Raw genomic sequence first — 56,061 nt, 5'->3', positions numbered from 1 at the left:
TCGATCCACATGCGGTGATAAAGCAGCCACAGGGCTGGCACGATCAGCGCGAGCCAGGAGAAGCCGTCCTTGACGAAGGCGACCCTGTCGGCGCGCGCGGCGATATCGTCATCGTCGCTCACAGGCTCATAGACGGAATAGACGGTCACTTCATGCCTCAAACGCGTCATGCCCGGACTTTGATCCGGGCATCCACGCCGTTTCCCCTCAGCCTGTGAGAGTCCAGTGGAATGGATTGCCGGGTCAAGCCCGGCAATGGCCGGAATCGTTAGAGCTGGCCCTTGGTGGAGGGCACCCGTCCACTCTGCCGCGGATCGATGGCGATCGCCTGGCGAAGCGCCCGGGCGAGCGCCTTATAGCAGGTCTCGGCGATGTGGTGACTATTCTCGCCATAGAGGTTCTCGACATGCAGGGTGATCCCGGCATTCTGGGCGAAGGCCTGGAACCATTCGCGGAACAGCTCGGTGTCCATCTCGCCGATCTTGGTGCGGGTGAACTCCACGTCCCACACGAGATAGGGCCGTCCCGACACGTCGAGCGCCACCCTTGTCAGGGTCTCGTCCATCGGCAGGTAGCAGGCGCCATAGCGCGTGATGCCGGCCTTGTCGCCCAGGGCTTCGGCAAAAGCCTGGCCGAGCACGATGCCGGAATCCTCCGTCGTGTGGTGCTGGTCGATATGGAGATCGCCGTCGGCCTTGAGCGAGATATCGATCAGGGAGTGCCGCGCCAGCTGCTCGATCATGTGGTCGAGGAAGCCCACGCCCGTGGAGACGTCATAAGCGCCGGTCCCGTCGAGACCGACGGTGGCGCTGATTTTCGTCTCCTTGGTGCGGCGATTGACCGTCGCGCTTCGGGACCCCGTTGATTTGCTTCGCTTCTGCATGTCTGCCAGCCTAATCCTAGGGCCTTAGCAATTCGCTTACCGGCCCTTGAGCGCCTTATACGCCGCGTCACCGGGCGGTGGCTATGCCGGAACGGCTTCATGACGAGGAGAAAGCATGCGGACTCTCTTTGTACTCGCGGTCGTCGCGGTCGCCGCCTATGTCGGCTACCCCTATCTGACCATGTATTGGCTCGACCGGGCGCTCCTGACCGACGACCAGAAATCCCTGGAGCAGCTGGTCGACTTTCCCCGGGTCCGGGCGGATCTCAAGGCCGATGTGAACGCCCAAGTCCTGGGCAAGGCCCAGGAAATCAAGGAAAAACGCCCGATTCTAGGGACTTTTGGTCAGGCTTTGACCGAGCTGTTTGCCCCCGACATGGTGGATAGCGCCGTGGACGGCATGGTCACGCCGGAGGCCATTCTCAACAATCCGACGGTGGTCGAGCATCGCAAGGAAGATGAATCCTTCGCCGATTTCGTGACCTACGCCTTCTTCGCCGCGCCTACCCGGTTCACATTCGACCTGAAAGACCCGGAAAAGCTCGATTCGCCGACGGTCACGGCCGTCATGGCGCTGGACGGCTTCCGCTGGCGCGTGGTGGGGGTCGACCTCCCGCCTTTGGGGGCTCTGCTCTCCAAGGTGCCCTAGCGCCAGCGTTAGGCGCGTTGCCGCAGATAGCTTGACGAACGGCCCCGCCACGCCGATATCGCCTTGCACATGAACCCTTCCCCCACCTCCCCAGCCACCTGGCACGGCACCACGATTCTGACCGTCCGCAAGGGCGGCAAGGTCGTCGTCGCTGGCGACGGCCAGGTCTCCCTCGGCCAGACCATCATCAAGGGCACCGCGCGGAAAGTCCGCCGCGTCGGCTCAGGCAACGTGATCGCCGGCTTCGCCGGCTCGACCGCGGACGCCTTCACCCTGTTCGAGCGGCTCGAGACCAAGCTCGAGCGCTTCCCGGACCAGCTCAAGCGCGCCTGCGTCGAGCTCGCCAAGGACTGGCGCACCGACCGCTATTTGCGCCGGCTCGAAGCCATGATGATCGTCGCCGACCCGGACGAGAGCCTGGTGCTGACCGGCACCGGCGACGTGCTCGAGCCCGACGATGCGGTGATGGGCATCGGCTCCGGCGGCTCCTACGCTCTGGCCGCCGCCCGCGCCCTGCTCGACACCGATCTCGATGCCGAGGCGATTGCGCGGAAAGCCATGAACATTGCCGCCAAGATCTGCGTTTACACCAATGACGAGGTGACCGTCGAAAGCCTCGACGCGACCAAGTAGCGAGTTGATGCGTCCATGACCTCATTTTCCCCCCGCGAGATCGTTTCCGAGCTCGACCGCCACATCATCGGCCAGCGCGACGCCAAGCGCGCCGTGGCCATCGCGCTCCGCAACCGCTGGCGCCGGCAGCAGCTCGAAGGCGATATGCGCGAGGAGGTGCTGCCCAAGAACATCCTGATGATCGGCCCGACCGGCGTCGGCAAGACGGAGATCTCGCGCCGCCTCGCCAAGCTCGCCGGAGCGCCCTTTATCAAGGTCGAGGCCACCAAGTTCACCGAGGTCGGCTATGTCGGCCGCGACGTCGACCAGATCATCCGCGACCTCGTGGAAGCGGGCATCGGACTGGTGCGCGACACCAAGCGCAAGGAGGTCGAGGCCAAGGCCCAGCTCAACGCCGAGGAGCGTGTCATCGACGCGCTGGTCGGCTCAGGCGCGGCGCTGTCGACGCGCGAAGCCTTCCGCAAGCGCTTGCGCGAGAACGAGCTGAACGACAAGGAGATCGAGATCCAGGTCGCCGATACGCCGAGCATGCCGTCCTTCGAGATTCCCGGCATGCCCGGCAGCCAGGTCGGCATGGTCAATCTCTCCGACATGCTGGGCAAGGCTTTCGGCGGCCAGCGCACCAAGCCGCGCACCGTCACCGTGGCCGAGAGCTTCGACATTCTCGTGGCCGAGGAGTCGGACAAGCTCATCGACGACGACATGATCGTGCAAGAGGCGATCAAGAACGTTGAGAATAACGGCATCGTGTTTCTCGACGAGGTCGACAAGATTTGCGCGCGCTCCGAGCGCGTCGGTGCCGATGTCTCACGCGAAGGCGTGCAGCGCGATCTGCTACCGCTGATCGAGGGCACTACGGTCGGCACCAAGCACGGCCCGGTGAAGACCGACCACATTCTGTTCATCGCGTCGGGCGCGTTTCACATCGCCAAGCCGTCGGACCTGCTGCCCGAGCTGCAAGGCCGCTTGCCGATCCGCGTGGAGCTGCGCGCGCTGACCCGCGAGGACTTCCGCCGCATCCTCACCGAGCCCAAGGCCTGCCTCATCAATCAATATGTGGCGCTGATGAAGACCGAGGGCGTCGACCTGCAATTCACCGAAGATTCCATCGCGGCCATCGCCGATGTCGCGGTCGAGGTGAACACGAGCGTCGAGAATATCGGCGCGCGCCGCCTCATGACGGTGATGGAGCGCATCCTCGACGACATCTCCTTCAACGCCGGCGACAAGCACGGCGAGACGGTGGTGATCGACGCCGCGTATGTGCAGGAGCATATCGGCGACCTCGCCAAGAACGCCGATCTCTCGAAGTTCATTCTGTAGAGTTGTTGATATCTATCAACGCAATCCTTCGCCTTTCAGCCCTAGCTTATCGAGCTGTTGCTAAGAAGCAGGTTGGCTCCAACCCGCACCAGTGATGGACGCGTTGAATAGCAGCGCATTCGCCGCCTTGTTGCTGGCCGGGCCGTAGTGTCTGGCTGTGCTTCGGACGAACAGCGAGTTTGCTGAATGATGATTCCGAGGAAGCTCAGAGTCGTTTCGAGCGAAGGAAGAGAACAATGACAACACGCGCGAGTCGGCGCAGAGCGTGCGTCTGGGCGATCTCGATATCCCTTTTTGGGGTATCGGCTATGGTCGGATCACCCGTCGCCCATGCGGTAACGCCCTGCTGCGAAGAGTGGGGCTACAAGACGGTGCGGCAATGCAGGACGTGGAGCAATCCCAAGAACCAGCCTCAAGTCTGTGTTGAGTGGGAGGAGGTTGAGCAGAAGATTTGCGTTAAGCGCAATCCGCCGCCGTGCGCCACCGAATGAACTAGGCGCGGGGCGCCGCCAGACTAGCCTGCTGTTTTTGAACGCCGCAGCCGCACATAGAGCGCGCCGCCGCCACCGAGCCGGCGTGGGGCCTCCGAGAAGCTGACGATCAGCGGCGCGAGATCGCCGTGGGCGAGCCAGTGCGGCACCGCCTGGCGCAGCACCCCGCGGGCATCTTCCTCATAGAAACTTCCGCCCTCGTCGCGAAGCGACCCCTTGCCGGTGATCACCAGCACGTGGCGGTAGTCTTGGCTCTGCGCCCATTTGAGGAATTTGCGCAACGCGGCGTGGGCGTCGCGCTGGCGCATGCCATGGAGGTCGAGCCGCGCCTCGACCATGAGATGCCCCTTGTCGAGCTTGCGCGCCGTCTGCCGGTCGAGGCTGCTGGCGGTGGGCGTCGGGCCGGGCCGCACGGGCGGCTTTGGCGCGGGCTTCGGCGCCGGCTTGGCTTCGGCGGCGAGCGCCGCGGCGATCTGCTTCGGTCTCGGCGGCTTGGGCGGCGTCGCCACATGGGTGACGCGGTTCTTCTTCTTGAGCGGCGCCGCCGTCCGGGCGATGCGGGCCCACAGCTCCGCGTCGTCCTCGAGGCCGCTTTCGCCCTTATCCGCGTCGCGTTTTCCCATGTCTCTTTTACCCATGGGGCGAGACCATAGCGCGAAAGGGTTACGGCTTCGGCAGAAGGACGTAGAACCGCGCTTGCGTTTTGGTGACGCCGGCAATCGCGCCGGCTTCCGTCCCGGAGCCCCAGAAGATGTCGCCGCGCTCCTGCCCTCTGATGGCAGAGCCCACGTCCTGGGCGATCATCAACCGCCGAAACGGCTTGCCGTCCGGCGTCGGCGCTTGCGGTGCTGAGACGAATACCGGCGTGCCGAGCTTGTGATAGATGGCATCGACGGCGAGGCTGCGGCCGGGCGTGAGCGCCACGCCTTGCGCGCCGACCGGGCCGTCACCCTGTTCCGTGTCCGGCAATTCATGGAAGAAAATATAGGACTTGTTCGCGTGCATGAGCGCCTTGCCCCGGGCGGGATCGGCGCGCAGCCACCCTTTGAGCCCTTCCATCGTCAGTCCGCCCGGAGGTTTCTCCCCGCGCTCGGCGAGCAGCTTGCCGATCGACGTATAAGAGTGGCCGTTCTTGCCCGCGTAGCCGATCCGCGTCCATGAGCCGTCCGGGAACCGCACGCGCCCCGACCCTTGGATCTGCATGAAGAAAAGCTCGACCGGATCGTCGAGGTAGAGCAGCTCGAGGCCCTTGCCCGACAGGGCCCCGTTGTCGATCTCCGCGCGCGTGTAGTAAGGCACGAGCTCATCGCCCTTCCGCCGCCCCACGCTGAAGCTCGCATTGTAGAACGCGCGCAATTCATCGGGCGTCACCTGGACGAGGTCGTCCGGGCGCTTATAGACGGGAACCTGGAACGCGTCGTCGCGCGCGCGCGAGCGCATCACCTCGGGCTCGTAATAGCCGGTGACGAGGCCGGGCTCCTCCGCCTCGACGCGATGCGGAACGTAGTGGGTTTCGAAAAATCGCCGCGCGGTCTCGCGATCGACCGTCTCCCCGAGCTCCAGGACGTCTTGGCAAGCCTGATTGCTGGTGGGCCGCTTGCGGCACGATCGGCGCAAGGCGCCGAAGGCCGCCGCGTGATCGTCTTGAGCCCAGCCCTGGATCTCCGTGAAGCTGACGGGGATCAGCTTGATGGCCGCGTGATCGTCCACCTCGTATCTCCACAGGAGGAGTGCAATCGCGGCAACAGCTATGCCGAGTATCCACAATGCATGCCAGCGCATTGTTTGGCCTTCCCCGAGGCGCGCCGTCAGTGCCCGTCAGGGCCTTGTGCCCGCCCGCATCCCGAACCGGCGATCATCCTAGCACAGGCGTTTCCGATCGCCGGCCTTGACGGGCGACAATCGGTCGTCGGGGGAAAACGACGTCTGGGAAAAGGCTAGTTGGCCGCTTCCGTGGCGACGAGCTTCCAGTTGGGATTTCTGGAGGCCGTCTCGCGGGCGAAGGTCCAGATGTCGGTGACCTCGCGGACCTTCTTGGGATCGCCCTCGACCACTTCGCCGTCGGCGTCATGGGTCACCGAGATCAGCTCGCTCACGAACTTGACCGTCACCAGCGCCTGCTTGCCCTTGACCTCGGCCTCGATGATGTCGGCCTTGTCGATGCCGACCAGGGTCGACTGCAGGGTCTCGCCGCGCTGCTCGCGCTCGGCGATGGCGCGCTCGAAGCCCTCGAGCACGTCCTGCCCGAGCAGCTGCTTCAGCGTCGCCTCGTCGCCCTCGGCGAAGGCGGCGACGACCATGTCGTAGGCGCCCTTGGCGCCGTCGAGGAACTGAGCGGGATCGAAGCTAGGATCGGCGCGCATGACTTCGGTCAGAGATTCGCGCAACGGCGTATCCTTGGCGGCATAGCGCTCCAGCCGCTCCTCGATGTCCTCGGGCGACGGGCCCGAAGCCTCGGCCACCGGCGCCCGGCCGGTGCGGCCACGCGGCAGCGCCACCACGGAGCCCTCGGGCGTCCCGGCCTTTGTGTCGGCGCGCGTATAGGGATCGTAAGGCGGCCGCTCGTTGCCCGTGCGGCGGCCGAGCACGCTCCGCAGTCGGATAAAGATCACGACCGCGAGGACCAAAAACAGCAGAGTATAAATGTCGAAAGCTTCGCTCATGCCTTGCCGCCACCCGCGTCTGGATTCACCCCACAATCATTGTGGAACGCTCTAGGAGGAATATTGTTGCTCGCCCAGAGATTTGCCAGCGGGAGCCTTACGCTGCAGCTACAAATTTCGCATTTGCACCGCAGCATTTCATCCCCAACTTAGGGCATTCCCACGGGTGAAGCCAACCCTAAACGGCTTTGCACTTAATTTAGGCTCAAAGCAGATCGACGCAGGCGAATTGCAGCCTCCATCGTCCCATGCTAGCCAGCGCAACAGCCGCTGAGGGGGGCTTTCCATGGCCAAGAAGTCAAAGGACGATCAGGCAAAGAAGACGAATGGCGACCGGCCCAACGCGGCGCCGGCCGGCACACCGCCGCCGCAATCCGCCGCCGCGGCCGCCCGCACCGCCGCGGGCGCCGAGCTCGCCGTCCTCGCCCAATACATCAAGGATCTCTCCTTCGAGAGCCCCGGCGCGCCGCAGACCTTGCAAGGACCCGGCGAGAACCCGCAGCTCAAAGTCGGCGTCAATGTCAGCACCGCGCCGCGTGGCGACGACATCTACGAGGTCGCGCTCCATATCGAGGCGCATGCCAAATCCGATGCCGGCGTGATCTACAACGTGGAGCTGATGTACGGCTCGTTGTTCCGTCTACGGAACATTCCCCAGCATCTGATGCAGCCGGTGCTGTTCGTCGACTGCCCGACGATCCTCTTCCCCTTCGTCCGACGCGTGCTGGCCGACGTTGTCCGCGACGGCGGCTTCCCGCCGCTCATGCTCGACCCCATTGATTTCGCCAGGCTCTACACCCAGAACATGGCGCGCAGCGAAGCGGGCGATCAAGCTCAACCCAATTAGGCTTGGAAGTAGCGCCGCCAGGCCGCGCCTTCGCCCAGCGTCGCCACGAAGGCGCGATGGGCCTCGGTCTCGGCCGCGCTGAGCCGTGAGGCAAGCGGTACCGGCCGCGGGCGGATCAATTCGGCATTGGCCTGCAGCAGGGCGGCTTGAGCCCCATTGGCAGCGAATTCGAGCCGCGCCTGGTTGCCGCCGATCAGCTCCACATAAACCGAGGCCAGCAGCCGGCAGTCGAGCAGCGCGCCATGACCTGACGTCTCGCGCTCGGTGAGGTCGACGCCGTAGCGCCGGCAGAGCGCGTCGAGGCTCGCCGCGCGCCCGGATGCCGCCGCCGCGCGGGCCAGCGTGTCGACGACGTGCTCCCAGCGCAGCAGCGCGCGCGGCAACCGCTCCAGCTCCGCGTTCAGGAAGCCGAAATCGAAACTGGCATTGTGCATGACGAGCATCGCGCCTTCGACGAAGGTCAGCAACTCGTCGGCGAGCTCGGCGAAGCGGGGCTTGTCGCGCAGGAAATCGGTGGACAGGCCGTGCACCTCGTAGGCCTTTTGCGGCACCTCGCGTTCGGGATTGAGATGGCAATGCCAGGTGCGGCCCGTGGGGATGCGGTTGACCAGCTCGACGCAGCCGATCTCGACGATACGATGACCCTCAAACGGGTCGAGCCCGGTCGTTTCCGTATCGAGAATGATTTCGCGCATGCGCCGTTGCGCTCCCCGCTTCGCTCGACTGTCAGTGACGCAATCGCTCCATGACCTGACCGTCACGATCTTGCAGCGATTCGATCAGTGTATCGAGCTGCGCGTGCATGTTTTCCATGGTCGTGCCGCTGTCCACAACGTAGTCGGCCCGCGCGCGCCGTTCCGCGTCGCTGAGCTGCGCGCCCGCAGCGCCTCGTATTTCTCTTTCGTCATGCCGGGGCGCGCCAGCACGCGCTCCCGCTGCACCGCGTCGGGCGCGCTCAGCGCGACGGTCACGTCCGTGCGGGACTCGGCGCCCGTCTCGAACAGGAGCGGGATCTCCAGCACCGCGAGCGCGGCCCCTGCTCTCTCCTGGTCGCGGAGAAAATCGATTTCGGCCGCAACCACCATCGGATGAACGATAGCCTCCACGCCCGCAACCGGTCGGGGTGCCTCGATACCTCTTTGGCGAGCAGCGCCCGGTCCACCCGACCGTCGTGCGTGGTGCCGGGAAAAGCCGCCTCGATGACCTCGACCGCCTCGCCCTCGTAGAGATGATGCACGTAGCGTCGGCATCGAACACGTCGACACCTCGGGCCTTGAAATGGGCCGCAGCCGACGTCTTGCCCATGCCCATGCCGCCGGTGAGCCCGATCACGAGCATCACGAGGCCTCCAGCGTGGCCGCCACACGCGCCCTCAAATCCGGCGACACCTCGGGCCGCAGGCCGAACCAGCGCTCGAACCCAGGCACCGCCTGGTGCAGCAGCATGCCGAGCCCGTCCACGGCCGTGAGGCCCCGGGCCCGCGCGGCCGCCAGGAGGTCCGTCTCCAGCGGATTGTAGACGAGGTCCGAGACCACAGCGTCCGGAGGCAATGCCGATAGGTCGATGACGAGTGGCCCCTGGCCGGTCATGCCGAGGCTCGTGGTGTTGACGAGGAGCGAGCAGCCAGCGAGCGCCGGCTCCCGCTCCTCCCAATCGATCGCCTCAACCTTCGGCCCGAACAGCTTGGCCAGGCTGTCGGCCCGGGCGCGGGTGCGGTTGGCCAGCAGGATCTTGGGCACACCAGCGGCAAGGAGGCCGTAAAGGATCGCCCGTGCCGCGCCGCCGGCACCGAGCACAAGGGACCGCGCCCATCCCCTCGTTCCATTGCGGCGCTTGGGCGTCGAGATTGGAGAAGCCGTAGCGTCGGTATTGGCCGCATGAAGGACGCCCTCGGCGTCGAGCCACAGCGTGTTGGCCGCGCCCATGGCGATCGCCGCCGCGTCCGTCGAGCGCGCCGCACGCAAGGCGGCTTCCTTGTGGGGCAGGGTCACATTGGCCCCCACATAGCCGCGCTCACCCAGGGTCTGGACAAACGCCGCGAAATCTTCGGGGCGCACCGCCTCTTTTTCGTAGGCGCCGTCGATGCCGTACGCGGCCAGCCAATAGCCATGGATGATGGGTGAGCGCGAATGCTCGACCGGCCAACCGATGACGCAGGCGCGCAGCATGGCTCAGTCCTCGATCACGCCCTCGCGCCGAAGCGTATCGAGGAGCGGCAAGAGGGGCAGTCCCAAGATGGAGAAGAAGTCGCCCTCGATTTTCTCGAAGAGCTGAATGCCGAGGGATTCGATCTGATAGGCGCCCACGGCGCTCAGCACCGCCTCACCGGCGGCGGCCAGGTAATGACCGATGAAAGCCGGCGTCATCTTGCGCATGGTGAGGGTGGCGACCTCCGTCTGCGCCCACACGGTCTCGCCGCCGGTGGCGACTGCCACGCAGGTATGCAGCGTATGGGTCTTGCCGTTGAGGTCGAGCAATTGCGACCGCGCCGCCGCCATGCTCTCCGGCTTGGTGACGATCTCGCCCTCGAAGGCGAGCACCTGATCGCCGCCGATGACGTAAGCGCCTTTGGCCAGATCGCTCACCGCCTCGGCCTTGGCCCGGGCCAGCACCTCGGCAACGTCATGGGGTTCGAGCGCCTGCTCGCCGCTGACCGCTTGGCGCATGGCGCTTTCCTCCAGGCCCGGCGCCTCGACGATGAAGGCGAGCCCAGCCGATTCCAGAAGCCGCGCGCGGGTTTGGCTGGTCGAGGCGAGAATGAGCGGCGGCCGCCCCTGCTGCAGGAATCCGGTCATGCCAACCCCTTATGCTTCTAGCGCCGGCGCTTCGCGGTCGTGATAGAGCCGGATGATGCCAGCGGCCGTCTCCTCGATGGAGCGCCGCGTCACGTCGATGATCGGCCAGCCATGCCGCGCGCAGAGCTGCCGCGTCTGGGCGATCTCCGCGGCGATGGCGTCCCGGTCCACATATTCCTCGAGATGACCGTGCGCCTGTTCGATGACGCGGTTTTGGCGCACTTGCGCGATGCGTTCCGGGCTCGCCACCAGCGCCACCACGAAAGCCTTGGTCGGCTGCTCAAGTTGCGCCGGCAGGGCCATGCCGGGCACGAGCGGCACGTTGGCGGTCTTGAAGCCGCGATTGGCGAGATAGATGCTGGTCGGGGTCTTCGAGGTGCGGCTGATACCGAGCAGGATGATGTCGGCGTCGTTGAGATTCTCCGGCAGATGCCCGTCATCATGCACCATGGAGAAATTCAGCGCCTCGATGCGGCGGAAATAGTCGGCGTCGAGCACATGCTGTCCGCCCACCATGGGCGTAGCCGCCATGTCGAGATAGGATTCGAACACTTGCAGCACATGCTTCAGCGGCGCCACGCACGGAACATTGAGCTCCTTGCAGGACTGCTCGAGCGCTTCGGCAAGCTCGCGGTTGAACAGCGTGTAGAGCACGATGCCCGGCGTCGCCTGCACGTCCTTAAGCACGCGGTCGAGCTCGCGCCGGCTGCGAACCAAGGGATGCAGATGCTCGATGGCGCGGACCTGCGCGTATTGCACGCGGACCGCCTTGGCGATCGTGTTCAGCGTCTCGCCCGTCGCATCGGAGATCATGTGCAGGTGAAACGTGCGCTGCTGGATATTCATGTATGGCCTCTGGATAACTCCCCGGGGTTAACGGCGCTCTAGCGCGCGCGGCGATCTTGTCCCCGCTGACCCCGAAAAGTGAGTCCTACTTCTTCACAGATTCGCCTATGTCGAAAAAATGACGCAAGACGAACACCCCTCGACAATACCCTTTTTGATCCCCAGCTCCGAGAGGCAGATGCCCACAAGCCATCCAGACTTCATCCAGAGCGGCTGCCTCCCCGCAACACCAGGCGCAGCAAGGCGTGATGGGGCTTTCTCCGGCAAACCAATCACAAGCCCGCCCATTCATCATCAAACCGTCAAAGATGGGGCAGGTCTCCCTGTCGACAGACTGGTGATGACGGTGAATGTCCGCTATTCACGCCCCAACTAAAGTAACAACAGAACTATTAGAGATTCTCTCTATTAGTATTTTAGAGAGGCATCGGTTTGCGGATAACCTCCCCAACGAGCCCACTGCTGACCGTCTTGAGCGGCGAAGTGAGCACCCCGCCACCCGTCTGGCTGATGCGCCAGGCGGGACGCTATCTGCCGGAATACCGTGAGGTGCGTGCCGGGGTTCCGTCCTTCCTCGATCTTTGCCTCAGCCCTAAGCTGGCGGCGGAAGTGACCTTGCAACCCTTGCGGCGCTTTCCCCTCGATGCGGCGATCGTGTTCTCCGACATCCTCGTGGTGCCGTTTGCGCTCGGTCAGAAAGTCGAGTTCGTGGAAGGGGAAGGCCCGAAGCTTGAGCCTGTCCGGGATGCGGCCGCCATCGGCAAGCTCGATGTTGGCGCGGCCGCCGACAAGCTGACGCCCGTCTACGAGACGGTGGAGCGGGTCGTGGCCGAGCTGCCCGAGATGGTGCCGTTGATCGGCTTTTGCGGAGCGCCGTGGACCGTGGCGACCTATATGGTCGAAGGCGCCGGCAGCAAGGACCAGGCTTCGGCCCGCGCCCTTGCCTATGGCGAGCCGGAGACATTCCGGGCCTTGATCGACACCCTGGTGGAGGCCTCGGCGAACTATCTGCTGGGGCAAGTCAAAGCCGGCTGCCGGGTGTTGCAGATCTTCGACAGTTGGGCCGGCAGTCTGCCAGAGGATGAATTTGAGCGCTGGTGCATCGCACCGACTCGGGCCATCGTGGATCGGGTGAAGGCACTCGCTCCAGACATTCCGATCATCGGTTTCCCGCGGGGGTCGGGGCCGCTCGCCGAGCGCTACGCCACCAAGACGGGCATCGACGCGGTCGGTTGCGACACGAGCTTGCCGGTCGGCTGGATTCGCGCGGCGCTGCAAACTCGGCTTCCCGTGCAGGGCAATCTCGATCCGATCCTCTTGGCCACGGGAGGACCGGCCCTCGATGAGCGCGTCAAGTGGATCGTGGAAACTCTGGGCCAAGGCCCCTTCATCTTCAATCTGGGTCATGGCATCCTGCCTCAGACCCCCATCGAAAATGTCGAGCGGCTGGTGGCGCTGGTGAAGGGCGACGTCGGCTAATCGTCGCACCCTGTCTTCAAGGCACCCCTGGGAATTCCATGTTTCTTGCCTATATCAAGGCCTTCCACATCATCGCCGTGATCGCCTGGATGGCGGGGCTGCTCTATCTGCCGCGCCTGTTCGTCTATCACGCCATGAGCAAAGTGGGCTCCGAGCAGTCGGAGACCTTCAAGATCATGGAGCGGCGCCTGCTTCGCTTCATCACCACGCCGGCCATGGTGGCGTCGTGGATTTTTGGCCTCATTCTGGCGTTTTCGCCCCTGATCGACTGGAGGACGGATGGCTGGTTTCACGCCAAGCTGTTCCTCGTGGTGGTGCTTTCGGCCTATTCGGGGGCGCTCGCCAGCTGGACGCGCGATTTCGCCATGGATCGGAATACCCGGAGCCCGCGTTTCTACCGAATCGCCAACGAGATCCCCACGCTGCTGATGATCGGCATCGTCATCCTGGTGGTCGTCCGGCCGTTCTAGCCCGAGGTAAATCTGTTCCGCCCACCCCAAGGGTCTGCTATAAGATGAGTCGCATCCAATCCGGGACGCTGTCGCGGCCCGGCCTTCCTACAAAAGATCGGGTCACCGGACTGGAGCAGGCGCCCGTCGCCATCCCACCGAGGCCTATCCTTCCCCTTTCGACGACACCGCGCCTCCAAGCGCGAGATTCAAACATCGCCATTTCCACTCACCCCTTTCTGTTCTCTTTGGAGTAGCAGCGCATGCAAGAAATGAAGCTGCAGGATTTGAAGACCAAATCGCCGACGGAGCTGTTGAGCTTCGCCGAGGAGGTCGAAGTCGAGAACGCGAGCGCCATGCGCAAGCAGGAGCTCATGTTCGCGATCCTGAAACAATTGGCCGCCCGCGACGTGGACATCACCGGCACGGGCGTGGTTGAGGTGCTGCAAGACGGCTTCGGCTTCTTGCGCTCTCCCGATTCGAACTATCTGGCCGGCCCCGACGACATCTACGTCTCGCCGTCCCAGATCCGCCGCTTCGGTCTGCGCACCGGCGACACCGTCGAAGGCGAGATCAGAAGCCCGAAAGAGGGCGAGCGCTATTTCGCGCTCCTCAAGGTCAACACGATCAATTTCGAGGAGCCGGAGAAGCAGCGCCATAAGATCCATTTCGACAATCTGACGCCGCTCTATCCCGACGAGTGGCTCGAGATGGAGACCGAGGACCCGACCCGCAAGGACAATACCGGCCGCGTCATCGACATCGTGTCGCCCATCGGCAAGGGCCAGCGCGGTCTCATCGTGGCGCAGCCGCGCACCGGCAAGACGGTGATCCTCCAGAACATCGCCCACGCCATCACCGCCAATCATCCGGAGTGCTACATGATCGTGCTCCTGATCGACGAGCGGCCCGAGGAGGTGACCGACATGCAGCGCTCGGTGAACGGCGAGGTCGTGTCGTCGACCTTCGACGAGCCCGCCGCGCGCCACGTGCAAGTCGCCGAGATGGTCATCGAGAAAGCCAAGCGCCTGGTCGAGCATGGCCGCGACGTGGTCATCCTGCTCGATTCGATCACGCGTCTCGGGCGCGCCTACAACACTGTGGTGCCGTCCTCCGGCAAGGTGCTGACCGGCGGCGTGGACGCCAACGCCCTGCAACGGCCCAAGCGCTTCTTCGGCGCCGCCCGCAATATCGAGGAAGGGGGCAGCCTCACGATCATTGCCACGGCGCTCATCGACACCGGCAGCCGCATGGACGAGGTGATCTTCGAGGAGTTCAAGGGCACCGGCAACTCGGAGATCGTGCTCGACCGCAAAGTGGCCGACAAGCGCGTGTTCCCGGCCATCGACATCGCCCGCTCCGGCACCCGGAAAGAGGAACTTCTCGTTCCCGCCGATCAGCTCAAGAAGATGTATGTGCTGCGCCGCATCCTGAATCCCATGGGTACCATGGACGCGATCGAGTTCCTCATCGACAAGCTGAAGCAGACCAAGAACAACGCCGAGTTCTTCGACTCGATGAACACCTAGAGTTGCGGCAATACTGATCAAGAGGTGTAACGCCCAATAAATGGGCGCGGCTGCACTCGGTTTGTGCAGAAAACACAATAGAATCAGAAAGATAATCGCAACGTTTGCGCCATAGGTTTCGTGCGACGGGGGACGTCGCATGAGTCGCTACGACAAGAACAAGAATCTGCCGAGCCGCTTCGTGGCCGTGCCCGTGCTGGCCGCCTGTGCGGTGACGGCCGCCGCGACCGCCTTGGCCGGGCCGCTCGTCGGCTTGGTCGCCGGTGGCCTGTCCGGTCTCCTCGCCACTGGTCACATCGAGCATCGCTTGCGCCGCCTCGGCGCCGTGGTCGCCAAGATCGCCGGCGGCGACCGCTACGCCATCGTTCCCAAGCAACCCAAGGGCCCACTCTCGGAGCTTGCCGGCGCCGCCGAGACCCTGCGCGCCGCGGTGATCGAGGCGGACGCGGCGATCGTCGATCAGCGCCGCCACGAGGCCGAGGCCCGGCTGCATCTCGCCAGCCGGAAGTTCATCACCCGCCGCTTCCGCGGTGCCGTCGATGAGGTCACCAAGGCCTTCACCGACGGCAGCGCCTGGATCGGCCAGACCGCCGCCGATTTGGAGGAGCGCAACCAGGCCATGCATGGCACGGTGGGGAACGCGTCCGACGCGGCCCATACGGCGTCCGAGGACGTGGCCGCCATTGCGCGCTCGGCGCGCGGCATCCTGCGGTCCATCGATCAGTCGGCCGGCGACATTGGCGCCTCGCGCGACGCGAGCAGCCGCGCGATGACCGATCTCGCTTCTGCCGACGAGACCATGCGCGGCCTGTCCATGGCTGCCGCACGCATCGGCGAGGTTGTGGGCCTGATCCAGAACGTGGCGCGGCAAACATCGCTGCTTGCGCTCAACGCCGCCATCGAGGCCGCGCGTGCCGGCGCCGCAGGCCAGGGCTTCGCGGTCGTCGCCGGCGAGGTCAAGGCGCTTGCAGCTCAGACCGCCACGGCCACCGACGACATCACCAGCCAGGTCGATGACATTCAGCAGGCGGTGGAGCGCACCGCCGGCGCGCTCAAGCATGTGCATGCAAGTGTCGGCGAGATTAACGAGGCGGACGCCAGATTGCGCGGCGTGTTCGAGCAGCAGACTCAAGAGCTCGACGCCATCGCCTGCCGCGCCTCGCAGGTCGCCGAGCAAGTCGCCGGCACGCTGCCGGATCTGCGCACCGCCGTTGGCCATGTGGATCGCGCGGGCGCCTCCATGCTCGGCACGGCGGAGGCATTGGTCAGCAAGGCGGGCGGTCTCGTCACTCGCGTCGATACCTATTTCGGCGAGCTCGATCACGGCGCCATCAAGCTCGGCATCCTGCATTCGCTGTCCGGCACCATGACCGCGAGCGAACGGCCGTTGCAGGATCTACTGGTCATGCTCATCGAGAAAGCCAACGAGGACGGCGGACTGCTGGGCCGTCCGCTCGAGGCGGCGATCATGGACCCGCGCTCCGATCCGCGTGCCTATGGCGGCGCGGCGCATGAGCTGCTTGCCGAGCACAAGGTGGCGGCGATCTTCGGGTGCTGGACGTCCGCCTCACGCAAGGAGGTGCTGCCCGTCGTCGAGAGCCAGAACGGGCTGCTCTTCTATCCGAGCCAATATGAAGGCGAGGAGGAATCGGCCAACATCTTCTACACGGGCGGGACGCCGGCGCAGCAGGCCATCCCCGCGGTGGATTACTTGCGTCGCCGCGGCCGAAAGCGCTTCTTCCTGCTCGGCACCGACACGGTCTATTCGCGCACCACCAACACCATCCTCAAGGCCTATCTCGAGGCGGACGGCATCTGCGGCGGCGCGGTCGCCGAGGTTTACACGCCCTTCGGTCACAAGGATTGGGCCGGCACGGTCGCCGCGATCCGGCGCTTCGGGGCGCGCGGCGACGCGGGTGTCATCACCACGGTGAGCGGCGACGCCAATGTGTATCTCTATCGCGAGCTGGCGAAGCAAGGCATCACCGCCGGCAGCGTACCGGTGATGACGCTCTCCATCGGCGAGAGCGAGCTGCCGGCCATCGCCGGACCGGAAGTCGCCGGTCATCTCGCCTGCTGGAGCTATCTGCACGAGATCGACAATGCGTCGAATCGCGCCTTCGTGAAATCCTGGCAGAAGTTCTGCGGTCGGCCGAACGTGATGACCGACGATCCCATGGAGGCCACCTGGATCGGCTTCAACATGTGGAAGGAAGCGGTCAAGCTCGGTGGGTCCGTCGAGGTCGACGAGGTCCGCCGCCGTTTGGCCGGACTGCGCCTCAAGGCGCCGAGCGGCTACGAGGTCGCCATGGACTTGAAGAACCACCATCTGCACAAGCCGGCCATTGTCGGCGAGATGACGGCGGAGGGGCACATCGTGCCGGTGTGGAAGAGCGGGGGGCTCATCGCGCCCGACCCGTGGAGCCCCTGGCTCGATCATGCCGCACGGCCGCCTATGCTCGGCATCGGCCGCGCCGCCGGCACCGCCCTCGCCTTTGCGAGCTGATTAGGTGATCTGTCGACCTTCTGACGCGCGGGCTGAATCCTTTGGACAGAATCCATCCGGATCGAACGGCGCGACGAGCTGTTTCGCATAGACTTGCGGGTAGTGGGGACAATCCTGGATGCCGATGTCGCCGGTGCGCGGCTTGCGCGCCTGCGGAGGCTGGTACGTGCCGAGCAAGCGGTCCCATGCAGTAAAGAACAATCCGAAATTCACATCGCCCTCGCCGGCCCAATTCACATGATGCAGCCGATGCACCGGGCCGATGGCGAGGATCTTTTGCAGGGGTCCGAGCATGTAGTCGACATTGGAATGTTGCACGATAAGCTGCACGGCGATGGTGAAGCCCAGCAGCACGGCGACGTCGACCGGGAGCCCAAGCAGAACGAGCGGCAGTGTGCCGGCGACGATATCGAGCGCTTGATGCAGCGGGTGGCGAATGAAGCCGTTGAAGCCGTAGAGCCGGTGCACACCATGATGCACCGCATGCAATCGCCACAGCCAGTCCACGCGGTGGCTGAAATAATGCACCACCGTCATCGTGCAATCGACAATGACGATTGCGAGCAGAAACTGGACGGCGATCGGAAGCGTGCTGGGCCAGAGGCTCCATTCCGGCAGAAGCGATGCGCTGATGATGATGAAGACGACCAGCGCGAACAGATTGGCTATCTCGTAAACGGCGGCGTGAGCGAGATCCTTCACTGTGTCGCCATGGGCATCGTTCCACGTGACTTCGTATGGCAGCACGCGCTCCATCGCGAAGGACATGCCTATGGCAACGACCAGCAGCAGGCCGATCCACGCATAGCGGGCGCGGAGGCAATGATAGTGATGGCGAGCAGGTTGAGCCCGACGATCATCGTCGGCACATAGAAGAAGCGGGCGAAGTTGCGCAGCACACGCATGAGACCGTCCCCTCGGGGCACGTTATCGGCGGTTCTAGGGTCGTGAAACGCGCACCGAGCCCCGCCGGTTGCGCGACATCTCGTCCTCGCAATAAGCCGCAAGTCCCTCGAGCGCGCATTTTAGCGGCAATTGTCGAGGGCGAAAACCAAACCGCGAAATCATCGGAAAACCGCCAATAGGTCGATGACAAAGATGAGGGTCTAAGTCACCGTCACCTGGCGCGCGGTCTTGATGGTCTCGACGAGTTTCGCCGCATCGGTCACTGGCGGCGAGCATTGCGGGCCGAGGCACACATAAGCGGTCGCCTTGCCGCCGATCGCCGTCTTGCCGTACACGACCGACGACGACGGCAATGCCTGGCCGCGGGCGATCTCCTGCACCACCGCGTTGGGCAACGACACGTCGCGTAAAGCGGCCCGCAGTGCGTTCGCATCGCCGTCCGCCGGCACGATCAGCACGATGAGTTGCGGTGCCAATCCGTCGAGCGCCCCCATGAGCATTCCGGAATGCACCACGACATTCTCGGCGATCGCGCCGCCGAAGCTGCGCAAGATTTCCTCGGCGCGTTTGGCGTAGCGCGTCTCGCCGGTCCACAGCGACAGCGATACGAGGTTCGACACCATGATCGCGTTGGCGTTCGGCGTCGCGTCGTCGAGGCCGCTGAACGGGCGCACGATGAGATCCTTGGTGTCGTCGGCAGCGAGATAATAGCCGCCGAGATCCTTTGCCCAGTAATGCGCATCGAGCACGTCGGTCCAGTGCTGAGCCTGCTCCACATACGCGCGGTTCGCCGTCGCGTTGGCGAGCGCGAGCGCCGCCTTGATCATGTTGGCATAGTCGGATGCCGTCGCCGGCGCCTTGGCCTGTCCATCGCGATAGGCATGGAAGAGGCGGCCGTCCTTAGCCATCCGTGTACGGACGAAATTGAAGGCGGTCTCGGCGAGCGCGAGCCAATCGGCGCGGCCGAACGCCTGACTTGCATTGGCGAGCGCGGCGATCATCAGCCCGTTCCAATCGGCGAGGATCTTGTCGTCGAAGCCGGGACGAATGCGGCTCCCGCGCCGCGCCAGGAGCTTCGCGCGCATCGCCGCGAGTCGCGCTTCGGTCTCGTCGTCGCGCATCTCGATGGCACCGAGCCGGTTGAGGATATTGTGGCCTTCGAAATTGCCGCCCGCCGTCACGCCGTAAATCTCGGCGAACAATTGTGCATCGTCCGTACCCAGAACATCGTCGATCTCGGCGAGACTCCAGACATAGAACTTGCCTTCGACGCCTTCGCTGTCGGCATCGAGCGATGCGGCGAACTCGCCGCCGTCCGTCACCATCTCACGCTCGAGCCAATCGATGGTCTCGGCGATGCGTTGCGCGAAGAGCGGCGACTTCCCCTCGCGCCAGGACTCGGTCATTAAGTCGACAAGCAGCGCGTTGTCGTAGAGCATCTTTTCGAAATGCGGCACCAGCCAGCGCTCGTCGACGCTGTAGCGCGAATAGCCGCCGCCGAGATGATCGTAGATGCCGCCTTGCGCGATATGGGTGAGCGTGAGGTTCACCGCCTCGCGCGGATTGGTCATCCCGTAGCGCAAGCCTGCGCGCCACAGAAATTCGAAGAATTGCGTCTGCGGAAATTTCGGCGCGCCGCGCAATCCTCCTTGGGCCGGATCGACCGCGCCGACGAAGCGCCGCGCGAGGTCGGACAAGGTCGTGTCGTTGAGCGTCGCGCCGCCGGCCTTCGGCGGCTTCGGCTTCAGCGCCTGCTTGAGCGCCTCGGCGTTGTTGCGGACCTTGGCGTGCTCCTCACGATAGACTCGGGCCACGGTATTCAGTACACTGACGAATGCGGGGCGCCCGTAGCGGTCCTCCGGCGGGAAATAGGTGCCGCCCCAGAACGGCTCGCCGTCCGGCGTGAGGAACATGGTGAGCGGCCAGCCGCCCTGCTCGCCGAGCTGATGCAGCGCCGCCATGTAGATGGCGTCCACGTCCGGGCGCTCCTCGCGGTCGACCTTGATGTTGACGAAGAGGTCGTTCATCACCGCCGCGGTCGCCTCGTCCTCGAAGCTCTCATGCGCCATGACGTGGCACCAATGACACGCGGCGTAAGCGACCGAGAGCAGGATCGGCTTGTCGGCATGGCGCGCCGCCTTCAGCGCGGCCTGGCCCCAGGGCCGCCAATGGACCGGGTTGTCCTTGTGTTGAAGGAGATAGGGGCTCGTCTCTTCCCCGAGCAGGTTGGCGTCTCTGTCTTGCATATGGCTTCCTCTTGTCTCGGTCCTAGGATAACGCGCTTGGCCCGGGGAGGAACGCTTTGCGGGCCAGAAAATCGCTCCACTTGCGGTCATCCAATTAAGCGTCCGTCAATTTGGGAATGCGAAGTTGGGGTCTCCCCACTTGTCGCATTCGATATCCGAGACTGAGGTGTCATGGCTGGATACGAAGCGTTCGACCTTCTCCCGGTCGAGATCGCGGTGCTCGACCTGGGAGGCGACATCGTCTTCACCAACCGGGCCTGGGATCAGACGGCCGAGGGGCGGCTAGCCAAACGCCGCTGGAACTATCTGGCGGAATGTTCAGCCGCGGCCGAACGGGGATGCGCCGACGAGCGCGAGATCGGCAACGGCCTCCGCCTCGTGCTTGGCCGGGAGCTCGACCGGTTCGTCGCCACCTACAACTGCCCGTTCGACGACAGGCATCATTGGTTTCAAATCTCCGCCCGGTCGGGACGCGCGACCGACGAGGGGATCGGCGCCATCGTCATGCACACCGACGTAACGGCGCTTCAGTACGACTACCTCACCAGGCTTCCGAACCGCGCTCTCTTCGAGGCGCAGGCGCGCTATGTGTTGAGACAAGCCCGCGACGGCGCCTCGACGGCTGGGGTGGCGCTTATCGATCTGGACGGCTTCAAGGCGATCAACGACAATTTCGGCCACGCGGGCGGCGATCAGGTGTTGGTGAGATTGGCGTCGCGGTTGACGTCCGCGGCGGCGGACAAGGATCTCGTGGCGCGCGTGGGCGGCGACGAGTTCGCGGTCGTCACCAGTGTAGGAACGACGGAGGTGGGGCTCACTCGGTTGAAACGGAATATCGAGCGCGCCTTCGTGGAGCCGCTCGTCGTGAAAGGCACCGCCCATCTTTCCGCGAGCGTCGGCACCGCGCTCTACCCTGCCGACGGGGAGAGCCTGGAGGCTCTGCTCAAGGCCGCCGACTCTCGCATGTACGGGATCAAGAGGGCCAGGAAGAGCCGTCACGAAAAGTGGATCGCCTAGCCGGGCGACCGGCTCGCATTGCGCGCCTCCCCAGTCCAGGATGGACCCTCATGACGTCGGACACCACCATCGTCGCGCCGGCCTCAGGCGCGGGACCCGCCGCCGTCGCCGTCATCCGCGTCTCCGGACCGGCGACGCGCGCCGTGCTGGAGACGCTGTGCGGCGGCGTGCCCGCGCCGCGGCGCGCGGCGTTGCGCGAGATCGGGCGCCCCCTAATCGACCGGGGGCTCGTGCTGTGGTTTCCGGCGCCCCGAAGTTTCACCGGCGAGGACATGGCGGAGTTGCAGGTCCATGGCAGCCGTGCCGTGATCCAGGCGGTCGTCGAGGCGGTGCTGGGCGTTGCCGGCACGCGGCTCGCCGAGCCCGGCGAGTTCGTCCGGCGCGCCTTCGAGAGCGGCAAGCTCGATCTCACCGAAGTCGAGGGCCTGGCCGATCTCATCGCCGCCGAGACCGAGGCGCAGCGCCGCCAAGCGCTGGCCCAGAGCGAAGGATCCTTGCGGCGGCTCTATGAAGGGTGGCGGGCCGAGCTCGTCACGGCGCAGGCGCTGATGGAGGCGGGTCTCGACTTCGCCGATGAGGCGGACGTCGTCGCCGATGTCGGCACGAAGGCCGACGCCATCGTCACGCCGCTCCTCGAGCAGATCGACAAGCATCTCGCCGACCGCAGCGGCGAGCGCCTGCGCGACGGCTTGCGTATCGTCATCGCCGGCCCGCCCAATGCCGGCAAGTCGAGCTTGATGAACGCGCTCGCCAAGCGCGACGTGGCCATCGTGTCGGAGGAGGCCGGCACCACGCGGGACGTGATCGAGGTGCATCTGGATCTCGGTGGCCTGCCGGTGATCCTCGCCGATACCGCGGGGATAAGGGCGGGGATAGGTGCGGTCGAGGGGGAGGGCATCCGGCGGGCGCTCGCCCGCGCCGAGGACGCCGACCTCGTCCTGTGGGTGATCGACGCCACGGAGCCGGTCTGGGAGCCACCGGCGCCGCTCGGTCATAAAAATCGCATCAACGCGCTCAATAAACGCGATGTCGCGCCACACTATGCGCATGCCGCCGAGGCCCATGCTTGCGTGCCGATTTCCGCCAAGACGGGCGCGGGGCTCGAAGCGCTGATCGGCGCGCTGGGCGAGATTGCCAGAGCCGAGATCGGCGGTGGCGGCCAGGCCGCGCTCACCCGCACCCGCCACCGCGTCGAACTCGTCTCAGCGCGGGACGCTTTGCAACGTTTCGTTAACCATGATCTCGCGCCCGAGCTGAAAGCCGAGGAGCTGCGCGTCGCCGCCCGCCATCTCGGCCGCCTCACCGGCGTCATCGACGTGGAGGAGGTCCTGGGCGCCATCTTCGCCGAGTTCTGCATCGGCAAGTAATCGCGGGCGCCTCCCAATTTGATTCACGTGAAACAGTTTGGGCTTCAGTGCTTTGACGGGACGCGCCGGACCCACTACCTACGGGCCATGGACCAGGACGCCATCACGGGTTTCGACGTCATCGTCATCGGCGGTGGCCACGCCGGCTGCGAGGCCACGGCCGCGGCCGCGCGCATGGGCGCCAGAACCGCGCTCGTCACCCACAACGCCGACACCATCGGCGAAATGTCGTGCAACCCCGCGATCGGCGGTCTCGGCAAGGGCCATCTCGTGCGCGAGATCGATGCGCTCGACGGGCTCATGGGCCGCGTGGCCGATGCCGCCGGCATCCAGTTTCGCGTCCTCAACAGGTCCAAGGGCCCGGCGGTGCAGGGGCCGCGCGCCCAGGCCGACCGCAAGCTCTATCGCCAGGCCATGCAGGCGGCAATCCGCGCCACGCCCAATCTCCAGGTGATCGAGGCGGCCGTCGAGGACCTCACGGTCGACGCCAGCCGCGTCACCGGGATCGTCACCGCTGACGGCCGCCGCTTCACCGCCGGCGCCGTGGTGCTGACCACCGGCACCTTCCTCAACGGCCTCATCCATATCGGCGACACCAAGATCCCGGCGGGCCGCATGGGCGAGGCCCCGGCGCTTGGCCTCTCCGACCGCCTCTACGGCCTCGGCCTCGCCATGGGCCGCCTCAAGACCGGCACGCCGCCGCGCCTCGACGGCAAGACCATCCAGTGGGAGCGGCTCGCCGTGCAGCCGGGCGACAGCCCGCCGGTGCCCTTTTCGTTTCTAACGGACGCGATCACCACGCCCCAGGTGCCTTGCCACATCACCCACACGACTGCGGCCACCCATGAAGTGATCGAGGCGAACCTCGCCCGCGCGCCGATGTACTCCGGCGCCATTGAGAGCGTGGGTCCCCGCTATTGCCCGTCCATCGAGGACAAGGTCGTCCGCTTCAAGGAGCGCGGCAGCCACCAGATCTTCCTCGAGCCGGAGGGGCTCGACGACGACACGATCTATCCCAATGGGATCTCCACATCGCTACCCGAGGACGTGCAGCACGCCTTCCTCAAGACCATCCCAGGGCTGGAGACGGCGGCTGTGCTGCGTCCCGGCTACGCCATCGAATACGACTATGTGGACCCACGCGCGCTCCAGCCGAGCCTGGAGACCAGGGCAGTGGCGGGACTGTTTCTCGCCGGCCAGATCAACGGCACGACGGGCTACGAGGAAGCGGCCGGTCAAGGCCTGGTCGCCGGCGTCAACGCCGCGCTCGCCGCGTCGGGTGCGCATGACCGGTTCGGTGTCACCCGCGCCGACGGCTATCTGGGCGTGATGATCGACGACCTGGTGACCCGCGGTGTCACCGAGCCCTATCGCATGTTCACCTCCCGGGCCGAGTACCGGCTGATGCTCCGCGCCGACAACGCCGACCAACGGCTGACCCCGTGCGGGCTCGCAATCGGCTGTGTGGGCGATACCCGCCGCGCGGCCTTCACCGAAAAGGCGCAGGCGCTCGAATCCGGCGAAACCCTGTTGCGCGGTCTGAGCCTCACGCCGGATCAGGCGAACAAGGCGGGTCTCGCCATCAAGCGCGACGGGCGTAAGCGCAGCGCCTTCGAGCTGCTGAGCTATCCCGACATCGACCTCACACGCCTCGCGCAAATCTGGCCCGAGATCGGAGAGCTCGACGGCGCCATCGCCGATCAACTTGCCGTCGATGCGCGCTACGCCGTCTACATCGCCCGTCAGGAGCTGGACATCGCCGCGTTCCGTAAGGACGAGGCGATCGCCATCCCGCCCGGTTTCGTCTTTGCCGCTCTGCCTGGCTTGTCGAACGAGATCCGCCAGAAGCTCGAGCATCACCGTCCGGCAAGTCTCGGGCAGGCGGCGCGGCTCGACGGCATGACGCCGGCTGCGCTGATGCTGCTGCTCGCGCATCTCAAGAAAACGGCGGCGGTCAAAACCGCCTAGATATGCCAAGCCCTAACGCGCTCCACACCATCGATGGTCCGAGCGTTCGCCGAAGCCTTTAAAGTTCCACGTGAAACAATCCACAGGCTGACGCGCTACGCGGAGCTCCTGGAACGTTGGCAGAAAGCGATCAACCTGGTGCGCCGTCGACCCTGCCTGAACTGTGGTCACGGCACTTTGCCGACTCAGCGCAACTGCGTAGTCTGGCCCCCGATGCCCGGCTATGGCTCGATCTCGGATCGGGCGCGGGCTTCCCAGGACTGGTCGTCGCCATTCTGCAAACCGGAGTACCGGAATTCCGCATGCACCTCGTCGAATCGAACCATAAGAAATGCGCGTTCCTTGCGGAGGTCGTGCGCGCCGCCGAGGCCCCTGTGGACATTCACGCCATGCGTATTGAACAGGTCGCCGAAAGAGCCCAAAGCCTAAGACCGGACGTGGTGAGCGCCCGCGCGCTTGCGCCGCTGCCGCGTCTGTTGGAACTCGCTGCCCCGTTTTTCGGGGAAGGAACCAGGGGGCTGTTCCTGAAAGGTCGCGAGGCACAGGCAGAGATCGAGGCCGCGAGGCTCGGGTGGGCGTTCGACGCCCGCCTGCATGCGAGCTTGACCGCCAAGGATGCCGCCATCGTCGAGGTCACCGGTCTTCGCCGGAAGACACTGGAAGACGGCGCGCCATGAGCCGCCGCAGCACCCGCGTCCTGGCGCTGGCCAATCAGAAGGGCGGCGTCGGCAAGACCACCACCGCCATCAATCTCGGCACGGCGCTGGCCGCCGTCGGCGAGCGCGTGCTCATCATCGACCTCGATCCGCAGGGCAACGCCTCGACCGGGCTCGGCATCGAGCATCGCGAGCGGTCGACCTTCGACGTCCTGGCCGGCCAAGCCTCCATCGCCGAGGCGCGGGTCGCCACCCATGTCCCGCGCCTCTCCATCGTGCCGGCGACGATCGACCTCATGTCGTTCGAGCGCGAGGCGGCGTCTGCCAACGGCCGCCACTATCGCCTGCGCGATTGCCTGGCCGAGCTGATCGCCGCCGAGAGCCGTGACGACGCGACGACCTACATTCTCATTGACTGCCCGCCGTCGCTCAATCTGCTGACCATCAACGCGCTCGCCGCGGCCGACGCCGTGCTCGTGCCGCTGCAATGCGAGTTCTTCGCGCTCGAAGGTCTGGCCCAGCTCTTGAGCACGGTCGAGGAGATTAGGGTGCGCCTCAACCCGAAGCTCCAGATCCACGGTGTCGTGCTCACCATGTACGACCAACGCACCAGCCTCTCCGACCAAGTGGTGGAGGACGTTCGCGCCGTGCTCGGCGATAAGGTCTACACCACGGTGATTCCGCGCAATGTGCGCGTGGCGGAATCGCCGTCCCACGGCAAGCCGGTGCTTCTCTATGATTACAAATGCACCGGCAGCCAAGCCTATATCCAGCTCGCCTCGGAAGTGATCGAGCGGGAGCGGCGCATACGGGCGGCGTGACGGAGATTTACGGACCGCAACGGTTCAACTTTGGAGAACGACGATGGCGGTAAGCGCACAGAAGAAGCGGTTGGGGCGGAGCCTGGCATCTCTCATCGGGGACGGTGCCGACGAAGCGGTAGGCGCCGACGACCAGCGCAGCGTCCCGCTGTCCTCCCTCAAGGCGAGCCGCTTCAATCCGCGCCGGAATTTCTCCGATGCCCAGCTCGACGAGCTCGCCGCTTCGATCCGTGAGCGCGGCCTGGTGCAGCCGCTCGTGGTGCGGCCGCTCGGCGGGGGCGACCGCTACGAGATCGTCGCCGGCGAGCGCCGCTGGCGTGCCGCCCAGCGGGCGAACCTGCATGAGGTCCCGGTGGTCATCCGCACGCTGTCCGATCAGGAAGCGATCGAGATCGCCATCATCGAGAACGTCCAGCGCGAGGACCTGAACGCCATCGAAGAAGGCGAGGGCTACAGCGCGCTGATGGGCGGTCATGGCTACACGCAAGAAGATCTGGCCAAGGTCATCGGCAAGAGCCGGAGCCACTTGGCCAACACGCTGCGCCTCCTCAAGCTGCCGAAGAGCGTGCAAGACCTGGTACGCGGCGGTGAACTGAGCGCTGGTCACGCGCGCGCGCTGATCGGCCGGCCGGACGCCGCGGCGCTCGCGGCCCGTATCGTTAAGGAAGGGTTAACCGTCCGCCAGGTGGAGGCGCTCGCCCAGGAAGAGAGCGCCAAGCCCAAGCGCAAGAAGGGGAAGACAAAGGACGCCGACACGCGGGCGGCGGAGACGGAGCTGCACGAAGCGCTGGGGCTGAATGTGGAGATCAAGCCGGGGCGCGGCGAGAAGGGCGAGCTCAGGATCCGCTACACGAACTTCGATCAGTTCGACGATATCCGCGCGCGTCTGATGCGGCGCCCCGGACGTTAGCGACCGGTCGCTAGCTGGCGAGAAACTCTTCCGCCTTGAACAACGATTTGAACGGCACGCCGGCTTGCGCGTAAAGCTCGGCCGCGCCCTCGCCCCGGTCGAGGATCGAGATCACCAGCGCGACCTTCGCCCCGGCATCCTCCACCACCTTGACCGCATCCATGGCCGAGCCGCCGGTGGTGGTCACGTCCTCGAGGATCACCACCGTCTTGCCGGCGATGTCGTTGCCGTCGACGCGCTTCTTGGTGCCGTGATCCTTCACGGCTTTGCGGACGAAGAAGCCGGGAAGGTAGCGGCCGAAGGCGGGGCTGCGCATGGCAACGGGGGCGATGAGCGGGACCGCGCCCATCTCCAAGCCGCCGACGGCGTCAGCCGTAACCCCTTGAAGTTCTTGAAGAATTAAGTCTGCCATGAGTCCGGCCCCATCGGGATCGAGCATTGCCGGCTTCATGTCGAAATAGTAGTCGCTCTCCTTGCCCGATGCGAGCACGACCCGCCCGCGCTTGAACGCGCGCTCGCGCAGCAGCATGAAGAGCTTGTTGCGGCGTTCAAAGTCTGCGGCGTTCTGGTCCATGTATCCCCTCGGGCTTTGCGCGGTCATGCATAAGAACGCCGGTGAGTTCCGTCAAATCCCCGACGCGAGCTTCAGCAGCAGCCGCTCGGCGAAAGCGCTGTCGAGATCCGGCGAGCGGCGCGAGCGCCGAACCGTCTCCTGAATCAGCGGCAGGGCGTGCGCCAGGCGGTTCGCGCCCCAGCGCCGGCAATGGGCGAGGAACACCGGCTCGCGTTGAAATGCGGCCGCGGCTTGAGCGACTTCACCGCTTGCTCGAGGCTCCCGCCACTCGCCTGCGTCGCCGCCACCCGATGCAGCTGCGTGAAATGCCGGGCGAGCGCCGACAGCGCCGATGACCGGTCGGTCCCCGCGGCCGCCAACCGTTGGAGCTCGCGCAACGCCGCCCGCGGATCGCCGCCACTCGCCGCGTAGACGAAATTCTCGAGCGCGATCTCGGCCGCATCGCCGACAATCGCCGCGACGTCGTCATGGGTGACGATGCCGTCACCGCTCCCGCCGCCCTGAGCATAGAGCGCGAGCTTGACGACCTCGGCGCGCGACATGGCCTGGTCGGCCCCGAGCCGGCCCATCAGATAGGTCTTGGTCTCCGGATCGATGCGCAAGCCGGCGCTTCTCAGCTCCGCGTCGATGACGCCGGCGAGGTCGCGATCATCGCTGTAGCAGGGCAGCGCCGCGGCCTCGGGCAATTTCTCGAACAGCTTGCGTAAGCCTGAGTCGGGCCGGAGATTACCCGCCTCGACGATGAGCGCGTTGTCGGACGGCTCGGCCAGCGTGGCTTTCAGGGTCGGCACGTCGAGCCGGCTACCCGCCGTCACCCGCACGACCTTGGCGGAGGCGAACATCGGTCGCGTGCGTAGCTCGATGTCGAGCCGCGCCGGCTCCTCGGCGAAGTCGCGATCGTCGAGCCGGATGATCTCTGCCTCGCCCGCCTGGCGCTTTGCGAAGGCCGTGGCCAGTGCCGCGCCACGTTCGGAGACGAGCCCCGCGTCGGGCCCATAGACAAGCACCGCGCGGCAGTTGGCGTCCGGCGATTTCAGAAAGCGCGCGACGCCTGAGGCTTTGTAGGCGACCATAGCGGTAACAGCGCGGGTTGGTTCGGCGCGAGCGGGACGGTACCGCCGAGCTTAGGCCGAGGTGGCGAGATAGGCCGCGAGCTGCGTCTTGATGCTCTCCGAGACGGTACGCGCCGCGCGGTTCTCGGCGTCGTAGCGCGCACGCACGTTGGCGAAGATTTCCTGGTAGCGGCTATAGGCGGCGCGCGAGATGGCCACCCCCTCGTGGATCGTCTTGCCAGTGGAAAGGTTGATCAGCTTGTAGCTCGCCTCGAGCTGATACACTTGGCCCCTCGCATCGCCGGTGATCTGCACCAGCTGATCGATCACCCGCTCGCGGATGGCGATATTCAGCTTATAGCGGGATTTTGCCGCCTCGCCGCCGCCAGTATTGGAGAAGATCAGCTCGTTGCGCACCTTTTGGCCGACCCGGCCGGGGATCGGTGTGACGTCGACCGACGCCATCACCTCGGACAGGCGGGCACCGTTCGCGGCCGTGGTCCCGGAGCCGTAAAGCGGCTGGAATCCGCACCCGGACAAGCCGAGAACAGCCGCGGCGGCAATCACCACCAGCGCAAGAGCAGGGCTACGCCACCACATTGACGATCCTCTGCGGTACGACCACGACCTTCTTGATCTTCCGTCCCCCTATGGCGCGCACGACATTGTCGAGCTTGAGCGCCTGAGCCTCAATATCTTCCTTCGAGGCGTCTCGTGCAATCGTCAATTCGTCCCGCCTCTTGCCGTTGACCTGGACGGCGATGGTCATCGTGTCCTCGGTCAACAGGGCCAAATCGGCCTCCGGCCAAGGTTTTTCGGCCACCAACGTGTCGTGACCAAGAAGGGCCCAGCACTCCTCCGCCAGATGCGGCACCATGGGGGCCGAAACCCGGGTCAAGCCCTCTGCGGCCTCGCGCAAGGCGAACCGCAGATCATCTTTAGGTTGTTCTCCAGCGACTTGCAATCCTGCCGAGAGCGCGTTGGCCAGTTCGTAGATCTGGGCCACCGCCGTGTTGAAGCGGAGCTTGTCGATCGCCGAGGTCACCCCGGCGATGGTCTTGTGGGTCGCCCGGCGCAAGGCCTCGGCCTCGGGTCCCATCTCGGAAGGCACGGGGGTGCCGGGACCGGCGCCCTTCGCCGCGGCGTCGCGGACAAGCCGCCAGACCCGCTGCAGGAATCGGTAGGCCCCATCCACGCCACCGGCCGTCCATTCGATGTCGCGCTCGGGCGGGGTGTCCGACAGCATGAACCAGCGCGCGGTGTCGGCGCCGAACGTGCCGATGATGCTGTCGGGATCGACGACGTTCTTCTTCGACTTCGACATGGATTCGACCGGGCCGACCGTGACCGGCGCGCCGGTCTTGGCCTGCACCGCCTTACCGTCCTTTATCGTCACGTCCTCGGGCAGCATCCATTTCCCGTCGGCGTCTTTGTAGGTCTCGTGCGTGACCATGCCTTGGGTGAACAGTCCGCGAAACGGCTCGTCGACCGCGGCATGACCCGTCTTGTGCATCGCGCGCGTGAAGAAGCGCGAATACAGCAGATGCAGGATCGCGTGCTCGACGCCGCCGATATATTGGTCGACCGGCAGCCAATAGCCGACGGCATCGGTGTCGGTCGGCACGTCCCCGCGCGGCGAGCAGAACCGTGCGAAATACCAGGACGAGTCCACGAACGTATCCATCGTGTCGGTCTCGCGCACAGCCGGCGCACCGCATTTGGGGCAGGGGACGTGCTTCCACGTGGGATGGCGATCGAGCGGGTTCCCCGGCACGTCGAAGCTCACATCATCGGGGAGCTTCACCGGTAGATCGGCCGCCGGCACCGGCACGATGCCGCATGTCTCGCAATGAATCATCGGGATCGGGCAACCCCAATAGCGTTGCCGCGAGATTCCCCAGTCACGCAAGCGGAACTCGGTCTTGCGCACGCCTTGCGGCTTGCCCGCCACGGTCCGCGCGGCGAGCCGTTCGGCCATGGCGGTCTTGGCGTCGGTGACGCTGAGCCCATCGAGAAAGTCCGAATTGATCAGCACGCCGTCGCCCGTATAGGGCTCCTTGCCATGGCGAATGTCGCGGCGTCCTCCCCCGGCGGCAGAACCACGGGCAGAACCGGGCGCCATAGGCGCGCGCGAATTCGAGGTCGCGCTGGTCGTGCGCCGGGCAGCCGAAGATGGCGCCGGTGCGTACTCCATCAAAATGAAATTGGCGATGTAGACGGGCAACTCGGCGCCGTCGATCATCGGATGCGCCACGCGCACGCCCGTGTCGAAACCCTTCTTCTCGAGTGTTTCAAGCTCGGCCGCGCTCGTGCCGTGGTGATGGCATTCGTCGATGAAGGCTTGCGCTTGCGCATTTGTCGAGGCGATGGCGCGCGCCAGCTTGTGGTCCGGCGCGACGGCCATGAAGGCCGCGCCGTACAGCGTGTCGGGCCGTGTGGTGAAGACCTCGAGGATGCTGTGCCCGTCCGGCGCGGTGCCCGCGATCGTCTCGAAGCGGATGAGCAATCCTTCCGAGCGCCCGATCCAGTTCGCCTGCATCAGGCGCACTTTCTCCGGCCAGCGGTCGAGGTCGCCTAGCGCATCGAGCAGGTCTTGCGCGTAGTCGGTGATCTTGAACACCCATTCGGGCTGCTCGCGTTGCTCGACCAGCGCGCCCGAGCGCCAGCCGCGACCGTCGATCACCTGCTCGTTGGCGAGCACGGTGTTGTCGACCGGGTCCCAATTCACCTTGCGCGTTTTGCGGTCGACGAGGCCCGCCGCGAGCATGTCGAGGAACAGCTTTTGCTGTTGGTGATAATATTCGAGGTCGCAGGTGGCGAGCTCGCGCGACCAGTCGAGCGACAGGCCCATGGACTTGAGCTGGCTACGCATGGTGGCGATGTTGTCGTAGGTCCATTTGGCCGGATGGACGCCGCGTTCGATGGCGGCATTCTCCGCCGGCAGACCGAAGGCGTCCCAGCCCATGGGATGGAGCACGTTATGCCCCTTGGCGCGCATGGTGCGGGCGACCACGTCGCCCATGGTGTAGTTCCGCACATGGCCCATATGGATGCGGCCGGAAGGGTATGGGAACATCTCCAGAACGTAGTATTTCGGCCGCGAGTCGGCCTCCCGCGCCTGGAAGATGCCTTTGGCCTCCCAGGCCGCCTGCCAATGCTTCTCGCGTTTCGGCGCGTCGTAGCGGTCAGCGGCCATACGTTCTATCCATCCCGTCAATCGATTCGGCGCGGCAATCCAACCCAAATGCCCCAGGCGGTCAAGTTGTGCGAAAAATCGCGCGTTGCCGGAAGAGGGTCATCGGATCAAAGATGCCTGCTAGGTACCCTTGATGAGCGCGGAACACCACTCTGCCACTGAGATCCCGGGGCGGTTGCGCCTGGTTCGGGAGGAGATTGCCCTGGCGGCCGAGGCCGCCGGGCGCGATCCGGGCGCGATCGAGCTTATCGCCGTGAGCAAGACGGTGTCGGCCGCGGTGATTGAGGAAGCCATCGAGGCGGGCCAGCGTGTGTTCGGTGAGAACCGGGTGCAGGAGGCGCACGGCAAATGGCCGGCGCTGAAAGAGCTTCATCCCGATATCGAGCTTCACCTCATCGGACCGCTCCAGTCCAACAAGGTGCGCGAGGCGATTGCGCTGTTCGATGTGATCGAGACGCTCGACCGGCCGAAGCTGGCGCGGGCGCTCGCCGAGGAGAGAGAGCAGCAAGGAAAGCTTCCGCGCCTCTTCGTGCAGGTGAATACCGGCGCGGAACCGCAAAAGGCGGGAATCGCACCGGAGGAGACGGCGAATTTCGTGGCGCTTTGCCGCGACACGTTCAATCTCGAGATCGACGGGCTCATGTGCATTCCGCCCTATGACGAAGAGCCGTCGATGCATTTCGCGCTGCTGGCCAAGCTCGCCGAGGAGCTTGGCCTTGCGGAGCTGAGCATGGGCATGAGCGGCGACTTCGCCAAGGCGGTCGTCTTCGGCGCGACCTATGTCCGCGTCGGCACGGCGATCTTCGGCGAACGCATACTGCTCGATTAGCGCAGGACGAGGATCTCGGTGCCGCGCCGGATCTCGGCCAGCACCGCATCGAGATCGCGGCGGGACAGAGCGATGCAGCCCTCGGTCGGTGTGTAACCATCCCGCGCCAGATGCATGAAGATGGCGCTGCCTTTCCCCCGCATCCGCGGCCGGTCGTTGTAACCGAGCACAAAGACGAGATCGTAGAGATGATCGCCGCGCTTCAGGCCTTCGGCGCTGCGCGATGACGGCAATGTGATGAGCCGGTTGTAGTTCCGGTCGAGGGGATCGTCGCACCAGCCGTCGGTGTCGCGAATGGCGCGAACCGGCAGCGACGTGCGTGGACGCCGACCTCGGTCGGCCCGGTAGAGAACCAGCCGGATGGGAAAACGCCCGAGCGGCGTGCCCCCGTCGCCCTCGCGCTTCAAGGGGCGCACGCTCCCTCGGCCGATCGCCGCGGGTCGAATACCGTGGGCAAGCTGGACCCGCGCTTGGCAGGGGCGTCCCGGCGCGCGCCGGACCACGATCGGCCGGGACCGCTTAACCCTCATGTCCAATAGCCTTTTTGCCTTGTGACGATGCTTTTGACATGCTTGTCGCCGGGCCTGGCCCCCCTTACAACCGTCTCTGAGATAGCAAGCCTCAGGACCCAAGATAAATGGACCGGCCAACGGTGGCGTCGGCCCACAAGGACCCGCTAATGAGCAATGCGCGCAAGATCCTCATCATCGACGATGACGATGAGCTTCGCGAGTCATTGAGCGAGCAGCTGTCGCTGCACGAGGAATTCGAGACGATTCTCGCACCCACGGCGCAAGAGGGGCTGAAACTTGCCCGCAGCGGTCACGTGGACCTCGTGCTGCTCGACGTCGGCCTGCCCGATCTCGATGGGCGCGAGGCTTGTAAGCTGCTGCGCCGCGGCGGCTTCAAGGGCCCGGTCATCATGCTGACGGCGCAGAGTTCCGATTCAGATACCATTCTCGGGCTGGAATCCGGGGCCAACGACTATGTGACCAAGCCCTTTCGTCTCGGCGTGCTGCTTGCCCGCATCCGCGCTCAGCTCAGGCAGCATGAGCAGAGCGAGGATGCCGTCTTCACCATCGGCCCCTACACCTTCAAGCCCGCAGCGAAGCTGCTGCTGGACGCGGGCGGCGGCAAGGTCAGGCTCACCGAGAAAGAGACCTCGATCCTCAAATATCTCTATCGCTCCGGCGAGCGGGTCGTAACCCGCGACGTCTTGCTGCACGAGGTGTGGGGCTACACGGCCGGCGTCACCACCCACACGCTGGAGACTCACATCTATCGGCTGCGTCAGAAGATCGAGAAAGATCCCTCTCAAGCCGAGCTGCTGATCACCGAGACCGGCGGCTACAAGCTCGTTCCTTAGCTCAGTCGATCTCGAAGTCGGCGATCACCGGCACATGGTCGGAGGTGCGTTCCCAGTCGCGCGTCTCGTCGAGGACGCGCATGGCGACGGCGGCGCCGTCGAGCGACGGCGTGGTCCAGATATGATCGAGGCGCCGCCCCCGGTTCGAGGCGCGCCAATCGCGATTGCGATAGCTCCACCACGTGAAGAGCGTCTTCTCGGCTGGGACATGACGCCGCATCACGTCGATCCAGTCATGCGAGGCCCTCACCTGCTCCAGCCGCTCGGTCTCGGGCGGCGTATGGCTCACCACTTTCAGGAGCTGCTTGTGGGACCAGACGTCGGTGGGGAGCGGCGCCACGTTGAGGTCCCCGACCAGGATCATGCGGTTCTTGGCCTTGGCCCGCTCGGTACCGAACCAGGCGGTCATCGAGTCCAAAAAGTCGAGCTTGTGTTGGAACTTGTCGTTGACCGCGGGGTCCGGGACGTCGCCGCCAGCCGGAACGTAGAGATTGTGCAGGACCAGCGGCTTGGCGCCCGCCTTGGCGCCGTCGAAGGCGACCGCCAGATGGCGCGCATGTCCGCGGCCGCAGATATCGCGCCGCTCGGACAGTTTGAAGGGGAGGCGGGAGAGTGTGGCGACCCCGTGATAGCCCTTCTGTCCGGACACCGCGATATGGGGGAAGCCCCAAGCTTGCAGCGCCAGAAGGGGGAACTGCTCCTCCTCGCATTTGATCTCTTGCAGGCAGAGCACGTCGGGCTGGTAGGCGCGCACGAAGCGCTCGACCAGATCGAGCCGGATCCTGACAGAGTTGATGTTCCAGGTGGCAAGGCGAAAGCGCATGAGGGCTGGTATGGCGCATAGGGCGCGGCACGCAAGCGCTTGCGCGCGCGGTCGGTCGGTTATGCCGGTATTCAACAGAAGCAGAAAATAAAAAGGCGCCCAACCGCTGCGCGTGGTTGGGCGCCAGAAGCGCGTATTTTCTCGCGCGCGTGCCGGGAGGGAAGCCGGCACGAGCAGACCACATCTTCGGCTAGACGGGGGGCACTACCGATGAAAGCGATGTGGTCCGCTTCTGAAGCAACAGATATGTAGATCGCCGGGCGATTTCAACGTCCGTCGTCTGGAAAATTTAATGAGACGTAAACACCCCGGCGCGGGCGTAACAACCCATTGATTTGCGGTTGTTTTTGTGACCCAGGCGAAGGCGGTCGGCGGCCCCTATTGGAAGGGTCCGAACTTGTCTTTCGACTTGAAGAAGTCGTCCGCCTTCTTGCGGCCCAAGACAATGTCGTCGACCGTGACCCGCGTGGTCAGTCCCTGGGCATCCGTAATTTGCCACTCCTTCAGCTCCAGGTCCGGATTGGAGCCGAAAGAAAGCTTGATGCGGCCTGCCGCGTCGCCACCCCGGTCTTCGAGCGAAATCGCCAAGCCGCCCTCCTCGCGCTCCACGCCGACGATCCGAGCATCACGGCCGAGATCGACATCGTCCGCGAGCAGTAGCCGGAACGGCGTCGACTTGATGGGGTATTTCTCCACCGTCTTCAGGTCGGAGTCCTCAATGGCCAGCGAGTAGCCATCGGCAACGATGCGCAGCGCGCTCGGCGGTGCATAGTCAAAGCGGATCTTGCCGGGCCGCAGCACATAAAAGCGGCCGGTGGAGCGCTTGTTGCTGGGGTCGGTCTGCTCGAAACGGCCTTGCAGATTGGTGATCCCATTGAAATAGGCGTTGATCTTCTGGACCGCCTCTGCCTGCTCCGCGCCGATCAACGGCGTGGGCGCTTTCGTGGCCTCGACCGCCGCCTCCCAGCTGGCGCCCTCGTCGATGGCGGACGGGGTGATTTCGCCAACGGGCGCACCTCCGCCGGCAGGGACGACGTCCTGGCCGAGCGATGGGCGCAGCGCGTCTTCCGGCGGGCCGCCGCTCTGATCCTTGGAACCAGGGGTCATGACGGTCTTCGGCACGGAGGTTGCGCCGTCTTCGGCGAATGCGGGCCCCATTGTGAGCCCGAAGGCGATGGGCAGACCGATGAGGAACCCGGCGGCTCTGCGGCTAGTCATAAACCCCCCTCCGTGACGCGCACGGCCCAGGACCAAACGAATATTGGATAGATGATTCCGCCAAATCTGGTCAACTTCTTGGCGGTGGGCGAGTTCTTGTCCGCGGAATAGTCTAGCACCCTAATAGGGCGACTCCGCCTCGTCGTTGCCGACCAGAATGTCGCGCTTCCCGGCATGATTGGCGGGGCCGATGAGGCCTTCATTTTCCATGCGCTCGATCAAGGTCGCGGCGCGATTATAGCCGATGCCGAGCCTCCGCTGCACGTAACTTGTGGAGACTTTGCGGTCGCGCAGCACAAGGGCGACGGCTTGGTCATAGAGCTCGTCGCCGCTGTCGCCATACTCCGAGCCGCCCTCGCCGTCCTCGTCCTCGTTCTCGGACTCGTCGGTGACCGCGTCGAGGTAGGCCGGCACGCCCTGTTTCTTGAGGTGACGCACGATCTTCTCGACCTCCTCGTCGGCGACGAAGGGCCCATGCACTCGAATGATGCGGCCGCCGCCGGCCATGTAGAGCATGTCGCCCTGACCCAGCAATTGCTCGGCACCTTGCTCGCCGAGAATCGTGCGGCTGTCGATCTTGGAGGTGACCTGGAAGCTGATGCGCGTCGGGAAGTTCGCCTTGATGGTGCCGGTTATCACGTCGACGCTCGGCCGCTGCGTCGCGGTGATGAGATGGATGCCGGCCGCGCGCGCCATTTGCGCCAGGCGCTGCACCGCCGCCTCGATATCCTTGCCGGCGACCATCATGAGGTCGGCCATCTCGTCGACGATGACGACGATATACGGCATGGCCTCGTAGTCCATCTCCTCTTGCTCGTAGATGGCGCGGCCCGTCGAGCGGTCGAAGCCGGTCTGCACGGTGCGGGTCAGCACCTCGCCCTTGGCCTCGGCTTGCAGGACGCGGGCGTTGTAACCCTTGATGTCGCGCACGCCGAGCTTTGACATGCGCTTGTAGCGCTCCTCCATCTCGCGCACGGTCCATTTGAGCGCGACCACGGCCTTCTTCGGATCGGTGACCACCGGCGCGAGCAGATGCGGGATGCCGTCATAGACGGACAGCTCCAGCATCTTCGGATCGATCATGATGAACTTGCATTGGTCGGGCGACAGCCGCTGCAGCAGCGACAAGATCATGGTGTTGATGCCGACCGATTTGCCCGAGCCGGTGGTGCCGGCGATGAGCAGATGCGGCATGCGTGCGAGGTCGGCGATGATGGGCTCGCCGCCGATGGTCTTGCCCAGCGCCAGCGCGAGCCGCGCATCGCTCTCCCGGAAATCCTCCGATTCGAACTGCTCGCGGAGCATCACCATCTCGCGCCGCTCGTTCGGCAGCTCGATGCCGATGGCATTGCGGCCGGGCACCACGGCGACACGCGCGGCGATTGCGCTCATGGAGCGGGCGATATCGTCGGCCAAGCCGATGACGCGCGACGACTTGGTGCCGGGCGCGGGCTCAAGCTCGTACAGTGTGACCACGGGACCGGGGCGGACATTGGTGATCTCGCCCTTGACGCCGAAATCTTGCAGCACACCCTCGAGCTCGCGCGCATTCTCCTGGAGCACCTCGTCGCTCACCGTGCGGCCCCGCGCGGCGCGCGACTGCTGCTGCAGCAACTTGACCGGCGGCGGATCGTAAGGCGTGTCCAGTTCGTGGCTGCGGGACAGGGACGTGTGCCGCTTCTTCTTTTTCTCTTTCGGGTCGAGGCGCGTGATGCGGTAACCGGGCGACGTCACGTCATCGCCGTCCTCGTCGTAATCCTCGTCCTCGTCGTCATCATACTCGCCGGCGATCGGCGCCGGTCCGAAGGACGGCTCGATGCGGCCGTCGGGGCCGACCACTGGCTGCGGCTCCACCCAATCCTCGCGATCGTCCTCGTCGTCATAGTCCTCGTCGTAGTCTTGCGCCCGCGGCTTGCGGCGGAACGCACGGCGCACGAGCGAGCTCGTATGCATGACGAAGTGCATGCCAGCGCCGAGCCAGGCATTGGCCCACTCGCCCGCGGCGCTGGAGCGCGGCGCCCACAGCGCGATCAACTTGGATGTGCTCGTGCCGCAAGCGAAAAGCAGCAACGCGATGCCGACGATGAAGAACACCAGTCCGGCCACAAACGATACCGCGGCTTCCGGCAGGATGGGCCGATGACATGGGCCCCGGCCATGAAAAAGTCGCCGAAGATGCCGCCGAGACCGTTGGGGAGGGGCCAGCTCTTGGGTTGGGGCAGGGCGGCCAGCGCTGCCGCCAGCAGAATCACCGAGGCGGGCCAAGCCAGCAGACGGAATTTGCGACGGTTCGGCACCGTGCGGGCGATCAAATGCCAGCCCCATGCCGCCAGCGGCAGGAAGAGAATGATGGACGCGAGCCCGAGGGACTGAACGGCGAGGTCGGCGATCACCGCCCCCCAGCCGCCGAGGAGGTTGCGCGGCACGGCGCGGGTCGCATTGTTGAGGCTCGGGTCGTGGACAGACCAGGTGGCGAGGCTCACCCACACCGCGCACGCCCCGGCGATCAGGACGAATCCATAGGTGCCGAACAGCAAACGGCGCAGGCCGGACTCGACCGCGCTCGGCAGCAATCGCCGCCGTCCTTTTGCTCTGCCTCTCGCTGCCATCCCTCTAACCCAATGTCGCGACGATGCGCCCTAGGGCCTCACGCGTTGTCTCCGCGTCGTGCACGAGCGCGACCCTGATGAAGTCCTGGCCCGGGTTTGCCCCGTCGGGTTGCGCATGCGTGAGGTAGGCCCCAGGCAGGACTTTGACACCACACCCTTTCCAAAGGGTTGTCGCCGCCGCCTCCCCACCGCCAAAACCCGCCATATTCAGCCATAAAAAGAAGCTGCCGGCCGGCCGGCGAAAACCGTAGCGGCCGTTTAGAATCACATCTGCTGAGTCGAAATTGGCCCGGTAGAGGCCGCGGGCCTCCTCCACATGCGCCTCGTCGGCCCAGGCGGCCGCCGAGACATGCTGCAGGGGGAGTGGCACCTGCGGGCAGGCGACATTGCGGAAGCGGAAATAGGCACCCATGAACGCCGGATCCCCGGCGGCGAAGCCGGAGCGCAGGCCCGGCAGGCCGGATCGCTTGGACAAGGATTGGAACGCCACGACATTGGCCAGGCTCCGCGTCTGGCTCTCGGCAATCTCGATCGCGCCGGGGGGAGGCTCGTCGCCATAGATCTCCGAGTAGCACTCGTCGGCGAAGAGGAGAAAATCGTGGCGGCGGGCAAGTTGGATGGCTTTGGCAAGATAGTCGGGGCTCGCCACCGCACCTTCGGGATTTGACGGGGAACACAGATAGAGCGCGACGGTCCGGTTCAGGACGGCCTCATCGATCGCGTTCAGATCGGGCAGGAAGCCCGTCTCAGGCCCGGCTGTGAGGAACATCGGCGTGGCCCCGGCCGCCCCCGCGGCTGCCGCGTAGACCTGATAGAACGGGTTGGGGATGAGAACCACAGGCTCGCCGATCCCCGGCTTCCGTGCGCAGGCCGGAAAGACCGCCGAGAACAAGCCTTCGCGTGAGCCGTTGAGCGGCAGCACATGGCGCTCGGGATCGATCGCATCCTGGAGCGCCGGATAGCGGCGACTCAGCCACTTCGCGATCGACTGCCGCAGGGCCGGAATGCCCTTGATCGGCGGGTAGCGCCCGAACGCGTTCAAATGCTCTTCCAGGATCGGTCCGAGGAACGGCGGCAGGGACGCACGCGGTTCGCCGAGCGAGAGATTGATCGGCTCGGCGCCTGGCTTAATGCCTTCGAGCAGGGTCGCGAGCCGTGCGAACGGAGAGCGGATGAGGGCGTCGAGGCGCGTGGAATTTTCGTCTGACATGGCGCCGGTGTTAGGCGATGCCGCCGCGCGCGGCAATCTCTGGTCGCCCCAGAAATGCAAAAGGCCCCGGCAACGCGCCGGGGCCTAAGTTGAGAGCTAGTAGTCAAGGGAGGAGGAGACCTAGCTCTAATTCTCCGTGGTTATTGTCCCTCTTTGTTTGCGTCGCGAAGAGTCTACTGGACCACCTCGCCATGCAGGTTGATGTCGAGACCCTCGACCTCGACCGCCTCGCTCACCCTCACGCCAATGATGATATTGGTGATGATCAGGATGACGAACGTGGCGACCGCGGCCCACACGATGGTGGCGAGGATGCCCCAGACCTGGGTCAGAACCTGACCGCCATTGCCTTCCAAGAGACCGGGCGTACCGCCGATCGCTTCGACGGCGAACACGCCGGTCAGGATGGCGCCGACGATGCCGCCCACGCCGTGGATGCCGAACACGTCGAGCGAGTCATCGTAGCCGATGGCTTTCTTGACGGTGGTCGACATGAAGTAGCAGATCACGCCAGAGGCGATACCGATCCACAGCGCGCCCATCGGATCGACAAAACCCGAGGCCGGTGTGATCGCCACAAGACCCGCCACTGCGCCCGAGATGATACCCAGGACGCTCGGCTTCTTGTGCACGAGCCACTCCACGAACATCCAGCCGAGTGCCGCAGCCGCCGTAGCAACCTGCGTCACGGCCATGGCCATACCCGCGCTCTCGTTGGCGGCGACGGCAGAACCGGCGTTGAAGCCGAACCAGCCGACCCACAGAAGCGAGGCACCGATCACGCTGTAGACCAGGTTATACGGCGCCATGTTCTCGGTGCCGTACCCGAAGCGCTTGCCAAGGAAGATGGCGCAGACCAGACCGGCGACACCGGCGTTGATATGCACCACCGTGCCACCGGCGAAGTCGAGCACGCCAGCCTCCGACAGGAAGCCGCCGCCCCACACCCAATGGGTGATCGGCGAATAGACCACCAGCGACCACAGGACCATGAACACCACCATCGCCGAGAACTTCATGCGATCGGCGAACGCGCCGACGATGAGGGCCGGCGTGATGATGGCGAAGGTCAGCTGGAAGGTGAAGAACACACTCTCGGGGATCGTGCCCGACAGCGTATCTTTGCCCACCCCACTGAGGAATGCCTTGGACAGGCCGCCGACATAGGCGTTCAACCCACCGCCGTCAGTGAAGGCCAGCGAGTAGCCCGCGACCAGCCACACGATGGTGATGAGGCAGGTGATCGCGAAGCACTGCATTACTAGAGTGAGGATGTTCTTCTTCCGCACCAAGCCGCCATAGAAGAGGGCGAGGCCAGGAATGGTCATCATCAGGACGATAGCCGTGGATGTGAGCATCCACGCCGTGTCGCCCGTATCGAGCTTTGCAGTCTCCTCGGCGACTTCCGCAAGGGCCTCTGGGGCTTCCTGCGCGAGCGCCGGATCGATGTGGTAAAGCGCAAGCAGTACAAGTGCTGCGACCACGCCGAATAGATATTTGGCAAGGGTCGTCATCTTCAAATCTCCCCCTCTTACAGTGCTGATTCGTTGGTTTCGCCGGTGCGGATGCGCACCGTCTGCTCGACGGGAACGACGAAGATCTTGCCATCGCCGATCTGCCCGGTCTTGGCCGCGGCAACGATGGCGTCCACAGCTTTGTCGACCATTTTGGCAGGGACCACGACCTCGATCTTGATCTTCGGTAGGAAGTTCACGGCGTATTCCGCGCCGCGATAGATCTCGGTATGGCCCTTTTGCCTCCCGTACCCTTTGACCTCGGTAACGGTCATGCCTTGTAGCCCAAGCTCGGTGAGGGCCTGACGCACCTCGTCGAGCTTGAATGGCTTGATGATTGCCATCACCAGCTTCATCTGATTAAGCCCTCCATTGATTTACGGCCGTGCAGCTTGTTGCCTCGATTTGGCCGTGCGAACCTGAAAGCAGAGTCAAGCTACGTGCCAACTCCGCATTGGGCCTGCCAAGTCGTTGGCTTTAGGGATTCTTTTACGATTTAAGCCGGGCCGGCCTCTGCCTTGAGGGCAGTCAATAGGCACAAAAAGTAGGCAAATCAGGCCTGTTGCCCATGATTTAGGCGCTTATTTGGGCGCGCGCTCGCGAACGAGGCCCTCTTGGGCCGTCGACGCCACCAGCCGGCCGTCGCGGGTGAACAGCGTGCCCCGGCAAAACGCCCGGCCGGCGCCCGAACTCGGGCTATCCTGGGCGTAGAGGAGCCAATCGTCGGCCCGGAAGCTCTCGTGGAACCACACGGCGTGGTCGAGGCTGGCCAGCATCAGCTTGGGATCGAAGACGAAGCGGCCATGGGCGATCAAGGCCGTATCGAGCAGGGTGAAATCGGAGGCATAGGCCATTACGCATTGGTGTAAGGCCGGATCGTTGCCGAGAGCCCCCGTGGCCCTGATCCATACGAGCTGGCTGGGGGCCTGATTCTCCGGCGACAAATAGCGGGAGAGATCGACGGGCCGGATCTCGATGGGCCGTTCCTGCTGCCAATAGGCTTTCACCGGCTCCGGCAGCCGCTCCATGAGGAGATCCTTGAGTTCCGCCTCGCTCGGCAGGTCTTCCGGCGGCGGTACCTCGGGCATCTTCATCTGATGCTCCAGTCCGCCCTCGTCCTTGTGGAACGAGGCGCCCATGGAGAAGATCGCGTGCCCATGCTGAATGGCCACCACGCGGCGGGTGGAGAAGCTGCCGCCGTCCCGGATTCGGTCCACTTCATAGATGATCGGCACGGCCGGATCGCCGGCGCGCAAAAAATAGGCATGAAGCGAATGGCACATGCGGCCTTCGACGGTCCGGTTGGCCGCGACCAGCGCTTGGCCGATCACCTGGCCGCCGAACACCCGCTGCCAGCCCACCTGCGGGCTCAAGCCCCGGAACAGATTGTGCTCGAGTGTCTCGAGATCGAGGATCGACAGGAGTTCGTTGAGAGCGGCGCTCATGGACCTGCCCTTGCGTTTGGAGTTTGCCGGTCCGCCGCCATTTAGCAGGTTCGCGCCCCCGGCGGAATGTTCCGCGACCCGATGAGCCACAGTGACGCGTAGCTGTGACGCGCGGCGGCTGTGGCGCGGGGGCCGGGGCTCCCCTATACGGAAGGCATGGAGAGCAATGGCGGCATCCATGACGCGATCATCGCCGGCGGCGGCTTCGCCGGCGGGACGTTGGCGCTGGCCCTGGCCGCGTTTGCGCCGAAGGGATTTCGCCTCGCGCTCGTCGATGCCGCGCCCAGGCAGCAAAATTCCGATACGCCGCGCGATGCCCGCGGGCTTGCGCTCTCGGCCGCCACCAAGAGCCTGCTCGACGCTGTGGGGCTATGGCCGGTTCTGGCGCCGAAGGCGCAACCCATCCGCGCCATCGAGATCACCGACAGCCCATTGAATGCGAGCCTGCGGCCTCACCTTCTCGGATTCGACGAGGAGATGAAAACGGGCGACCCCGGCGCCTATCTGGTCGAGGCGGGCGACCTGCAAGCCGCGGTTCAGGCCGCCGTTGCCGGGGAGCCAGCCATCGACCTCTTCGCGCCGGAGAGTGTCGTCGACTTCACGGCGGACGGGTTTGGCGTCCGGGCGAACTTGTCCGGCGGCGGGACCCTGCACGGGCGCCTGCTGGTGGCGGCTGACGGCAAGCGCTCGAAGCTTCGCGAGCGCGCCGGCATCAAATCCATCGGCTGGTCCTATCCGCAAGTCGGCATCGTCGCCACGGTGGCCCATGAGCGTCCGCATCACGGCCGCGCGGTGCAGCATTTTCTTCCGGCTGGCCCTTTCGCCATCCTGCCGCTGGCCGGCAGTCGCTCGTCTATCGTGTGGACCGAGGAGACGGAAAAGGGCCAGGCCCTGATGGCGGTGTCCGAGTCCGAATTCATCGCCGAGTTGACACGCCGTTTCGGTCACCGACTCGGCGCCATCACGCTCGAATCGCCGCCCCAGTCCTTCCCGCTCTCATTTCAGATGGCGCGGTCGTTCATCGGCGATCGCCTCGCGCTCGTCGGCGATGCCGCCCATGCCGTGCACCCGCTGGCCGGCCAAGGCCTCAATATCGGCATGCGGGACGTCGCCGCGCTGGCCGAGACGATCGTCGAGACTCAACGCCTCGGCCTCGATATCGGCGCGGCCACCACGCTCGATCGCTATCAGCGCTGGCGGCGCTTCGACAGCGCCTTCTCCGGCACCGTGATGGACGGGCTGAACCGCCTCTTCTCCAACGACAGCGTTCCCTTGCGCGCCATCCGCGATCTCGGCCTCGGCTTGGTCGACCGTGCGCCGGGCTTGAAGCGCTTTCTCGTGCGCGAGGCGGCGGGGAAGACCGGTGACGTGCCCCGCCTGCTGAAGGGCGAAGGGCTCTAGCCGCGCGATGGCCGAACGCACGATGCCCGGGCGCTTCGTCACCCGTTTCGCCCCGTCACCGACGGGTCTCCTCCATCTGGGCCATGTCTTTTCCGCGCTGACCGCTTGGGAGGGCGCACAAGGGGCGGGCGGAGACTGCCTCTTGCGCATCGAGGATACGGACCAAGCACGCGCACGGCCCGAATACGAGGCGGCGATCTACGAGGACTTGGCGTGGCTCGGTCTCAACTGGCCGGAGCCGGTATGGCGGCAATCGGAACGGCTCGACATTTACGCGGCGGCGCTGGAACGGCTCGGGCAAATGGGCGTGACCTATCCTTGCCGATGCACGCGGGCCGATATCCGCGCCGCGCTGTCGGCGCCGCAGGAGGGGGCGGAGCATCTCTCGCCCGACGGCGCGGTCTATCCCGGCACCTGCCGTGGGCGTGCCCTGGCGGACTGCGGACCGGGCGATGCGATCAGGCTCGATCTTGAGCGCGCCTTGGCGCTTCTTGGCGGACAGACCCTCATCTGGCGCGAGACCGGCCGGGCCCATGCCGGAACCCATACGGTCGACCCGGACATCATGCGGCGGCAGATTGGCGACGTGGTCCTGGGGCGCAAGGATATCGGTGCCGCGGCCTATCACTTGTCGGTGGTGGTCGACGACGCGGCGCAAGGTGTCACTCATGTCATTCGTGGCGAGGACCTGTTCGAGGCGACGCCCATCCACCGTCTGTTGCAGGCGCTGCTCGAACTGCCGGTGCCCGTCTACCATCATCACGTCCTCATTCGCGATGCGGAAGGCAAGCGGCTTGCCAAGCGCAACGACGCCTGCGCGATCCGCACCTATCGCGAGGCGGGACGAACGCCGGAGGAGGTCAAGCGGATGATGAAAGGCGAAGGGCTGTAGCGCGGCTAGCTCTCGTCGAGCTTGCGGGCTTCCTCGGGGAGCATGATCGGGATGCCGTCGCGGATCGGGAAGGCGAGGCCGGCCGCGCGGCTGATCAATTCTTGCCGCTCCGCGTCATAGGCGAGAGAGGTCTTGGTCAGCGGGCACACCAGAATTTCGAGCAGCTTGGGATCGATCCGCCGCTCGCCGCCGCCCGCGTGCTTGTCGTCCTCAGTCATTGGATCGATGTCCCCGAGCCGTCGTCCGGCGTGGCGAGTTCCATCTCGGCCAGCGCCACCAGCGCCTCGGCCCGTGCCCGCAAATCCTCCGCCTCGAGCAGCGCCTGTTTCTCCTCGGGTCCATAGGGGCTGAGGATCGCCAGCGTATTGACGAGCCGCTCGTTGTTGGCGGAGTTGATGCGGTCCCAGTCGGCGTTGAGATGGTTGGCTTCGAGATAGCTGCGCAGCGTCTCGATCAGCCGCGGCCGGTCCACGTCGTCCTCCCCATGGCCGGCGATGAAGTCGGTGGCGTAAGGGGAAAATTCGACGTCGAACATGCGGAACGGCGTATCGGAAGAAATCTCCTCGCCGAGCCGGAAGCGGGCGACGCCCGACAATGAGATGACGAGACGGTCTTCGTCTCCCTCATTGAACGCCGTGATCCGTCCCGCACAGCCGATGCGCCGCAAGGGCACGCTCTTGCCTTCCGGCGACTCGTCCTCACCGGTATCGGAGGCTGGCTGCACAACGGCTATCAGGCGATCGTTGGCAAGCGCGTGGTCGACCAGCGCGAGATAGCGCGGCTCGAAGACGTTGAGCGTCAGCGAGGCGCGCGGCAGCAGGATGGCGCCCCGCAAGGGGAACACCGGCAGCATGCTCGGCAGGTCGGCGGCATCACGATAGCGGTCGGTCAACGCAGGACTACGCTCCTTGGCTCACGCAAACAGCAGCGAGGAAAGCCTCTGACGCCCGGTGCTCGTCGCCGGGTCGGCGGGCCCCCACGCGTCGAACAGCTGCACCAGCTGCTTCCGCGCCGCGTCGTCATTCCATGCCCGGTTCTCTTTGACGAGAGTGAGCAGCTGATCAAGCGCGCCCTGACGGTCGCCGCCGGCGTTGAGCGCCAGGGCCAGATCGAAACGCGTCTGCGGGTCGCTCGGATCCGCCGCAAGCTTGGCGCGCAGCTCCTCCACGTCGCCGGTCTCCTCGGCCTTGCGGGCAAGCTCGAGCGCGGCCTTCGCGCTTGTCACTGGCGCACTCTCGGCCTTGGCCGGCGGCACCAGTGCCAAGGTTTGCTCGGCGCGGGCGAGGTCGCCGGTCTTGATGTAGCATTTGGCCAGTCCCGCGGCGGCTTGCGCGTTTTCCGCATCGTTTTGCAAAATCTCGCCGAAGGTTTGTGCCGCCATGTTGACGTCGCCGGCCGCAAGGGCCGCTTCCGCCGCCTCGATGTCGGCGCCGCTATCGGCGTTCTCGCCAACGAGCCGGGCGATGAAGGCGGTGACGCGCGATTCCGGCAGTGCGCCCATGAAGCCGTCGACCGGCTTCCCGTCCTGAAAGGCGAACACGGCGGGGATCGACTGCACGCCCATCTGCCCAGGGACTTCTGGATGGTCGTCGATATTGAGTTTCACCAGCCGGACCGCGCCCTTCGCGGCGCGCACGGCCTTCTCCAGGATCGGCGTGAGCTGCTTGCACGGCCCGCACCACGGCGCCCAGAAATCGACGAGGACCGGCACGGTCATGGAGGCGTCGACCACGTCGCGCATGAAGTCGGCGGTGGTGCTGTTCTTGATCAGGTCCGCGTCGGGGGAGCCCGCGCCGCCTTCATTGAGGATCGGAGTATCCACGGTTCTACTTACTCTCCGCGCCGGAGCCTGTTTGCGTTAAGGGATCATGGGGTCCAGCCGTGAGGGCCGCCGCTGGCCTTGAGAATGGGCCGCGCCGCGCCGTTTGGCAACCGGCGCTGGGCGCGGCAAAGGGCGTCGTCAGCCGAGCGGCAGGATGCGTGGCGCGTGGCCGCATGCCTCCATGAAGCGGATAAGGTCGCCGATGGCGATCCGCGTGGTGGCGTCATTCATCAGAGGATGGCAGTTGACCTCGGCGAAGCTCATCAGCGCCGCGTCCACCACCACGGCGTCGAGTCGCCGCGACGTCTCGTTGATGAGCGCGAAAGCCGTTACCGAGCCGGGTTCGATCCCCAGCACATCCATCAGGAGCTCCGGCTTGCCGAAGCTGAAGCGCCCAAAGCCGAGGCGCTTCGCCAACGCCTTGAGATCGACGCATGTGTCCTCCTTGGCGACCACGAGAGCCAGGCGACCGTCTTTATCCTTGAGGAACAAGTTCTTGGTGTGGGCGCCGGGGATCGTTCCCCGCAAGGCTTGGCTCTGCTCCACGGTAAACATCGGCGCGTGCTCGACCGTGGCCGAGGCGATCCCGAGCGCTTCAAGCCGCGCGAACAGCATGGCACGGTCGGATGGCATTGCTTTCAGCGTTCGCTTCGGCTAATGGGGCCACTCGTTTGGGCCCGATGACGGTCCAGGCGAGGGAGGCTTTCGGCGTCTGTAGACAGCGCCGAGGCGATCCACTACAAGGCAAATGACCACCCCGAAACTTGAAATTCAAGGGCTGCCGGTGGTTTGGAGTGCGGGTGTAGCTCAGGGGTAGAGCACAACCTTGCCAAGGTTGGGGTCGTGGGTTCGAATCCCATCGCCCGCTCCAATTTTCTTCGACATACGCCGCTGGCTCAGCCGATTGCCCGGCAATAAAGGCGCGTGCCAGCGTGCTGCGGGAAGCCGGCGAAGACCGGCTCGGCCGCCCCGCCTCGATCAGCTCCCCGTCATAGAGAAACTGCACCGAGAACACCGATCCGCAAGGCCGCTTGATCAACGACGATTCGAGCGTTCGTCGCCGCAAGAGTGGCGATCATGGTGGACGAGGGAGATTAGGCGCCGAGAGGGTTAGAACGGCCAACCCGGATTGCGGCGCACATAGCTCGGCGTCTTGCGACGCTGGGTCGTCACGCGCCGCTTCTTCACCCGAGGCTTCACGCTGGCCCGCTGGACCGTGGCCGGCTTGCTCGTATCCCACACCAGGAAGTCCGCGCCCTTCGGCAGCGTGGCCGAGTTGATCGCCGTGTCAGCGATGATCAGCGTGGAGCCGGGCGTCAGCCGCTCGGAGATGTTCTGGCGGATGTCGTCGGGAATCTCGAGGCGATCGAGGACGGCCATGGGATCGTCGTCGTCTTTCAGGCTGATGGCCATCCACTGCGCCTTGGTGTCGCCGGGCGCGAAGTTCATGACCGTGAACACGTGGGTGCCGAGCTTGTCGTCGGGGTTACGGAAACCGACCGGCGCGTCGAACACGCTGGCAAACTCTTGCCGCACGAAGAGATGGCCGCCCGCGGGCTCCTTCTTGCCGGCGACCTCGTAGACCTTCTGCACCAGCTCGTCGGTGAAGGCGCCCGTCTCGGGCATCTCCTGGGACTTCTGGAAAGCCTTGATGGCATCCGCGGTCTGCCGGCCGAACGTGCCGTCGAAATTCTGAAGCTCGAGATGGCCCATGGAGGCCAGAAGATACTGGACATCTCTCATCCGGTCGCGGTCGGTGCGCCGGGTCACCAGGACGCGCAACGGCGCGGTGGAGCGCGGCTCGGCCGCCTCGACGGCTGCCGCAGCGGCGCCGGCCACCAGTTTGGCGGCGGTCACCGAGGGCTTCATCGGCGGCACGGGCGGATGATCATCGGCCGTCAGCATGGCGACGACGGCATCGGCCGACGCAGGCACCGGCTGGGCCATGGCGCTGGCCGACACCGAAAGGATCGGTCCGGCCTGCGGCTCGGCGCTTCCTGCGGCTTCGGGCGTCGTGACGGCAGGCACCGGAGGCTGGACCATAGCGGCGGCGGCAAGCGGGACGGCCGGTGCGAGGCGATCCTGATTCTTGGCGGGATCGTTCGGCGTACCGGCGGCGAGCAGCTCGGCGGCTTTTTCGACCTTGGCTTGTCCAATCTTCGCCTTGCTGGCGGTGACCGCAGGCTTCGCGGCCGCAGCGTGCATCGCGCGGCCGGGGCCGGCGCTGGGATCGATCGCATGGATCCGCGTGTCCTCATGGCCGGACACGACAATGGAATTCGGGACAGGGGCAGGGGTCTCGGCTGCCGCATGGGGCACTGGGGCGGCAGCTCGGCCGCATCGCTGTCGGCGGCATCGATGGTCTCAGCCTTGGCCAGCACGACCGGAAGATGAGCGCCGAAGTGCGGCGCGGTCTCGTTGCTCGACCGCCGCATCACCTTGGGCTCTTGCTCCTGCTTCGCCAAGCTCGGCGGCGCGGGCGGCGGCAGGGGCTGGAACAGCGCGGCGTGCTCGATCGGCTTCGGGGTGACCCGGCCGCGAGCGACCACCACTTGGGCGCCGACGGTCGTCATGTCGAACAGCTTGGGCGCGAAAGAATAGGGCAAGCGAATGCAGCCATGGGAGGCCGGATAGCCGGGCACCACGCCGGCATGAAGCGCCGTACCGGACCAGGTCAGGCGCTGCATCCACGGCATCGGTGCGCCGCCATAGAGGTTGGAAAAGTGGCGCCGCCTCTTCTCCAGGATGCTGAACACGCCGGCCTTGGTCGCGTGGCCGGGCTTGCCGGTCGAGACGCGCGAGCTGGTGATCAGGGTGGTGCCCCGGTAGATATCGACCTTTTGATTGCCGAGGGAGACGACAAGCGTCATCGGCTGGCTGGCGTCGGCGCCAACCGCCACATCCTCGACTCGGCGCTCTTGCTGCTTTTCTTCGCGTCGGCCGGCACAACGGCAACGGCCGCCGCGAGAGCCGCGACGCCAAGGCAGATCGAAAAATTCGAGAGAGCTTTCTTGGCGACGTGAGCCGCCTCGTTCCCTGTCATACGCATAAGCAACACACTCGCTCCCCGTCGAAGATCGGTCCCATAGCGAGCCTCCGTGAGTCCCCCATACGACTCAACGAATCACACTAAGAGAGGCCCCTGATTTTGACCAGCAAAGCCTTCCGTTTGCCTAACGTGCTGCCAAAGCTGTGGGATTCCGGTGGACGGCCGGACGCGGCGGGAAAAATCGCGTAACTGCGAGTACTTAGTCGACGGCGAGGACCTCAACACAGAGGCAAGCTTTGCGGCTGCGCTCCGCTGGCCCGCGAAGAAACTTTGAGCTTGTTTCATTATCGCAACAGTCCCCACCGGGACTTGCGCGATTGCTAGGCAATATCGCCCCCACGCCGGCAGGGCGGGCCCTCGTCGGGGCTGGCCAAGCGCTCTTGAGCCACTAGGTTAGGCCTCACCACGGGCTGCACGGGGAGCACCATGATCGAACTGCTGGAAGGCGACGTCTACGGCAACGGCCTATCGGAGTGGGCGATCGCGGCATTGGTGGCGGTCGCGGGCCTCGCCATCGCCTTGCTGCTGAGATTGATCCTCGTCCGCCGGCTGCCGCGCCGGTGGAGGGTCAAGAGCCCCACTGGCCAACGGTCCTGCACGAGGTGGTCGAGCGAACCTCGACGCTCTTCCTCATCATCGCCGCGATCTATGCGGGAAGCCTGTTCCTGGAGTTGCCGGCCAAGTTTCAAAGCCTGATCTCCTCGGCCTTCACCATTGCCCTGTTCATCCAGCTCGCCCTGTGGGCCGACCGCATCGCCTCGGCCGTTCTGGCCTGGCGCCTCGCCCCGCTCAAGGCCAAGTCGGCGATGCGCAATGCCTTGTCGCTGATTCAGTTCTTCGTGCGCGTCGCGGTGTGGTCGCTCGCGCTCCTACTGTTGTTCGAAAATCTCGGCTTCGACGTCACGGCGCTCGTCGCCGGTCTCGGCAATCGCGGCATCGCCATCGCGCTGGCCGCCCAGAGTGTGCTCGGCGATCTCTTCTCCTCGCTCGCCATCGTGCTCGACCGCCCCTTCGAGGTCGGCGACTTCATCGTGTTCGGCGATCAGAACGGCACGGTCGAGAAGATCGGCATCAAGACCACCCGCATCAGAAGCCTGTCCGGCGAGCAAATCGCCTGCTCGAACACCGACCTGATGAACTCGCGCATCCACAACTTCAAGCGGATGGCCGAGCGCCGCATCGTCCTGGTGCTCGGGGTGACCTACGACACGCCGGGGACCAAGCTCGAGAGCATCCCCGCGATGGTGAAGGAGATCGTCGAGGCGCAAAGCCAGGCCCGCTTCGACCGCTCGCATTTTCGCAGCTTTGGCGACTCGGCCCTGGAGTTCGAGACCGTCTACTGGGTGCTCAGCGCCGACTACACCGTCTACATGGATGTGCAGCAGGCCATCAACTTCGCCATCTTCCGCGCCTTCGAGGCGGACGGCATCGAGTTCGCCTTCCCCTCGCGCACGCTCTATGTCCCGAACTTGACGGATGCGGTGCGTGCCGCGGCGGCCGGACCGCAAGACAAAGACGCCAAGTCCCGCCAGGCGTCGCCCTAGACACTCGCGAAAGCGCTTGCCACCGTGGCGCGCGCTCAATACACGAGTTTTCGGTTCACGCTGACAGGGAGGAAGTCATGCTGGCATTTGCGCTTGTTCGGCCGGGCGGTGTCGTCCGCGCAATCTGCCTCATGCTTGCGGGGCTCGCGCTCGCCGGCTGCGGCATCAACACGATTCCCACCCTCGACGAGAAGGCCAAGGCCGCTTGGAGCGAGGTTCTGAACCAGTATCAGCGCCGCGCCGATCTCGTACCCAATCTCGTCGAGACCGTGAAAGGCTTCGCCGAGCAAGAGCGCACCGTGCTCACCGACGTGGTCGAGGCCCGCGCCAAGGCGACGCAAGTGCAGATTCCGCCGGACATCCTCACCAACCCCGAGCCTTCAAGAAATTCCAGGAAGCGCAGAATAATCTCTCGGGCGCCCTGGGCCGGCTGCTCGTCGTCGTGGAGCGCTATCCCGACATCAAGTCGAACCAGAATTTCCTCGCGCTTCAGTCCCAGCTTGAAGGCACCGAAAATCGCATCGCCATCGCGCGGCGCGACTACATCACCGCGGTCAAGGACTACAACACCGAGCTTCGAACCATTCCCGGCCGCTGGTGGCGGGCGCTGCTCTATCCGGAGTCGGAGCCGATGCAGAACTTCTCCGTGGCGGAAGAGACCACCAAGTGCCCGAGGTGAAGTTCTAGCGCGCCGTGCGCCTTCGCCGGGCAACGTTCGAGGGCCTCATGGCCTCCATGCTATCGCGCTTCTGTGGCGTGGCGCTCGCCATTGTCTTTGGCTTGGCGCTGTTGCCGGCATCCGCCGAGCCGACCTTCCCCGCGCTCACCGGCCGCGTGGTGGACGGTGCCGGACTACTCAGTCCTGCCGATGTGCAGGCGCTGACGGCGGAGCTGAAAGCGCTCGAGGACAAGAGCACCGACCAACTCGTGGTCGTAACCGTGCCCTCCCTGCAAGGCTACACGATCGAGGACTACGGCTACCAACTCGGCCGCCATTGGGGTATCGGCACCGCCGAGCTCGACAACGGCGTCCTCCTGATCGTCGCGCCCAACGAGCGCAAGGTTCGCATCGAGGTCGGCTACGGGCTCGAGCCGATCCTCACCGATGCGCTCACCAAGATCATCATCGAGAACGGCATCCTGCCGCGTTTTCGCGCCGGCGACTTCCCGGGCGGCATCAAGGACGGCGTCCATGACATCGCGCTCGCGCTCACCGGCGATGCGGCGGAGCTAGAGGCCCGCGCCAGGGCGCGGGACGAGGCCGACGATTCCGCCCTCTGGTTCACCTTTCTGTTCTGGACCATCATCGTTCTGTGGGTCGCGCTCAGCCTGTACAGCAGCTCCGGGACCGTGAGCCGCGGCGGGCGCCGCACCGGCGGATCCAGCTGGGGTTCGTCGGGCGGCGGCTGGAGCAGTGGCGGCGGCGGATTCTCCGGCGGCGGCGGCAGCTTCGGTGGCGGCGGCTCGTCCGGCAGTTGGTAGGCCGGCCAAGGAACGAGGCGGCCCGGTCACTTGACGCAAAGATCGGCTACTGTGGCGACATTCGAACCGCCGGTGTCGTCGCGTCGGTGGAGACCGCGACGGCCACGAGCCGTCCGGGCGCGCGCCCGAAGGCCCGGCGAAAATCGCCACGGACGTCGACCGCTTCGTTGAACCATATGCCCGCACGCGTATCCGCCGGACGCTTCACCACGGTGCGGCCACGGCCGTCGAAGTAAGGAAGCGGCAACACGGTCCCCGGTTTCTCGGTTCCACCCCACACATAGATCAGGAGGTGACCCTGGCCGCGCTTCAGGAGCTCCGTAAGATCGCCCATGACCGGAACGTCTTCGTCGGCGAAGGCGAAGTAGAGGGCGAGCGGGCGGTCGTCACCGCCTTTCTTGGTGAGGTCTGTCGGACCAACGCCTTGGGTGACGCGCCACCGCCAACGTGCCTTGCGCGCGCCGGAAACCTCAAGCGGCACGGCATGCCAAAGGATGCCCACGCCGGCTTTGGTCTCGACAGTCACGGCATCGGCACTGCTCGCCTTGAATGCCGCACCGGCGCGCCACGGGAAGCCCATATAATGCCAGTCGCTGGCCACGAGGTCGGGCCCGAACGTGAAAGCAACCCCACCCGCCATGCCGGGCCCTTTGGCCAGTGCAAGACCGCAGACGACAAGCGCTGCGCTGGCGGTAATCGCGAAAAGACGGAACTGCCTCATATCCCCTCCCTCGATGTGCCGTGAGCAGTGGCTTGCGAGTTCCCAGACGACCCTTTATGGCCATAGCGTCTCGGCCACCGGCGGGAAGATCATAAGCCATGCAGCCCTTCACCCCTGATGAACATGCCGTGATTGCCAGCGCGATCACCCGCGCCGAGAAGCACACCAGCGGCGAGATCGTGGTGGTGGTGGCCCGCGCCTCCTCGAGCTACGGCTATTTCGCGTTGATGTGCGTGGCGCTCCTGGCGCTCGCTGTGCCGCTGCCCCTCATCTACCTCACCAACTGGCCGGTCGAGCATATCTACATCGCCCAGCTCGCCGTGTTCGCCGCCGGGGCGCTTCTCATGCTGTGGCAGCCGCTGCGCATGGCCATCACGCCCACCGCGCTCAAGCGCACGCGCGCCCATCAGCGTGCCGTCGAGCAATTCCTGGTGCAGAATCTGCACACCACCAAGGGACGCACCGGCGTGCTCATCTATGTGTCCGACGCCGAGCGCTACGCCGAGGTCATCGCCGATGACGGCATCTACGCCAAGGTGACGCCGCAAGTGTGGGACGAGCTCATCGACGCGCTGACCGCGCATATCGGCACCGGCAAGCGCACCGAAGGCTTCGTCGCCGCCATCGAGATCTGCGGCAAGATTCTCGCCGAGCATTTTCCACCGTCGACCGTCGACCAGGACGAGCTGCCCAACCATCTGATCGTGCTCGATGTCGGCCTCGTCTAGAGCCGGGCGCACGGGCAAGGCCGGCCTGCTCGGCTGGGTGCTGTTCGACTGGGCGGCCCAGCCTTTCTACACCCTCGTCGTCACCTTCCTGTTCGCGCCCTATTTCGTGAACGGCTTCGCCACCGACCCGGCCCACGGCCAGACCCTCTGGGCCTACACCACAGGCGGTGCGCAACTCATCGCCGCCCTTCTGGCGCCGGTGCTCGGCGCCATCGCCGATGCCGGCCTGCCGCGCAAACCCTGGATCGCCGGCTTCTCCGTGCTGCTCGTCGTCGGCATGGCCGGCCTGTGGTTCGCAATTCCCGGCGACGCCTCGTTGATGCCCTTGGTGCTGCTCTCCTTCGCCATTGCCGTCATCGGCGCCGAGCTCGCCACCGTGTTCACCAACGCCATGATGCCGGGGCTGATCTCGGGCGACCGGCTCGGCACCTTGTCCGGCGTCGGCTGGGCCGTGGGTTATGTCGGCGGGCTCGTCAGCCTTGCGCTGCTCGCGGGCCTCGTGGTCGCCGATCCGAATACCGGCAAGACGCTGCTGGGCCTCAAGCCGCTGATCCCGCTCGATCCCGCCACGCGCGAAGGCGACCGCCTCGTCGGGCCCTTCTCGGCGCTCTGGTATCTCGTCTTCGTCCTGCCGCTATTCCTATTCACCCCGGACCGGCCCGACAAATCGGCGAACGCGGCCGTGGTGCAATCGGGTTTGCGCCAGCTCGCCCGCGCGGTGAAAGAGCTCGTGGCCAATCACGGCGCCATCGCGCTCTTTCTTCTGGCGCGCATGCTCTATGCCGACGGCCTCGGCGCGGTGTTCGCCTTCGGCGGCATCTATGCCGCGAGCGTGTTCGGCTGGGGCGCCACCGAACTCGGCCTGTTCGGCATGGTGCTGACCATCGCCGGCACCATCGGCGCTTGCGCCGGCGGGTTTCTCGACGACCGCGCCGGATCCAAGACGGTGATCGTCACGGCGCTCTGCCTGTTCATCGTCGCGTCCATCGGCGTCCTGTCCATCGATGCCGACGAGGTGCTGTTCGTCATCCCCGTCGCGGAGAAGGCCACCGGCAGCGGTCCCTTCGCCTCGCCCGGCGAGCAGGCCTATCTCGCCTTCGCCATTCTCATCGGCTTGGCCGCCGGCCCCATCCAGGCGTCGAGCCGCACGCTGCTGGCGCGTCTCTGTCCGCCCGACAAGACAACCGAGTTCTTCGGCTTCTATTCCTTCTCCGGCAAGATCACCGCCTTCGCCGCGCCGCTCGCCATCGGCCTCGTCACCGCGCTCACCGACAGCCAGCGCATCGGCATCTCGGCGAGCCTCGTCTTTCTGGTCGCCGGGCTTTTGCTCCTGCTGCGCGTGCGGACGCGCTGACGGAGACGAGGCAAGCCTGTTCGTTGCCCGACGCTTTCGCGCCCGGTCTGTCAAAGAGCTTTTGTCCGCGTTACCGCGCGTCGCGCCGCTTGAGCGCCTTGAGTTCTTTGCGCTACCGCGCGTCGCGCTGCTTGAGCGCCTAAAGGACTGAGGGGGGCCGGAGAGCCTGCGATCCTACTGCAGTGATAGGGCAGCCTCTCGGCGCCCCGCATCCGGCGATGGTTTTACAGCCCCCTTCCGCACGGCTT

General features: G+C 65.3%; 54 protein-coding genes, 1 tRNA gene and 3 pseudogenes (1 of these 58 only partly in view). 25 read left to right on the top strand and 33 right to left on the bottom strand.

The window, feature by feature from the left end:
• On the bottom strand, window positions 1-170 hold the 5' end (the start) of the coding sequence (locus AUC69_RS09165) for a DUF2628 domain-containing protein (RefSeq protein ID WP_083239264.1). 355 nt of this gene lie to the left of the window's left edge; only the first 170 of its 525 coding nucleotides appear in the window; its start codon is at window positions 168-170; its stop codon lies beyond the left edge, outside the window.
• A 98-nt stretch (window positions 171-268) separates the two neighbouring features.
• Window positions 269-883: an imidazoleglycerol-phosphate dehydratase HisB gene (hisB, locus tag AUC69_RS09160; protein WP_069441889.1), complete on the bottom strand. Its 615-nt coding sequence runs from the start codon at window positions 881-883 to the stop codon at window positions 269-271.
• Window positions 884-998: 115 nt separating this feature from the next.
• Here hisB and AUC69_RS09155 point away from each other — a divergent pair, with 115 nt between their 5' ends.
• The 3 genes from AUC69_RS09155 (at window position 999) to hslU (ending at window position 3,488) form a co-directional block, all read left to right on the top strand.
• Window positions 999-1,532 carry a DUF2939 domain-containing protein gene (locus tag AUC69_RS09155; protein ID WP_069441888.1) on the top strand — a complete coding sequence of 178 codons (534 nt, stop codon included), beginning with the start codon at window positions 999-1,001 and terminating at the stop codon, window positions 1,530-1,532.
• Window positions 1,533-1,601: 69 nt separating this feature from the next.
• Entirely contained in the window at window positions 1,602-2,165 is a 564-nt protein-coding gene (hslV, locus tag AUC69_RS09150; RefSeq protein WP_069441887.1) for an ATP-dependent protease subunit HslV, read from the top strand.
• Window positions 2,166-2,180: 15 nt separating this feature from the next.
• Window positions 2,181-3,488: an ATP-dependent protease ATPase subunit HslU gene (gene hslU, locus AUC69_RS09145; RefSeq protein WP_069441886.1), complete on the top strand. Its 1,308-nt coding sequence runs from the start codon at window positions 2,181-2,183 to the stop codon at window positions 3,486-3,488.
• 514 nt (window positions 3,489-4,002) lie between these two features.
• Here hslU and AUC69_RS09140 read toward each other — a convergent pair.
• The 3 genes from AUC69_RS09140 to AUC69_RS09130 form a co-directional block, all read right to left on the bottom strand.
• Window positions 4,003-4,602, bottom strand: coding sequence for a Smr/MutS family protein (locus AUC69_RS09140; RefSeq protein WP_069441885.1), 600 nt, complete (start codon window positions 4,600-4,602; stop codon window positions 4,003-4,005).
• A 40-nt stretch (window positions 4,603-4,642) separates the two neighbouring features.
• Window positions 4,643-5,689: a murein transglycosylase A gene (mltA, locus tag AUC69_RS09135; RefSeq protein ID WP_069441884.1), complete on the bottom strand. Its 1,047-nt coding sequence runs from the start codon at window positions 5,687-5,689 to the stop codon at window positions 4,643-4,645.
• 227 nt (window positions 5,690-5,916) lie between these two features.
• Window positions 5,917-6,642, bottom strand: coding sequence for a Tim44/TimA family putative adaptor protein (locus AUC69_RS09130; protein WP_069441883.1), 726 nt, complete (start codon window positions 6,640-6,642; stop codon window positions 5,917-5,919).
• A gap of 286 nt (window positions 6,643-6,928) precedes the next feature.
• On the opposite strand from AUC69_RS09130, the gene secB reads away from it, so the two are divergent.
• Window positions 6,929-7,489, top strand: a complete 561-nt coding sequence (gene secB, locus AUC69_RS09125) for a protein-export chaperone SecB (RefSeq protein WP_083239262.1) — start codon at window positions 6,929-6,931, stop codon at window positions 7,487-7,489.
• Here the strand turns inward: secB and dnaQ are convergent.
• The 5 genes and pseudogenes from dnaQ to AUC69_RS09100 form a co-directional block, all read right to left on the bottom strand.
• A complete protein-coding gene (gene dnaQ / locus AUC69_RS09120; protein WP_069441882.1) occupies window positions 7,486-8,184 on the bottom strand; it encodes a DNA polymerase III subunit epsilon in 699 nt (232 codons plus the stop codon). The genes secB and dnaQ overlap by 4 nt on opposite strands.
• Before the next feature lie 31 nt (window positions 8,185-8,215).
• Window positions 8,216-8,827 (bottom strand): annotated as a pseudogene (coaE, locus tag AUC69_RS09115) (dephospho-CoA kinase).
• Entirely contained in the window at window positions 8,827-9,657 is an 831-nt protein-coding gene (locus AUC69_RS09110; RefSeq protein WP_069441881.1) for a shikimate dehydrogenase, read from the bottom strand. Before AUC69_RS09110 ends, coaE begins: the two are co-directional and overlap by 1 nt.
• Window positions 9,658-9,660: 3 nt before the next feature.
• Window positions 9,661-10,284: a Maf family protein gene (locus tag AUC69_RS09105; RefSeq protein WP_069441880.1), complete on the bottom strand. Its 624-nt coding sequence runs from the start codon at window positions 10,282-10,284 to the stop codon at window positions 9,661-9,663.
• Window positions 10,285-10,293: 9 nt separating this feature from the next.
• The gene (locus AUC69_RS09100; protein WP_069441879.1) at window positions 10,294-11,130 is read right to left on the bottom strand and encodes a pyruvate, water dikinase regulatory protein; all 837 of its coding nucleotides are present in this window, start codon (window positions 11,128-11,130) and stop codon (window positions 10,294-10,296) included.
• Between the two features lie 483 nt (window positions 11,131-11,613).
• On the opposite strand from AUC69_RS09100, the gene hemE reads away from it, so the two are divergent.
• The 4 genes from hemE to AUC69_RS17025 all read left to right on the top strand — a co-directional run bounded on the left by hemE (window position 11,614) and on the right by AUC69_RS17025 (window position 17,093).
• Window positions 11,614-12,609: a uroporphyrinogen decarboxylase gene (hemE, locus tag AUC69_RS09095; RefSeq protein WP_342018563.1), complete on the top strand. Its 996-nt coding sequence runs from the start codon at window positions 11,614-11,616 to the stop codon at window positions 12,607-12,609.
• 38 nt (window positions 12,610-12,647) lie between these two features.
• On the top strand, window positions 12,648-13,079 hold the full coding sequence (gene hemJ / locus AUC69_RS09090) for a protoporphyrinogen oxidase HemJ (RefSeq protein WP_069441878.1): 432 nt from the start codon (window positions 12,648-12,650) through the stop codon (window positions 13,077-13,079).
• A 242-nt stretch (window positions 13,080-13,321) separates the two neighbouring features.
• The gene (rho, locus tag AUC69_RS09085) at window positions 13,322-14,587 is read left to right on the top strand and encodes a transcription termination factor Rho (protein ID WP_069441877.1); all 1,266 of its coding nucleotides are present in this window, start codon (window positions 13,322-13,324) and stop codon (window positions 14,585-14,587) included.
• A gap of 139 nt (window positions 14,588-14,726) precedes the next feature.
• Window positions 14,727-17,093 (top strand): transporter substrate-binding protein, encoded by a 2,367-nt coding sequence (locus AUC69_RS17025; RefSeq protein ID WP_069441876.1) that lies wholly within the window; start codon window positions 14,727-14,729, stop codon window positions 17,091-17,093.
• Here the strand turns inward: AUC69_RS17025 and AUC69_RS09075 are convergent, their stop codons facing one another.
• The 3 genes from AUC69_RS09075 to AUC69_RS09070 form a co-directional block, all read right to left on the bottom strand.
• A complete protein-coding gene (locus AUC69_RS09075; protein WP_158008061.1) occupies window positions 17,094-17,840 on the bottom strand; it encodes a sterol desaturase family protein in 747 nt (248 codons plus the stop codon).
• Between the two features lie 23 nt (window positions 17,841-17,863).
• The gene (locus AUC69_RS19010; RefSeq protein ID WP_280136634.1) at window positions 17,864-17,998 is read right to left on the bottom strand and encodes a hypothetical protein; all 135 of its coding nucleotides are present in this window, start codon (window positions 17,996-17,998) and stop codon (window positions 17,864-17,866) included.
• A 201-nt stretch (window positions 17,999-18,199) separates the two neighbouring features.
• The gene (locus tag AUC69_RS09070; RefSeq protein ID WP_069441875.1) at window positions 18,200-20,245 is read right to left on the bottom strand and encodes a thioredoxin domain-containing protein; all 2,046 of its coding nucleotides are present in this window, start codon (window positions 20,243-20,245) and stop codon (window positions 18,200-18,202) included.
• 171 nt (window positions 20,246-20,416) lie between these two features.
• On the opposite strand from AUC69_RS09070, the gene AUC69_RS09065 reads away from it, so the two are divergent.
• The 6 genes from AUC69_RS09065 to AUC69_RS09040 all read left to right on the top strand — a co-directional run bounded on the left by AUC69_RS09065 (window position 20,417) and on the right by AUC69_RS09040 (window position 26,984).
• Window positions 20,417-21,262, top strand: coding sequence for a GGDEF domain-containing protein (locus AUC69_RS09065; RefSeq protein WP_069441874.1), 846 nt, complete (start codon window positions 20,417-20,419; stop codon window positions 21,260-21,262).
• 50 nt (window positions 21,263-21,312) lie between these two features.
• The gene (gene mnmE, locus AUC69_RS09060) at window positions 21,313-22,629 is read left to right on the top strand and encodes a tRNA uridine-5-carboxymethylaminomethyl(34) synthesis GTPase MnmE (protein ID WP_069441873.1); all 1,317 of its coding nucleotides are present in this window, start codon (window positions 21,313-21,315) and stop codon (window positions 22,627-22,629) included.
• 87 nt (window positions 22,630-22,716) lie between these two features.
• Window positions 22,717-24,597 carry a tRNA uridine-5-carboxymethylaminomethyl(34) synthesis enzyme MnmG gene (gene mnmG, locus AUC69_RS09055; protein ID WP_069441872.1) on the top strand — a complete coding sequence of 627 codons (1,881 nt, stop codon included), beginning with the start codon at window positions 22,717-22,719 and terminating at the stop codon, window positions 24,595-24,597.
• 116 nt (window positions 24,598-24,713) lie between these two features.
• Window positions 24,714-25,274, top strand: coding sequence for a 16S rRNA (guanine(527)-N(7))-methyltransferase RsmG (locus tag AUC69_RS09050; RefSeq protein WP_244500184.1), 561 nt, complete (start codon window positions 24,714-24,716; stop codon window positions 25,272-25,274).
• The gene (locus AUC69_RS09045; RefSeq protein WP_069441871.1) at window positions 25,271-26,074 is read left to right on the top strand and encodes a ParA family protein; all 804 of its coding nucleotides are present in this window, start codon (window positions 25,271-25,273) and stop codon (window positions 26,072-26,074) included. Before AUC69_RS09050 ends, AUC69_RS09045 begins: the two co-directional genes overlap by 4 nt.
• A 43-nt stretch (window positions 26,075-26,117) precedes the next feature.
• Complete coding sequence (locus AUC69_RS09040; RefSeq protein ID WP_069441870.1) at window positions 26,118-26,984, top strand: ParB/RepB/Spo0J family partition protein; 867 nt, start codon at window positions 26,118-26,120, stop codon at window positions 26,982-26,984.
• Window positions 26,985-26,994: 10 nt separating this feature from the next.
• Here AUC69_RS09040 and pyrE read toward each other — a convergent pair whose 3' ends face one another.
• The 4 genes from pyrE to leuS all read right to left on the bottom strand — a co-directional run bounded on the left by pyrE (window position 26,995) and on the right by leuS (window position 31,806).
• A complete protein-coding gene (gene pyrE, locus AUC69_RS09035) occupies window positions 26,995-27,558 on the bottom strand; it encodes an orotate phosphoribosyltransferase (protein ID WP_069441869.1) in 564 nt (187 codons plus the stop codon).
• 143 nt (window positions 27,559-27,701) lie between these two features.
• Window positions 27,702-28,631 (bottom strand): DNA polymerase III subunit delta, encoded by a 930-nt coding sequence (gene holA / locus AUC69_RS09030; protein ID WP_083239260.1) that lies wholly within the window; start codon window positions 28,629-28,631, stop codon window positions 27,702-27,704.
• Between the two features lie 51 nt (window positions 28,632-28,682).
• On the bottom strand, window positions 28,683-29,210 hold the full coding sequence (locus tag AUC69_RS09025; RefSeq protein WP_069441868.1) for a hypothetical protein: 528 nt from the start codon (window positions 29,208-29,210) through the stop codon (window positions 28,683-28,685).
• A complete protein-coding gene (gene leuS, locus AUC69_RS09020) occupies window positions 29,197-31,806 on the bottom strand; it encodes a leucine--tRNA ligase (RefSeq protein WP_342018562.1) in 2,610 nt (869 codons plus the stop codon). Before leuS ends, AUC69_RS09025 begins: the two co-directional genes overlap by 14 nt.
• A 133-nt stretch (window positions 31,807-31,939) precedes the next feature.
• Between leuS and AUC69_RS09015 the strand changes: the two genes are divergently transcribed.
• Window positions 31,940-32,635, top strand: coding sequence for a YggS family pyridoxal phosphate-dependent enzyme (locus AUC69_RS09015; protein ID WP_069441867.1), 696 nt, complete (start codon window positions 31,940-31,942; stop codon window positions 32,633-32,635).
• Here AUC69_RS09015 and AUC69_RS09010 read toward each other — a convergent pair.
• Entirely contained in the window at window positions 32,632-33,066 is a 435-nt protein-coding gene (locus tag AUC69_RS09010; protein WP_425283522.1) for a L,D-transpeptidase family protein, read from the bottom strand. The genes AUC69_RS09015 and AUC69_RS09010 overlap by 4 nt on opposite strands.
• Before the next feature lie 248 nt (window positions 33,067-33,314).
• Between AUC69_RS09010 and AUC69_RS09005 the strand changes: the two genes are divergently transcribed.
• A complete protein-coding gene (locus tag AUC69_RS09005; protein WP_069441995.1) occupies window positions 33,315-34,001 on the top strand; it encodes a response regulator transcription factor in 687 nt (228 codons plus the stop codon).
• A gap of 1 nt (window position 34,002) precedes the next feature.
• Here AUC69_RS09005 and AUC69_RS09000 read toward each other — a convergent pair whose 3' ends face one another.
• From AUC69_RS09000 to tesB, 8 genes are all read right to left on the bottom strand, one after another.
• Window positions 34,003-34,824, bottom strand: a complete 822-nt coding sequence (locus AUC69_RS09000) for an exodeoxyribonuclease III (RefSeq protein ID WP_069441865.1) — start codon at window positions 34,822-34,824, stop codon at window positions 34,003-34,005.
• Window positions 34,825-35,202: 378 nt separating this feature from the next.
• Entirely contained in the window at window positions 35,203-36,042 is an 840-nt protein-coding gene (locus AUC69_RS08995) for a LolA family protein (protein WP_069441864.1), read from the bottom strand.
• A gap of 120 nt (window positions 36,043-36,162) precedes the next feature.
• Window positions 36,163-38,148 (bottom strand): DNA translocase FtsK, encoded by a 1,986-nt coding sequence (locus AUC69_RS08990; protein WP_244500182.1) that lies wholly within the window; start codon window positions 38,146-38,148, stop codon window positions 36,163-36,165.
• The gene (locus tag AUC69_RS18495; protein WP_069441863.1) at window positions 38,073-38,615 is read right to left on the bottom strand and encodes a DNA translocase FtsK 4TM domain-containing protein; all 543 of its coding nucleotides are present in this window, start codon (window positions 38,613-38,615) and stop codon (window positions 38,073-38,075) included. Before AUC69_RS18495 ends, AUC69_RS08990 begins: the two co-directional genes overlap by 76 nt.
• 40 nt (window positions 38,616-38,655) lie before the next feature.
• A complete protein-coding gene (locus AUC69_RS08980) occupies window positions 38,656-39,861 on the bottom strand; it encodes an aminotransferase class I/II-fold pyridoxal phosphate-dependent enzyme (protein ID WP_069441862.1) in 1,206 nt (401 codons plus the stop codon).
• A gap of 173 nt (window positions 39,862-40,034) precedes the next feature.
• Entirely contained in the window at window positions 40,035-41,375 is a 1,341-nt protein-coding gene (locus AUC69_RS08975; protein ID WP_083239258.1) for an ammonium transporter, read from the bottom strand.
• A 17-nt stretch (window positions 41,376-41,392) separates the two neighbouring features.
• Window positions 41,393-41,731: a P-II family nitrogen regulator gene (locus tag AUC69_RS08970; RefSeq protein WP_069441861.1), complete on the bottom strand. Its 339-nt coding sequence runs from the start codon at window positions 41,729-41,731 to the stop codon at window positions 41,393-41,395.
• Between the two features lie 225 nt (window positions 41,732-41,956).
• On the bottom strand, window positions 41,957-42,820 hold the full coding sequence (tesB, locus tag AUC69_RS08965; RefSeq protein ID WP_069441860.1) for an acyl-CoA thioesterase II: 864 nt from the start codon (window positions 42,818-42,820) through the stop codon (window positions 41,957-41,959).
• Window positions 42,821-42,976: 156 nt separating this feature from the next.
• Between tesB and AUC69_RS08960 the strand changes: the two genes are divergently transcribed.
• Complete coding sequence (locus AUC69_RS08960) at window positions 42,977-44,221, top strand: FAD-dependent monooxygenase (protein WP_069441859.1); 1,245 nt, start codon at window positions 42,977-42,979, stop codon at window positions 44,219-44,221.
• A gap of 7 nt (window positions 44,222-44,228) precedes the next feature.
• Entirely contained in the window at window positions 44,229-45,113 is an 885-nt protein-coding gene (gene gluQRS, locus AUC69_RS08955; RefSeq protein ID WP_204377304.1) for a tRNA glutamyl-Q(34) synthetase GluQRS, read from the top strand.
• Window positions 45,114-45,118: 5 nt separating this feature from the next.
• On the opposite strand, the gene AUC69_RS08950 is transcribed toward gluQRS, so the two are convergent.
• The 4 genes from AUC69_RS08950 to AUC69_RS08935 all read right to left on the bottom strand — a co-directional run bounded on the left by AUC69_RS08950 (window position 45,119) and on the right by AUC69_RS08935 (window position 47,568).
• Window positions 45,119-45,331 carry a Trm112 family protein gene (locus AUC69_RS08950; RefSeq protein ID WP_069441858.1) on the bottom strand — a complete coding sequence of 71 codons (213 nt, stop codon included), beginning with the start codon at window positions 45,329-45,331 and terminating at the stop codon, window positions 45,119-45,121.
• Entirely contained in the window at window positions 45,328-46,005 is a 678-nt protein-coding gene (locus AUC69_RS08945; RefSeq protein WP_244500181.1) for an LON peptidase substrate-binding domain-containing protein, read from the bottom strand. Before AUC69_RS08945 ends, AUC69_RS08950 begins: the two co-directional genes overlap by 4 nt.
• Before the next feature lie 21 nt (window positions 46,006-46,026).
• Complete coding sequence (locus AUC69_RS08940) at window positions 46,027-46,935, bottom strand: thioredoxin family protein (protein WP_069441857.1); 909 nt, start codon at window positions 46,933-46,935, stop codon at window positions 46,027-46,029.
• A 138-nt stretch (window positions 46,936-47,073) separates the two neighbouring features.
• The gene (locus tag AUC69_RS08935; protein WP_069441856.1) at window positions 47,074-47,568 is read right to left on the bottom strand and encodes a prolyl-tRNA synthetase associated domain-containing protein; all 495 of its coding nucleotides are present in this window, start codon (window positions 47,566-47,568) and stop codon (window positions 47,074-47,076) included.
• Between the two features lie 163 nt (window positions 47,569-47,731).
• On the opposite strand from AUC69_RS08935, the gene AUC69_RS08930 reads away from it, so the two are divergent.
• Window positions 47,732-47,806: transfer RNA gene (locus tag AUC69_RS08930), tRNA-Gly, on the top strand.
• A 239-nt stretch (window positions 47,807-48,045) separates the two neighbouring features.
• On the opposite strand, the gene AUC69_RS08925 is transcribed toward AUC69_RS08930, so the two are convergent.
• The gene (locus tag AUC69_RS08925) at window positions 48,046-49,254 is read right to left on the bottom strand and encodes a peptidoglycan-binding protein (protein WP_244500180.1); all 1,209 of its coding nucleotides are present in this window, start codon (window positions 49,252-49,254) and stop codon (window positions 48,046-48,048) included.
• A 99-nt stretch (window positions 49,255-49,353) separates the two neighbouring features.
• On the opposite strand from AUC69_RS08925, the gene AUC69_RS18490 reads away from it, so the two are divergent.
• Window positions 49,354-49,536 (top strand): hypothetical protein, encoded by a 183-nt coding sequence (locus tag AUC69_RS18490; RefSeq protein ID WP_069441854.1) that lies wholly within the window; start codon window positions 49,354-49,356, stop codon window positions 49,534-49,536.
• Here AUC69_RS18490 and AUC69_RS18485 read toward each other — a convergent pair.
• Window positions 49,464-49,805 (bottom strand): annotated as a pseudogene (locus tag AUC69_RS18485) (L,D-transpeptidase family protein); the annotation flags it as partial. The gene AUC69_RS18490 and the pseudogene AUC69_RS18485 overlap by 73 nt on opposite strands.
• Window positions 49,806-50,586: 781 nt before the next feature.
• Between AUC69_RS18485 and AUC69_RS08910 the strand changes: the two are divergent.
• From AUC69_RS08910 to AUC69_RS08900, 3 genes and pseudogenes are all read left to right on the top strand, one after another.
• Window positions 50,587-51,528 carry a mechanosensitive ion channel family protein gene (locus tag AUC69_RS08910; protein WP_141700702.1) on the top strand — a complete coding sequence of 314 codons (942 nt, stop codon included), beginning with the start codon at window positions 50,587-50,589 and terminating at the stop codon, window positions 51,526-51,528.
• 77 nt (window positions 51,529-51,605) lie between these two features.
• Window positions 51,606-52,207: pseudogene (locus AUC69_RS08905) on the top strand (LemA family protein).
• A 47-nt stretch (window positions 52,208-52,254) separates the two neighbouring features.
• Window positions 52,255-53,010, top strand: coding sequence for a TPM domain-containing protein (locus tag AUC69_RS08900; protein ID WP_141700701.1), 756 nt, complete (start codon window positions 52,255-52,257; stop codon window positions 53,008-53,010).
• Window positions 53,011-53,056: 46 nt separating this feature from the next.
• Here the strand turns inward: AUC69_RS08900 and AUC69_RS08895 are convergent, their stop codons facing one another.
• Window positions 53,057-53,650 carry a DUF3047 domain-containing protein gene (locus tag AUC69_RS08895; protein ID WP_158008059.1) on the bottom strand — a complete coding sequence of 198 codons (594 nt, stop codon included), beginning with the start codon at window positions 53,648-53,650 and terminating at the stop codon, window positions 53,057-53,059.
• Window positions 53,651-53,829: 179 nt separating this feature from the next.
• Here AUC69_RS08895 and AUC69_RS08890 point away from each other — a divergent pair, with 179 nt between their 5' ends.
• On the top strand, window positions 53,830-54,459 hold the full coding sequence (locus AUC69_RS08890) for a TPM domain-containing protein (protein ID WP_069441850.1): 630 nt from the start codon (window positions 53,830-53,832) through the stop codon (window positions 54,457-54,459).
• A complete protein-coding gene (locus AUC69_RS08885) occupies window positions 54,443-55,813 on the top strand; it encodes an MFS transporter (protein ID WP_069441849.1) in 1,371 nt (456 codons plus the stop codon). The genes AUC69_RS08890 and AUC69_RS08885 overlap by 17 nt, the downstream gene beginning before the upstream one ends.
• The last annotated feature ends 248 nt before the right edge of the window (window positions 55,814-56,061 follow it).

This window comes from Methyloceanibacter superfactus, from assembly GCF_001723305.1.
GTDB lineage: Bacteria > Pseudomonadota > Alphaproteobacteria > Rhizobiales > Methyloligellaceae > Methyloceanibacter > Methyloceanibacter superfactus.
The sequence above is the reverse complement of the archived record's forward strand: the minus strand, read 5'-3'. Positions and strand labels throughout refer to the sequence as shown.

Coding starts and splice junctions, on each gene's coding strand:
- hslV (WP_069441887.1), top strand. CDS start 1,602: ATGAACCCTTCCCCCACCTCCCCAGCCACCTGGCACGGCACCACGATT.
- mnmE (WP_069441873.1), top strand. CDS start 21,313: ATGACGTCGGACACCACCATCGTCGCGCCGGCCTCAGGCGCGGGACCC.
- gluQRS (WP_204377304.1), top strand. CDS start 44,229: ATGGCCGAACGCACGATGCCCGGGCGCTTCGTCACCCGTTTCGCCCCG.
- AUC69_RS09005 (WP_069441995.1), top strand. CDS start 33,315: ATGAGCAATGCGCGCAAGATCCTCATCATCGACGATGACGATGAGCTT.
- AUC69_RS08975 (WP_083239258.1), bottom strand. CDS start 41,375: ATGACGACCCTTGCCAAATATCTATTCGGCGTGGTCGCAGCACTTGTA.
- AUC69_RS09065 (WP_069441874.1), top strand. CDS start 20,417: ATGGCTGGATACGAAGCGTTCGACCTTCTCCCGGTCGAGATCGCGGTG.
- AUC69_RS09015 (WP_069441867.1), top strand. CDS start 31,940: ATGAGCGCGGAACACCACTCTGCCACTGAGATCCCGGGGCGGTTGCGC.
- mnmG (WP_069441872.1), top strand. CDS start 22,717: ATGGACCAGGACGCCATCACGGGTTTCGACGTCATCGTCATCGGCGGT.
- AUC69_RS08900 (WP_141700701.1), top strand. CDS start 52,255: ATGGCCTCCATGCTATCGCGCTTCTGTGGCGTGGCGCTCGCCATTGTC.
- rho (WP_069441877.1), top strand. CDS start 13,322: ATGCAAGAAATGAAGCTGCAGGATTTGAAGACCAAATCGCCGACGGAG.
- AUC69_RS08970 (WP_069441861.1), bottom strand. CDS start 41,731: ATGAAGCTGGTGATGGCAATCATCAAGCCATTCAAGCTCGACGAGGTG.
- AUC69_RS09140 (WP_069441885.1), bottom strand. CDS start 4,602: ATGGGAAAACGCGACGCGGATAAGGGCGAAAGCGGCCTCGAGGACGAC.
- secB (WP_083239262.1), top strand. CDS start 6,929: ATGGCCAAGAAGTCAAAGGACGATCAGGCAAAGAAGACGAATGGCGAC.
- tesB (WP_069441860.1), bottom strand. CDS start 42,820: ATGAGCGCCGCTCTCAACGAACTCCTGTCGATCCTCGATCTCGAGACA.
- AUC69_RS09130 (WP_069441883.1), bottom strand. CDS start 6,642: ATGAGCGAAGCTTTCGACATTTATACTCTGCTGTTTTTGGTCCTCGCG.
- AUC69_RS08950 (WP_069441858.1), bottom strand. CDS start 45,331: ATGACTGAGGACGACAAGCACGCGGGCGGCGGCGAGCGGCGGATCGAT.
- AUC69_RS09105 (WP_069441880.1), bottom strand. CDS start 10,284: ATGACCGGATTCCTGCAGCAGGGGCGGCCGCCGCTCATTCTCGCCTCG.
- AUC69_RS08890 (WP_069441850.1), top strand. CDS start 53,830: ATGCAGCCCTTCACCCCTGATGAACATGCCGTGATTGCCAGCGCGATC.
- AUC69_RS09025 (WP_069441868.1), bottom strand. CDS start 29,210: ATGTGGTGGCGTAGCCCTGCTCTTGCGCTGGTGGTGATTGCCGCCGCG.
- AUC69_RS09070 (WP_069441875.1), bottom strand. CDS start 20,245: ATGCAAGACAGAGACGCCAACCTGCTCGGGGAAGAGACGAGCCCCTAT.
- AUC69_RS09155 (WP_069441888.1), top strand. CDS start 999: ATGCGGACTCTCTTTGTACTCGCGGTCGTCGCGGTCGCCGCCTATGTC.
- hslU (WP_069441886.1), top strand. CDS start 2,181: ATGACCTCATTTTCCCCCCGCGAGATCGTTTCCGAGCTCGACCGCCAC.
- AUC69_RS17025 (WP_069441876.1), top strand. CDS start 14,727: ATGAGTCGCTACGACAAGAACAAGAATCTGCCGAGCCGCTTCGTGGCC.
- holA (WP_083239260.1), bottom strand. CDS start 28,631: ATGGTCGCCTACAAAGCCTCAGGCGTCGCGCGCTTTCTGAAATCGCCG.
- AUC69_RS08980 (WP_069441862.1), bottom strand. CDS start 39,861: ATGTCAGACGAAAATTCCACGCGCCTCGACGCCCTCATCCGCTCTCCG.
- AUC69_RS09000 (WP_069441865.1), bottom strand. CDS start 34,824: ATGCGCTTTCGCCTTGCCACCTGGAACATCAACTCTGTCAGGATCCGG.
- pyrE (WP_069441869.1), bottom strand. CDS start 27,558: ATGGACCAGAACGCCGCAGACTTTGAACGCCGCAACAAGCTCTTCATG.
- AUC69_RS09045 (WP_069441871.1), top strand. CDS start 25,271: ATGAGCCGCCGCAGCACCCGCGTCCTGGCGCTGGCCAATCAGAAGGGC.
- AUC69_RS08885 (WP_069441849.1), top strand. CDS start 54,443: ATGTCGGCCTCGTCTAGAGCCGGGCGCACGGGCAAGGCCGGCCTGCTC.
- AUC69_RS09110 (WP_069441881.1), bottom strand. CDS start 9,657: ATGCTGCGCGCCTGCGTCATCGGTTGGCCGGTCGAGCATTCGCGCTCA.
- AUC69_RS09100 (WP_069441879.1), bottom strand. CDS start 11,130: ATGAATATCCAGCAGCGCACGTTTCACCTGCACATGATCTCCGATGCG.
- AUC69_RS09040 (WP_069441870.1), top strand. CDS start 26,118: ATGGCGGTAAGCGCACAGAAGAAGCGGTTGGGGCGGAGCCTGGCATCT.
- AUC69_RS19010 (WP_280136634.1), bottom strand. CDS start 17,998: ATGCGTGTGCTGCGCAACTTCGCCCGCTTCTTCTATGTGCCGACGATG.
- AUC69_RS08995 (WP_069441864.1), bottom strand. CDS start 36,042: ATGACTAGCCGCAGAGCCGCCGGGTTCCTCATCGGTCTGCCCATCGCC.
- AUC69_RS08960 (WP_069441859.1), top strand. CDS start 42,977: ATGGAGAGCAATGGCGGCATCCATGACGCGATCATCGCCGGCGGCGGC.
- leuS (WP_342018562.1), bottom strand. CDS start 31,806: ATGGCCGCTGACCGCTACGACGCGCCGAAACGCGAGAAGCATTGGCAG.
- dnaQ (WP_069441882.1), bottom strand. CDS start 8,184: ATGCGCGAAATCATTCTCGATACGGAAACGACCGGGCTCGACCCGTTT.
- hisB (WP_069441889.1), bottom strand. CDS start 883: ATGCAGAAGCGAAGCAAATCAACGGGGTCCCGAAGCGCGACGGTCAAT.
- AUC69_RS08895 (WP_158008059.1), bottom strand. CDS start 53,650: ATGGCGGGTGGGGTTGCTTTCACGTTCGGGCCCGACCTCGTGGCCAGC.
- hemJ (WP_069441878.1), top strand. CDS start 12,648: ATGTTTCTTGCCTATATCAAGGCCTTCCACATCATCGCCGTGATCGCC.
- AUC69_RS08935 (WP_069441856.1), bottom strand. CDS start 47,568: ATGCCATCCGACCGTGCCATGCTGTTCGCGCGGCTTGAAGCGCTCGGG.